The sequence below is a fragment of the Lysinibacillus sp. NPDC097279 genome (genome assembly GCF_044761745.1).
Taxonomy (GTDB): Bacteria; Bacillota; Bacilli; order Bacillales_A; family Planococcaceae; genus Lysinibacillus.
Window position 1 is genome coordinate 1 of record NZ_JBIWDA010000010.1, and the last position, 57,671, is coordinate 57,671.

At 36.6% G+C, this 57,671-nt stretch carries 50 protein-coding genes, 1 tRNA gene, 1 rRNA gene and 2 riboswitches (1 of these 54 running past the window's edge); of the genes, 42 read left to right on the plus strand and 10 right to left on the minus strand.

Translation table 11 applies throughout. The features are described from left to right. The 7 genes from rrf to tsaD all read left to right on the plus strand — a co-directional run. Positions 1–92, plus strand: a 5S ribosomal RNA gene (rrf, locus tag ACIQ1H_RS21815); the annotation flags it as partial. A 146-nt stretch (positions 93–238) separates the two neighbouring features. Further along, positions 239–314 (plus strand) — tRNA-Asp (locus tag ACIQ1H_RS21820). 164 nt (positions 315–478) lie between these two features. Further along, positions 479–808, plus strand: coding sequence for a hypothetical protein (locus ACIQ1H_RS21825; protein WP_402891974.1), 330 nt, complete (start codon positions 479–481; stop codon positions 806–808). Positions 809–919: 111 nt separating this feature from the next. Continuing rightward, complete coding sequence (gene tsaE / locus ACIQ1H_RS21830) at positions 920–1,372, plus strand: tRNA (adenosine(37)-N6)-threonylcarbamoyltransferase complex ATPase subunit type 1 TsaE (protein WP_402891977.1); 453 nt, start codon at positions 920–922, stop codon at positions 1,370–1,372. Further along, complete coding sequence (gene tsaB / locus ACIQ1H_RS21835) at positions 1,369–2,079, plus strand: tRNA (adenosine(37)-N6)-threonylcarbamoyltransferase complex dimerization subunit type 1 TsaB (RefSeq protein ID WP_402891980.1); 711 nt, start codon at positions 1,369–1,371, stop codon at positions 2,077–2,079. Before tsaE ends, tsaB begins: the two co-directional genes overlap by 4 nt. After that, complete coding sequence (gene rimI, locus ACIQ1H_RS21840; RefSeq protein WP_228134176.1) at positions 2,069–2,521, plus strand: ribosomal protein S18-alanine N-acetyltransferase; 453 nt, start codon at positions 2,069–2,071, stop codon at positions 2,519–2,521. The genes tsaB and rimI overlap by 11 nt, the downstream gene beginning before the upstream one ends. After that, positions 2,521–3,540 (plus strand): tRNA (adenosine(37)-N6)-threonylcarbamoyltransferase complex transferase subunit TsaD, encoded by a 1,020-nt coding sequence (gene tsaD / locus ACIQ1H_RS21845; protein ID WP_228134175.1) that lies wholly within the window; start codon positions 2,521–2,523, stop codon positions 3,538–3,540. Before rimI ends, tsaD begins: the two co-directional genes overlap by 1 nt. Before the next feature lie 464 nt (positions 3,541–4,004). Here tsaD and ACIQ1H_RS21850 read toward each other — a convergent pair whose 3' ends face one another. Continuing rightward, the gene (locus tag ACIQ1H_RS21850; protein ID WP_402891984.1) at positions 4,005–5,948 is read right to left on the minus strand and encodes an ABC transporter ATP-binding protein; all 1,944 of its coding nucleotides are present in this window, start codon (positions 5,946–5,948) and stop codon (positions 4,005–4,007) included. Positions 5,949–6,384: 436 nt separating this feature from the next. Between ACIQ1H_RS21850 and ACIQ1H_RS21855 the strand changes: the two genes are divergently transcribed. From ACIQ1H_RS21855 to tatC, 3 genes are all read left to right on the plus strand, one after another. Further along, entirely contained in the window at positions 6,385–7,020 is a 636-nt protein-coding gene (locus ACIQ1H_RS21855) for a redox-sensing transcriptional repressor Rex (protein ID WP_228134173.1), read from the plus strand. Between the two features lie 117 nt (positions 7,021–7,137). Then, positions 7,138–7,353: a twin-arginine translocase TatA/TatE family subunit gene (locus tag ACIQ1H_RS21860; protein ID WP_228134172.1), complete on the plus strand. Its 216-nt coding sequence runs from the start codon at positions 7,138–7,140 to the stop codon at positions 7,351–7,353. 20 nt (positions 7,354–7,373) lie between these two features. Then, positions 7,374–8,195: a twin-arginine translocase subunit TatC gene (gene tatC, locus ACIQ1H_RS21865; RefSeq protein WP_402891987.1), complete on the plus strand. Its 822-nt coding sequence runs from the start codon at positions 7,374–7,376 to the stop codon at positions 8,193–8,195. Positions 8,196–8,232: 37 nt separating this feature from the next. Here the strand turns inward: tatC and ACIQ1H_RS21870 are convergent, their stop codons facing one another. Further along, on the minus strand, positions 8,233–8,997 hold the full coding sequence (locus ACIQ1H_RS21870) for a CPBP family intramembrane glutamic endopeptidase (protein ID WP_337980322.1): 765 nt from the start codon (positions 8,995–8,997) through the stop codon (positions 8,233–8,235). Positions 8,998–9,169: 172 nt separating this feature from the next. Here ACIQ1H_RS21870 and groES point away from each other — a divergent pair, with 172 nt between their 5' ends. From groES to ACIQ1H_RS21905, 7 genes are all read left to right on the plus strand, one after another. Next, positions 9,170–9,454: a co-chaperone GroES gene (gene groES / locus ACIQ1H_RS21875; RefSeq protein WP_173478892.1), complete on the plus strand. Its 285-nt coding sequence runs from the start codon at positions 9,170–9,172 to the stop codon at positions 9,452–9,454. A gap of 56 nt (positions 9,455–9,510) precedes the next feature. Continuing rightward, a complete protein-coding gene (groL, locus tag ACIQ1H_RS21880; RefSeq protein WP_173478891.1) occupies positions 9,511–11,145 on the plus strand; it encodes a chaperonin GroEL in 1,635 nt (544 codons plus the stop codon). A 407-nt stretch (positions 11,146–11,552) separates the two neighbouring features. Beyond that, a complete protein-coding gene (locus tag ACIQ1H_RS21885) occupies positions 11,553–12,413 on the plus strand; it encodes an alpha/beta fold hydrolase (RefSeq protein WP_402891991.1) in 861 nt (286 codons plus the stop codon). A gap of 295 nt (positions 12,414–12,708) precedes the next feature. Continuing rightward, positions 12,709–13,635 carry an iron-hydroxamate ABC transporter substrate-binding protein gene (locus ACIQ1H_RS21890; RefSeq protein WP_402891994.1) on the plus strand — a complete coding sequence of 309 codons (927 nt, stop codon included), beginning with the start codon at positions 12,709–12,711 and terminating at the stop codon, positions 13,633–13,635. Positions 13,636–14,024: 389 nt separating this feature from the next. Beyond that, a complete protein-coding gene (locus ACIQ1H_RS21895; RefSeq protein WP_173478888.1) occupies positions 14,025–14,711 on the plus strand; it encodes a response regulator transcription factor in 687 nt (228 codons plus the stop codon). Beyond that, the gene (locus tag ACIQ1H_RS21900; protein WP_402891997.1) at positions 14,698–16,743 is read left to right on the plus strand and encodes a HAMP domain-containing sensor histidine kinase; all 2,046 of its coding nucleotides are present in this window, start codon (positions 14,698–14,700) and stop codon (positions 16,741–16,743) included. The genes ACIQ1H_RS21895 and ACIQ1H_RS21900 overlap by 14 nt, the downstream gene beginning before the upstream one ends. A 769-nt stretch (positions 16,744–17,512) precedes the next feature. Then, complete coding sequence (locus ACIQ1H_RS21905; protein ID WP_370635743.1) at positions 17,513–18,973, plus strand: MDR family MFS transporter; 1,461 nt, start codon at positions 17,513–17,515, stop codon at positions 18,971–18,973. A 197-nt stretch (positions 18,974–19,170) separates the two neighbouring features. Here the strand turns inward: ACIQ1H_RS21905 and ACIQ1H_RS21910 are convergent, their stop codons facing one another. Continuing rightward, positions 19,171–19,926 (minus strand): GNAT family N-acetyltransferase, encoded by a 756-nt coding sequence (locus tag ACIQ1H_RS21910; RefSeq protein ID WP_402892000.1) that lies wholly within the window; start codon positions 19,924–19,926, stop codon positions 19,171–19,173. A 215-nt stretch (positions 19,927–20,141) separates the two neighbouring features. Between ACIQ1H_RS21910 and ACIQ1H_RS21915 the strand changes: the two genes are divergently transcribed. From ACIQ1H_RS21915 to ACIQ1H_RS21925, 3 genes are read left to right on the plus strand one after another with little or no spacing between them, the layout of a single operon-like run. Further along, a complete protein-coding gene (locus ACIQ1H_RS21915) occupies positions 20,142–21,221 on the plus strand; it encodes a FecCD family ABC transporter permease (protein WP_402892003.1) in 1,080 nt (359 codons plus the stop codon). A 4-nt stretch (positions 21,222–21,225) separates the two neighbouring features. Next, positions 21,226–21,987 (plus strand): ABC transporter ATP-binding protein, encoded by a 762-nt coding sequence (locus ACIQ1H_RS21920; protein WP_402892006.1) that lies wholly within the window; start codon positions 21,226–21,228, stop codon positions 21,985–21,987. A gap of 10 nt (positions 21,988–21,997) precedes the next feature. Next, a complete protein-coding gene (locus ACIQ1H_RS21925) occupies positions 21,998–23,008 on the plus strand; it encodes an ABC transporter substrate-binding protein (RefSeq protein WP_402892076.1) in 1,011 nt (336 codons plus the stop codon). Positions 23,009–23,313: 305 nt separating this feature from the next. Here ACIQ1H_RS21925 and ACIQ1H_RS21930 read toward each other — a convergent pair whose 3' ends face one another. The 4 genes from ACIQ1H_RS21930 to ACIQ1H_RS21945 all read right to left on the minus strand — a co-directional run bounded on the left by ACIQ1H_RS21930 (position 23,314) and on the right by ACIQ1H_RS21945 (position 30,033). Then, positions 23,314–23,967 (minus strand): 4'-phosphopantetheinyl transferase family protein, encoded by a 654-nt coding sequence (locus tag ACIQ1H_RS21930; protein ID WP_402892008.1) that lies wholly within the window; start codon positions 23,965–23,967, stop codon positions 23,314–23,316. Continuing rightward, positions 23,967–27,134 carry an amino acid adenylation domain-containing protein gene (locus ACIQ1H_RS21935; RefSeq protein WP_402892010.1) on the minus strand — a complete coding sequence of 1,056 codons (3,168 nt, stop codon included), beginning with the start codon at positions 27,132–27,134 and terminating at the stop codon, positions 23,967–23,969. The genes ACIQ1H_RS21930 and ACIQ1H_RS21935 overlap by 1 nt, the downstream gene beginning before the upstream one ends. Before the next feature lie 148 nt (positions 27,135–27,282). Continuing rightward, positions 27,283–29,031, minus strand: a complete 1,749-nt coding sequence (locus ACIQ1H_RS21940) for a methyl-accepting chemotaxis protein (protein ID WP_173478880.1) — start codon at positions 29,029–29,031, stop codon at positions 27,283–27,285. A 504-nt stretch (positions 29,032–29,535) separates the two neighbouring features. Then, on the minus strand, positions 29,536–30,033 hold the full coding sequence (locus ACIQ1H_RS21945; protein ID WP_337980331.1) for a hypothetical protein: 498 nt from the start codon (positions 30,031–30,033) through the stop codon (positions 29,536–29,538). A 171-nt stretch (positions 30,034–30,204) separates the two neighbouring features. Between ACIQ1H_RS21945 and ACIQ1H_RS21950 the strand changes: the two genes are divergently transcribed. The 11 genes from ACIQ1H_RS21950 to ACIQ1H_RS22000 all read left to right on the plus strand — a co-directional run bounded on the left by ACIQ1H_RS21950 (position 30,205) and on the right by ACIQ1H_RS22000 (position 42,173). Next, the gene (locus ACIQ1H_RS21950) at positions 30,205–31,542 is read left to right on the plus strand and encodes an AAA family ATPase (RefSeq protein WP_402892014.1); all 1,338 of its coding nucleotides are present in this window, start codon (positions 30,205–30,207) and stop codon (positions 31,540–31,542) included. Then, positions 31,535–32,269 carry a hypothetical protein gene (locus ACIQ1H_RS21955; RefSeq protein ID WP_402892017.1) on the plus strand — a complete coding sequence of 245 codons (735 nt, stop codon included), beginning with the start codon at positions 31,535–31,537 and terminating at the stop codon, positions 32,267–32,269. Before ACIQ1H_RS21950 ends, ACIQ1H_RS21955 begins: the two co-directional genes overlap by 8 nt. 199 nt (positions 32,270–32,468) lie before the next feature. Beyond that, positions 32,469–33,791 carry a LysM peptidoglycan-binding domain-containing protein gene (locus ACIQ1H_RS21960; protein WP_402892020.1) on the plus strand — a complete coding sequence of 441 codons (1,323 nt, stop codon included), beginning with the start codon at positions 32,469–32,471 and terminating at the stop codon, positions 33,789–33,791. 123 nt (positions 33,792–33,914) lie between these two features. Next, positions 33,915–36,137, plus strand: a complete 2,223-nt coding sequence (locus ACIQ1H_RS21965) for a YcdB/YcdC domain-containing protein (protein ID WP_402892023.1) — start codon at positions 33,915–33,917, stop codon at positions 36,135–36,137. 128 nt (positions 36,138–36,265) lie between these two features. Then, positions 36,266–36,736 carry a YusW family protein gene (locus ACIQ1H_RS21970; protein ID WP_402892026.1) on the plus strand — a complete coding sequence of 157 codons (471 nt, stop codon included), beginning with the start codon at positions 36,266–36,268 and terminating at the stop codon, positions 36,734–36,736. Positions 36,737–36,899: 163 nt separating this feature from the next. Beyond that, on the plus strand, positions 36,900–37,334 hold the full coding sequence (locus tag ACIQ1H_RS21975) for a MarR family winged helix-turn-helix transcriptional regulator (protein ID WP_173478874.1): 435 nt from the start codon (positions 36,900–36,902) through the stop codon (positions 37,332–37,334). Positions 37,335–37,384: 50 nt separating this feature from the next. After that, positions 37,385–38,368, plus strand: a complete 984-nt coding sequence (locus ACIQ1H_RS21980; protein WP_337980334.1) for a ring-cleaving dioxygenase — start codon at positions 37,385–37,387, stop codon at positions 38,366–38,368. 65 nt (positions 38,369–38,433) lie between these two features. Next, entirely contained in the window at positions 38,434–39,051 is a 618-nt protein-coding gene (locus ACIQ1H_RS21985) for a nitroreductase family protein (RefSeq protein ID WP_173478872.1), read from the plus strand. Between the two features lie 63 nt (positions 39,052–39,114). Continuing rightward, the gene (locus ACIQ1H_RS21990) at positions 39,115–39,657 is read left to right on the plus strand and encodes an NADPH-dependent FMN reductase (RefSeq protein ID WP_402892029.1); all 543 of its coding nucleotides are present in this window, start codon (positions 39,115–39,117) and stop codon (positions 39,655–39,657) included. Positions 39,658–40,115: 458 nt separating this feature from the next. Next, a complete protein-coding gene (locus ACIQ1H_RS21995; protein WP_402892032.1) occupies positions 40,116–41,480 on the plus strand; it encodes a HAMP domain-containing sensor histidine kinase in 1,365 nt (454 codons plus the stop codon). A 6-nt stretch (positions 41,481–41,486) separates the two neighbouring features. Beyond that, the gene (locus ACIQ1H_RS22000) at positions 41,487–42,173 is read left to right on the plus strand and encodes a response regulator transcription factor (protein WP_402892034.1); all 687 of its coding nucleotides are present in this window, start codon (positions 41,487–41,489) and stop codon (positions 42,171–42,173) included. A gap of 49 nt (positions 42,174–42,222) precedes the next feature. Here ACIQ1H_RS22000 and ACIQ1H_RS22005 read toward each other — a convergent pair whose 3' ends face one another. Beyond that, positions 42,223–42,786 (minus strand): YdhK family protein, encoded by a 564-nt coding sequence (locus ACIQ1H_RS22005; protein ID WP_402892037.1) that lies wholly within the window; start codon positions 42,784–42,786, stop codon positions 42,223–42,225. 177 nt (positions 42,787–42,963) lie between these two features. Beyond that, positions 42,964–43,159, plus strand: a riboswitch (cobalamin riboswitch). 148 nt (positions 43,160–43,307) lie between these two features. Between ACIQ1H_RS22005 and ACIQ1H_RS22010 the strand changes: the two genes are divergently transcribed. From ACIQ1H_RS22010 to ACIQ1H_RS22030, 5 genes are all read left to right on the plus strand, one after another. Continuing rightward, complete coding sequence (locus ACIQ1H_RS22010; protein ID WP_402892040.1) at positions 43,308–44,354, plus strand: FecCD family ABC transporter permease; 1,047 nt, start codon at positions 43,308–43,310, stop codon at positions 44,352–44,354. 5 nt (positions 44,355–44,359) lie between these two features. Further along, positions 44,360–45,142, plus strand: coding sequence for a heme ABC transporter ATP-binding protein (locus ACIQ1H_RS22015; RefSeq protein ID WP_402892043.1), 783 nt, complete (start codon positions 44,360–44,362; stop codon positions 45,140–45,142). 101 nt (positions 45,143–45,243) lie between these two features. After that, positions 45,244–45,414 (plus strand): hypothetical protein, encoded by a 171-nt coding sequence (locus tag ACIQ1H_RS22020; RefSeq protein ID WP_173478868.1) that lies wholly within the window; start codon positions 45,244–45,246, stop codon positions 45,412–45,414. 72 nt (positions 45,415–45,486) lie between these two features. Next, positions 45,487–46,656: an endonuclease Q family protein gene (locus ACIQ1H_RS22025; protein ID WP_402892047.1), complete on the plus strand. Its 1,170-nt coding sequence runs from the start codon at positions 45,487–45,489 to the stop codon at positions 46,654–46,656. A 113-nt stretch (positions 46,657–46,769) separates the two neighbouring features. After that, a complete protein-coding gene (locus tag ACIQ1H_RS22030) occupies positions 46,770–48,398 on the plus strand; it encodes an S-layer homology domain-containing protein (protein ID WP_402892049.1) in 1,629 nt (542 codons plus the stop codon). Between the two features lie 144 nt (positions 48,399–48,542). Here the strand turns inward: ACIQ1H_RS22030 and ACIQ1H_RS22035 are convergent, their stop codons facing one another. Both ACIQ1H_RS22035 and ACIQ1H_RS22040 read right to left on the minus strand, forming a co-directional pair. After that, complete coding sequence (locus ACIQ1H_RS22035) at positions 48,543–48,830, minus strand: DUF2653 family protein (RefSeq protein ID WP_173478865.1); 288 nt, start codon at positions 48,828–48,830, stop codon at positions 48,543–48,545. Next, a complete protein-coding gene (locus ACIQ1H_RS22040; RefSeq protein WP_173478864.1) occupies positions 48,818–49,291 on the minus strand; it encodes a hypothetical protein in 474 nt (157 codons plus the stop codon). Before ACIQ1H_RS22040 ends, ACIQ1H_RS22035 begins: the two co-directional genes overlap by 13 nt. A 186-nt stretch (positions 49,292–49,477) precedes the next feature. On the opposite strand from ACIQ1H_RS22040, the gene ACIQ1H_RS22045 reads away from it, so the two are divergent. From ACIQ1H_RS22045 to ACIQ1H_RS22070, 6 genes are all read left to right on the plus strand, one after another. Further along, the gene (locus tag ACIQ1H_RS22045; RefSeq protein WP_402892053.1) at positions 49,478–50,491 is read left to right on the plus strand and encodes a YdcF family protein; all 1,014 of its coding nucleotides are present in this window, start codon (positions 49,478–49,480) and stop codon (positions 50,489–50,491) included. Between the two features lie 73 nt (positions 50,492–50,564). Then, complete coding sequence (locus ACIQ1H_RS22050; RefSeq protein ID WP_402892056.1) at positions 50,565–51,851, plus strand: SEL1-like repeat protein; 1,287 nt, start codon at positions 50,565–50,567, stop codon at positions 51,849–51,851. A 663-nt stretch (positions 51,852–52,514) separates the two neighbouring features. After that, the gene (locus tag ACIQ1H_RS22055; RefSeq protein WP_402892059.1) at positions 52,515–53,804 is read left to right on the plus strand and encodes a protoglobin domain-containing protein; all 1,290 of its coding nucleotides are present in this window, start codon (positions 52,515–52,517) and stop codon (positions 53,802–53,804) included. Between the two features lie 177 nt (positions 53,805–53,981). Then, positions 53,982–54,245 (plus strand): hypothetical protein, encoded by a 264-nt coding sequence (locus ACIQ1H_RS22060; protein ID WP_402892062.1) that lies wholly within the window; start codon positions 53,982–53,984, stop codon positions 54,243–54,245. Positions 54,246–54,312: 67 nt separating this feature from the next. Beyond that, complete coding sequence (locus ACIQ1H_RS22065; RefSeq protein WP_139859589.1) at positions 54,313–55,701, plus strand: protoporphyrinogen oxidase; 1,389 nt, start codon at positions 54,313–54,315, stop codon at positions 55,699–55,701. 124 nt (positions 55,702–55,825) lie between these two features. Next, a riboswitch (SAM riboswitch) is annotated at positions 55,826–55,925 on the plus strand. 89 nt (positions 55,926–56,014) lie between these two features. Then, positions 56,015–57,671 carry the 5' portion of a bifunctional homocysteine S-methyltransferase/methylenetetrahydrofolate reductase gene (locus ACIQ1H_RS22070; protein WP_139859586.1) on the plus strand. The gene runs 191 nt beyond the window's last position, so only the first 1,657 of its 1,848 coding nucleotides appear in the window; its start codon is at positions 56,015–56,017; its stop codon lies beyond the right edge, outside the window.

Genomic DNA, 57,671 nt, shown 5'->3' on the forward strand with positions numbered 1-57,671 from the left:
ACACCCGTTCCCATACCGAACACGGAAGTTAAGCTCTTTAGCGCCGATGGTAGTTGGGGGCTTCCCCCTGTGAGAGTAGGACGTCGCTAGGCAATTAGACAGTCAGCTGAGTGCTGACTGTTTTTTGTTTTCATAAAATAGGTCTAGGTCTATTAAAAACTATTATTTTTATTTAAAAATATGAAAATAATATTGTACTTTTAAATATTATATGTTATATTTATATATGTCTTAAAGAGGTCCCGTGGTGTAGCGGTTAACATGCCTGCCTGTCACGCAGGAGATCGCCGGTTCGATCCCGGTCGGGACCGCCATTTATTTAAATATACAGTTCTTATGATATGCATATATCGTAAGAGCTTTTTTTTTACTTTGAACTATCAAAATTGATAATTGCTAATTCTATATAATTGGGCACAAAACCATTTTGAATTGCATATCTATAGACAGTATAGGTTTTGCAACGGAGGATGGAGGTGTGTTCATAGGATTACGCTTCTGCTTATTTTGGTTAATTTCGATACTTGAAGTTGCTTGTGGAAAACCGTTTATTGATATAGAGGAGGCTAATTCATATCATTGGCAAAAATATATGAATGAAAATGAATTTGAACAATTAACGGAAGGTATGACCTATATGGAAGTAGTGGAAATTGCCGGTGGTCGTGCTAGTGAGAGGGTTAGCAGTAATTATTATCGCTGGAATGATGAAGTACTTTTGACACAAGCATATATCGTTCAATTTAAAGATAATAAACTTGTAGGAAAAGAGGAAATTGCTGTGAAGGGATATTCCACAAGGGAGTAAACACGTCTTCAACATGAAGGCGTGTTTATTTTTTTGAAATTAACCCGAAACTTTGAACATTTGCGCGTGTTTCGGTAAACTAGAAGTAATGAGCTAGGAGAGGACTTAGAGATGAAATTTGAAATAATAATGAATTCACTAGAAGATACAGAGCAATTTGCCATGAAGCTAGCAAATTTACTTGTGGCACAAGATACAATTACATTAGAGGGCGATTTAGGTGCTGGGAAAACGACATTTACAAAAGCTTTAGCAAAAGGTCTCGGCATAACTAGAACGGTTAATAGCCCTACATTTACTATTGTGAAACAATATGAGGGACGTTTACCCTTTAATCATTTAGATGTATATCGCTTGGCGGAAAGCGATGAGGATCTTGGGTGGGACGAGCTATTTTATGGTGATGCGGTATCTGTTATCGAATGGGCACATTTAATTGAACAGGATTTACCTAAAGAGCGGTTAGGAATTGAAATTTACCGTGTTGGTGAAAATGAACGACGATTTGTGTTAATGCCGTATGGCAAGCGATATGAGGCAATATGTGAGGAGCTAATGAGATGATTTGGTTGGGAATTGAAACAGCTAATGCGCCACTTTCTGTTGCAGTTGTTAAGGATGGAAAAGTGTTGGCAGAGGTTGTACAAAATATAAAAGTAACGCATTCTGCAGGAGCAATGCCAGCGATTGAAACGATTTTAGCTAATGTTGGTGTCAAGCCAAATGAGTTAGAAGCCATTGCTGTATCAGAAGGACCAGGGTCATATACAGGTGTACGAATAGGTGTAACGCTTGCTAAAACATTAGCATGGACATTACAGAAGCCATTAGTCGGTGTTTCAAGTTTAAAAGTATTAGCAGCAAATGCAGCGCTTTTTAATGGACTAATTTGTCCTATATTTGATGCACGTCGTGGCAATGTATATACGGCTGTTTATAAGGGACCAAAGCTGGATGTAGTGATAGAGGATTATCATGATCATATTGATGGACTGTTAGCCCGTTTGAAGGATTTAGATGCACCTATATTATTTATAGGAGTAGATGTTGATCTATTCTGGGATAAAATTGTTGAAGTCATTGGACATAATGCCTATCGTGCACCTCTTTATGACGACTTGCCACGTGCGAGTGCAGCCATTAATCTAGCTAGCATGGAGAACTTACCGAATGTGGAGGAAGTCCATCATTTTATTCCGCAATATAAACGTATTGCGGAGGCTGAAGCAAATTGGTTAAAAGAACAAAAGGAGAAGGCACATGAGCAGTAATGTAATGTATCGTAAAATGGTATCTGAGGATGTTCCAGCGGTATATGCGATTGAACTTGCTACATTCCCGACGCCATGGACATTGGATTCTTTTTACTATGAGATGCATGAAAATCAATATGCACATTATGTTTTAGCAGTAGATGAGAACAATACTATAATAGGTTTTTGTGGAATGTGGATGGTCATAGATGCGGCTCAAATTACAAACGTGGCTGTTACAGAGGCAGCTCGTGGTCGTGGAATTGGTGAAGGCTTAATGCGGGAAGCGATGCGTATAGCACGAGAGCATGGAATGGACGTTATGAGTCTAGAAGTACGTGAAACGAATATAGTGGCACAAAATCTTTATCGCAAGCTTGCCTTCCAGGATGGTGGCATACGTAAAGGTTACTATACAGATAACGGGGAGGATGCCCTAGTCATGTGGGTGAATTTATAATGGAAAATCGAGTTATTTTAGCAATTGAGTCCAGCTGTGATGAAACGGCAGCGGCTATTATTCGTAATGGTTCTGATATTGTTTCAAATGTAGTTGCTTCACAAATTGAGAGCCATAAGCGTTTTGGTGGCGTAGTACCCGAAATTGCATCACGTCACCATGTTGAGCAAATTACGGTAGTTATTGAAGAAGCGCTAAAACAAGCAAATATGAAGCCGTCTGACCTAGATGCAGTAGCGGTTACAGAAGGTCCTGGTCTTGTAGGGGCACTGTTAATTGGCATTAATGCCGCAAAGGCGTTTGCATTTGCTAATAATGTACCGATTTTAGGTGTCCATCATATTGCGGGTCATATTTATGCCAATGCACTTGTTCAACCAATGGAGTTTCCATTATTAGCCCTTGTTGTATCAGGGGGACATACGGAGCTTGTTTATATGAAAGAACATGGTTCATTTGAAGTAATAGGAGAAACGCGGGATGATGCGGCAGGCGAAGCCTATGATAAAGTTGCACGTGTGTTAGGCTTACCTTATCCAGGAGGTCCTCGTATTGATCAGTTAGCACATGAAGGACAAGAAGCGGTCGCTTTTCCACGTGTATGGCTAGAGGAAGAGTCGTATGATTTTAGTTTTAGCGGTTTAAAATCAGCAGTAATTAACTATAAGCACAATATGGATCAACGGGGTGAAGCGATTTCCCCGACTGCTGTTGCAAAAGGCTTTCAGGAAAGTGTAGTAGAAGTACTAACTGCAAAAACATTACGGGCAGCGCGTGAATACAAAGTGAAACAAGTAATCGCAGCAGGTGGGGTTGCAGCGAATAAAGGTTTGCGTACATCCCTTGAGGCGGTATTTGCTAAAGAGGGGATTCCTTTTTTTGTACCTCCATTGAAGCTATGTACAGACAATGCGGCAATGATAGGAGCTGCGGCAACACCGATGTTTGAGGCAGGCATTCGTGGAAATATGATGATGAATGGCCGCCCAGGTATGGAATTAAAATCATGGGTTGAATAAATACTTGAATGAGAGGGCTCGGAGTTTTTTGAGCCGTCTCTTTTTTTATTTATATAGAAATATTATGATGAATAAAATTGCGAAAAATGCTAGAAAATATATACCTATAATAGAAAAACGATTAATTGACAAATTTTTCAGAAAATTATCCACAGGAACTGTGAAAAAAGTGCATAAAAAAACTGCGAACATTCGTACTTATGCACAAATTGTGGATAACTTGTGTATAAGTTGTGATTATTCTATATATAGTAGCGCATTTTACACAGAACTATGTGGATTAAATAATTTGAAATTGTGGACAGTGTGGAAAAGTCTGTTGATATGTTGGTATTACTAGTTTTATAGTGTGTATAAAGTTGTGGGCATTTTTTGTCGAAAAATAGCACTTGACCAATATATATGAAAAATAAAGACGAGTAAAGAAAAAAGCCATATGACATAGCATATGACTTTTTGAGATTTTATAAAATAATCTTTTCTAGTTCCTCATTTAGCTCGAGCCATTCCATTTCAATAACTTCATGCTTGTCTTTTATAGTAGCTAACTCACCTTGAAGTTGTGAAATTTTCTCATGGTCAGTGAAAATTTCAGGGTCACAAAGAGCTTCTTCTAAACGAGCGATTTCTGTAGCAGCCTCTTGCATATTGATTTCTAATTCTTCTATCGAACGTCTAATTTGGCGCTCACGTTTTTTTGCCTCTTTATCTATTGTAGAGGTAGAGGTCTTTTCAGGAGCAGTTGCTTGTAATTGCGGTTGAGAAGCAGCCTTCATTTGAGCAATTTCAAAAAGTTCCTGTTTTTTTTCAAGGTAATAATCGTAATCACCTAAATACTCAAATGAACCTTCGCCTGAAAGCTCCACTACTTTCGTTGCTATTCGATTAATAAAATAACGGTCATGCGATACGAAAAGAAGTGTTCCAGGGTAATCAATTAAGGCATTTTCCAACACTTCTTTACTATCTAAGTCTAAGTGGTTGGTAGGCTCATCGAGAACTAAGAAATTCGCCTTTTGCATCATTAACTTTGCTAATGCAAGGCGAGCCTTCTCACCACCAGATAAAGAATTGACGGCTTTATCCACATCTTCTCCACTGAATAAAAAGCGGCCAAGTACAGTGCGAATGTCTTTTTCATTCATTAAGGGCCATTCATCCCATAGCTCTTTTAAAACACTTTTATTGCTCGACAGCTTTGCCTGTTCTTGATCGTAATAGCCAATTTGCACATTAGTTCCATAACGTATTTCTCCAGCAAGTGGGGACAGGTCTTTGACAATCGTTTTTAATAATGTCGATTTACCAACACCGTTAGGCCCTACTAGTGCTATGCGATCTTCTCGAAACGTTCGTAGTGAGATACCACTAGATATTTGCTTGTCACCGTAGCCGACAGCTAAGGAGTCAATGGAGAGCACATCATTGCCACTTTGTCGCTCTATCGTAAAGCCAAAGCTAGCTGATTTTTCGTTACCGTCAGGAGAGTCCATCCATTCTGTACGTTCAAGCATTTTGCGTCGGCTTTGTGCCATTTTTGTCGTAGAGGCACGGGCTATGTTTTTTTGAATAAAATCCTCAAGTTTTGCTTTCTCATCTTGCTGGCGTTCAAACATTTTGACATCGCGCTCATAGGTTTTCGCCTTTTCGTCTAAATAAGCACTGTAGTTTCCAGTATATTTCGTAACGCGATGACGAGAAACTTCATAGACGATAGAGACAACTTGGTCTAAAAAGTAACGGTCATGGGATACGATTAAAATAGCACCTTCATAGCCTTTTAAATAAGTCTCTAACCAAGAAAGTGTTTCAATATCTAAATGGTTTGTTGGCTCGTCGAGAATTAATAAGTCTGGCTTACTTAATAGAAGCTTAGCAAGAGCTAAACGAGTTCGTTGACCACCTGATAATGAGCTAATTGCTTTTTCATAATCCTCTGGGTAAAATTGCATACCATGAAGAACAGAGCGCGTATCAGATTCGTATTGATAGCCGCCTGCATCTTTAAAATCATGCTGTAATTGGTCATATTCGGACATGACCTTTGCATACATTTCTGGCTTTTCGTAAACCGCTGGATCAGCCATTTGCTGTTCAAGCGAACGTAATGTTTTTTCTTGTCCAAGAAGCGGTTCGAAAATTGTCATCATTTCGTCCCAAATTGATAAAGTTGAATTTAGACCCGCATGTTGTTCTAAATAGCCAACTTGTACGCCCTTCGGAATAATAATATCGCCAGAATCATATGACAATTGCCCAGCGATGATTTTTAGTAAAGTGGATTTACCAGCTCCGTTACGTCCGACTAATGCTACGCGATCACGGTGTTGGACTTCTAGTTTGACACCACTTAAAATTTCATCTGCAATAAAGGATTTATATAGTTGATTGACTTGTAATACAATCATTCTTGACACCTCAATTCTTTCTTAGTGTAAAGGATGACGGAATTGCTTGCAATGCCAGTGCTTTACTTATTCTAAGCTGTCATGTAAGATTGAAACGATTTCTCTTTAGTTAGTGGCGTAAAACGCGCAGTTAACTAAAGGGAAATCCTCCAGTTGATGTGATAATATTAACGCGCTTTAGCAGAAGTCATCCATTTATAGAAGTGGAAGATGAATATTAAATATGCATTGAACTCAGTGTGGGTTGAAACCCGTCTGAATCAAGTTAACAGCCAGCGAATGCCCTAGATTTTATGGGGAGCCTTTTAAACATGCTCACAAAAAATTATGAGACGCAAATACGCTGAGAGATGTAACTGATTCATATAAGCATGTTTCAAAATGAGTATTCAAATACGCTTAGGTGAATTTGATGTGTTTATAAGGAGGAAAAAGTTTGAAACAAGAAGTAAAAATTCCACAAGCCACAACGAAAAGACTTCCTCTTTACTATCGATTTATCCAAAACTTTGCGCAAGAAGGAATGGAACGTATTTCATCGAAGGAATTGAGCGAGGCGATGAAAATCGATTCTGCAACGATTCGTCGTGATTTTTCTTATTTCGGTGCGCTTGGCAAAAAGGGATATGGCTATGATGTTCAGCATCTATTGAAGTTTTTTAGCCAAACACTTGATCAGCATGAAACAACAAAAGTAGCGTTAATCGGTGTGGGGAACTTAGGGAATGCATTTTTAAAGTATAATTTCCAAAAAAATCATAACACGCATATTGTAGTTGCATTTGACTCAAAGGCACCAAAGGAAGGGAAAATGATAAGCAATATTCCTGTGTATCATCCCGATTTATTAGAAGAAAAGTACGCTGAATATGGAGCAGACCTTGCTATTTTAACTGTATCTTCACGCTCGGCTCAGAAGATGGCGGATCGTTTAGCTGCAATGAATGCAAAAGGCATTTTAAACTTTACACCAGAGCGTATTACCGTACCGGATACTATGAAATTATTAACGATAGATTTGTCGGTAGAATTACAAGCGCTTATTTACTTAATCCGAAATAGTGATAAATAAAGGGCATTCACAAATTTGTAAACTGTTACAAATGATGGTGTTTAAACTATTGAAATAAATTCGCCAAACGAAAAAATTTAAGTTAAAATGATATATATATAAGAGGAGGTGGCTGCAATGGTTGTGCACTTAAGTGCTTTCACACCAGTTAGCCTAGTTATTATCGGTGTGGTTGCAATTTTAATATTCGGACCAAAGAAATTACCTGAGCTAGGTAAAGCAATGGGTTCTACACTTCGCGAATTTAAAAATGCAACAAAAGGTTTAGCTGATGACGATGATGATACAAAAAAGAAAATAATTGAACATAAAGAAAATGATAACGTTAAGTAAGTTAAGGATGTCAATTTAATATGAATCCAAGAGAATTAACAGTTGTAGAGCATTTAGAAGAACTAAGAAAACGGCTCTTTATTTGCGCTGTTTTCTTTGTTATTGCACTTATAGTTGGCTTTTATCTAGCCGAACCACTTATTAAACATATTCAATATAGTAAAGAAGCGGAGCAACTAACTTTAAATGCATTTAAAGTGACCGATCCACTTGTCGTATATTTACAAGTGACGGTTGCAATCGCATTTGTGATAAGTTCACCATTGCTTCTTCATCAACTTTGGTTGTTTATTACACCAGGTTTACATGAGACAGAACGTAAGGCTACTTTAAAATATATTCCATATTCGTTTTTTCTATTTTTAGCAGGAGCTTCATTTTCTTATTATGTTTTATTCCCATATGTCATGCACTTTATGATGGGTTTATCTACAGAATTAGAAATACAGCAAACAATTGGCATTAACGAATATTTTTCATTTTTATTTCGTTTAGTCATGCCGTTTGGAATCATTTTTCAGTTACCTGTAGTGACGTTATTTTTAGCGCGTTTAGGTATATTAAATCCTGAACTGATGGTGAAATTCAGAAAATATGCATATTTCGGGTTAGTCGTTATTGCGGTATTTCTTGCACCTCCAGATTTTATTTCAAACGTTATCGTAGCAATTCCGCTATTTGTAATTTATGAGGTTAGTATTATCATAGCACGCAGAGGCTATCGAAAGTTTTTACAAGCCGAGGCATTACTTTTAGAGGAAGAGCGTAAAGAAGCAGAACGCGAGCAAGTTGAGCGTTTGTTAGCTGAGCAGCGACGACAAATTGAAGAATTAAATGACTAATAAAAAGAGCTAGATGTTTTCACATCTAGCTCTTTTTTTATTGCATTTTTTGCAGTTCTTCTAAAAACTTTTGCAGCGGTTCTGCGTTAAATTGTACGAGTGTTACGAAGCCGTTCAGCATGACATGGGCAATAATCGATGTCCAAATCCGTTTTGTTTTGTGGTATAAGAAAGCAAAGATTAGACCACATATGGTATACAACAGAATATGTGAGAAATCGAAATGAATTATCGCAAAGAAAATAGCACTGACAATGGCTGCCACCCAGAAATTAGTCGTTTGGACGAGCGAGCCGAAAATAACACGACGGAAGACGAATTCCTCTAAAATTGGGCCAAAAACAACAATCGCTAAAATGGCAATTGGAGCACCTTTTGCTATCGCCACTATATCAGCGGTGTTTTCTGAGCCACCCTCGATCCCGAATACAGCCATTTCAATAGCAGCACCAATCATTTGTCCAAAGAACACAAGGAAGAAACCTAGGACACCCCATAAGATTGTAAGGGGAATAGACTCTTTTTTACCTTGATAGATATTCCAAAACGCTTTATCGCGAGTAGTTAAAATCAAACTTAAAACTAATGCAATGGCAAAGCTGAGAGCGATATACCAGCCTTGTGTAATAGGGGCCGCTTGCTCAGGAGGTAAACCTGTTGTACTCATCACGAATTTATGAAACGGTAAAAGTAACCATTTGCCTGATAATTGCATGATAATGTAAACGATTAAAACATAGAGAGCGGTTTTTTTATGCTGTACGTTTTTTAAAGTATTATTCACAGTCAAAATCCTTTCCATTCATAAGCTACCTTTCTATTGTAGAGGAATATGGAAAGAAAACAAAATTTTTCGTAGTTCTGGCTTGCAAAAAGACAGTTGATTGATTATCATAATAAATGTATTAGCACTCGTTGATATAGAGTGCTAATAAACATATAAGAAATATTTAATTAATAGGAGGTTGTTTCACTTGTTAAGACCACTAGGAGATCGTATTGTCATCGAACTAATCGAGGTAGAGGAAAAGTCTGCATTTGGAATTGTACTACCAGACTCTGCAAAAGAAAAACCACAAGAGGGTAAAGTAGTAGCAGTTGGGACAGGTCGTATATTAGAAAACGGACAACGTGTAGAGCTTGACGTTAAAGTTGACGACCACATTATTTTCTCTAAATACTCAGGTACAGAAGTTAAATATGAAGGCAATGAATACTTAATCTTACGTGAAAGTGATATTCTTGCAATTATTGAATAATAGTTATTATATTAATTAGGCTTAACGAATATTCCATTTCAGGAGGGTAAATTCAAATGGCAAAAGATATTAAATTCTCAGAAGAAGCTCGTGCATTAATGCTTCAAGGTGTAGATAAATTAGCAAATGCAGTAAAAGTGACATTAGGTCCTAAAGGTCGTAACGTCGTTTTAGAAAAAAAATTCGGTTCACCATTAATTACAAATGATGGTGTAACAATTGCAAAAGAAATTGAACTTGAAAATCCATATGAAAACATGGGTGCAAAATTAGTAGCAGAGGTTGCTTCTAAAACAAATGAAATCGCTGGTGATGGTACAACGACTGCGACAGTTCTTGCACAAGCGATCATCCGTGAAGGTCTTAAAAACGTAACAGCTGGTGCAAACCCTGTAGGAATCCGTAAAGGAATCGACAAAGCGGTAGCAGCAGCACTTACAGAATTACATGCTATTTCTCGTCCAGTAAGCAACAAAGAGGAAATCGCACAAGTTGCGGCAATCTCAGCTGCTGACGACGAAGTAGGCCAACTAATTGCAGAAGCAATGGAACGTGTTGGTAATGATGGTGTTATTACAATTGAGGAATCTAAAGGTTTCACAACGGAATTAGATGTAGTAGAAGGTATGCAATTCGATCGTGGCTATGCGTCTCACTACATGGTAACAGATACAGATAAAATGGAAGCGGTTCTTGATAACCCATACATTTTAATTACTGACAAAAAAATTACGAATATCCAAGAAGTTTTACCGCTATTAGAACAAGTGGTACAACAAGGTCGTCCACTATTAATGATCGCTGAAGACGTTGAGGGTGAAGCTCTTGCAACACTTGTAGTGAACAAACTACGTGGTACATTCAATGCTGTAGCCGTAAAAGCACCAGGCTTCGGCGACCGTCGTAAAGCTATGCTTGAAGATATCGCTATCTTAACAGGTGGTCAAGTCATTACAGAAGAATTAGGCTTAGACCTTAAAACTGCTGATATTACATCATTAGGCCGTGCTGCGAAAGTTGTTGTAACTAAAGATTATACAACAATCGTAGAAGGTGTTGGTGGTACTGAAGCAATCGAGCGTCGCGTTGGTCAAATTCGTGCACAGCTTGCTGATACAACTTCAGAATTCGATAAAGAAAAATTACAAGAACGCCTTGCAAAATTAGCAGGTGGTGTAGCAGTCATTAAAGTCGGTGCTGCAACTGAAACAGAATTAAAAGAACGTAAACTTCGCATTGAAGATGCATTGAACTCAACACGTGCAGCTGTAGAGGAAGGTATCGTATCAGGTGGTGGTACTGCACTTCTAAACGTTTACGCAGCAGTTGAAAAAGCAGCTGATGCAGTTGATGGCGATGTAGCAACAGGTGTGAAAATTGTGCTTCGTGCATTAGAAGAGCCAGTTCGCCAAATCGCAAACAATGCAGGTCTTGAAGGTTCAATCATTGTAGATCGTCTAAAACGCGAAGAAATCGGTGTTGGTTTCAACGCAGCAACAGGCGAGTGGGTAAACATGATGGAAGCAGGCGTAGTAGACCCAGCAAAAGTAACACGCTCAGCACTACAAAATGCAGCTTCTGTAGCAGCGCTATTATTAACTACTGAAGCGGTTGTAGCAGATATTCCAGAACCAGCAGCACCAGGTATGCCTGATATGGGCGGCATGGGTGGCATGGGCGGTATGATGTAATACAGCCCTTAAACACTTGATATGACTTGGTTTTCAAGTGAAATGCTAACATAGAGTACTATAATCGAAGCTTCTCATGAGTTGTGTAAACTTTTGGGAAGCTTCTTTTTTCATTTCTTTTGTCACGGGAGATAGAAGTTCTTAGTAATTGGATCATCTGAATGGCCACGTCTATCCATGATTTGTTCGAGTGCGATACCTGCTCCTTTCAACAGTGAAGTATGTATGTCTCAACGAGTGCGCTGTTAAGTCTAGATTTCACTTTACGATTGTAAGCATTATCTAACAGTTGAATGATTTTTGTTTAAATATCTTTGTAAAACCTTAAAGCTATGTGGTAAGTTTATTTAAAATTAATAGATCAAAGCATATAACAAAATAGATGAAGTTGAGGGAGAGTAATGGAATTGAAGAAGTTTCAAATAACAGTAGAAGGCAATACTTTTCACGGAAGTGAATTTGGTGATAACAGCCTTCCTTCACTTGTTTGTCTGCACGGAATGACTGGTGATTTAAAAAGTTTTTCGGGGCTTATTGAATACCTAATAAATGATTTTCATCTTATTCTTATAGATAGCCCAGGCCATGGAGAAACGGATTCATTAAAACGGGAGGAGGATTATATGTTTTCCTCCTTAGCAAAAAGTATTTATCAAGTAATACAACAAATTACGAATAAACCTTTTTACATGTTGGGACATTCTTGGGGAGCAGACCTTTGCCTACATATCGCAAAAATATCTACTGCTAAGGTAAAGGGTGTTATTTTATTAGATGGAGGATATGCGTTTCCTGAACATGTTGAGGGACTGACAGAGGAAAAAGCCTTGATAGATTGGAAAGAATATGTTGAGTCCAGTATATATGGTTCTTGGGACGAAGTGGTCAAAGAATACCAAAGTTACACAACAAGGCAATGGGATACAAATCTTAATGCATTAATAGCATCTAGCTTTAAAAAGGTTAATGATAATTATATATTTAAGGCAGACGTTTTCAGTATTTTAGCGATTATTAAGGCATTTTATAAAGAGCCTTGTTCAACCACTTTTGAAAGTATTCAGTGTCCTGTCTTATTACTTCATGCAGCCATTCTACCGACAGATTCAGCCCGACAAAAGGGAATACAGGAAATTAAAAAAGGCATTAAAAAATTAACGGTAATAGGTATAGAAAACACTAAACACCAACTTCATTGGGACTTTCCTGAAAAAGTTGCTAATGAAATTCTGTTGTGGAAACAAGAAAGTAAACACGAAGTTTATTAACAATATTTTCTTCCTCAACAAATTGCGTTTGTAGATGACGATAATTAAAGTAGCCTTGTTAAATTGCTTTTAACAAGGCTATTTTTTATCTATAAGTATGTAGTTCCTCTTTTCGTTTCGTCGTATTTTTAATGGATCTTTATTGTGAGCGATTGCTAATAGAAAAGGGAATTTATCTTAAGCTACTATTGACAAAAGATTAGAAGGAGACTATCATTTTTAAATAACAATGATAATCATTATCATTATTCTGTAATAAACGATAATGATAATAAATCTAAAGGAGAATCTTAAATTGAAAAGATTTATAATACCTTTCATTTTGATGTGTGTGCTTTTTCTTAGTGCCTGTGGCAATAGTACAAAGAATCAGGCAGCAGGGGATGCAAATAAAGAGGATAAAAGTGAAACAGAAACAATTACATATCAATCTGAAAATGGACCTATTGAAGTACCCGCTCATCCAAAAAGGGTAGTAGTTTTAACTGGTAATGCAGGTGACGTAATCTCATTGGGCGTCAATATCGTAGGGGTAGATGAATGGTCTAAGGCAAGTCCATTATTTAAAGAGCAATTAAAAGATGTTACAACTGTGTCAGATGAGGATTTAGAGACAATTATTGAATTAGAACCAGATTTAATTATTGGAGGCAGCGATAATAATAACTTAGATAGGTTGAAAAAAATTGCCCCAACAGTTACCTATACGTACAATAAAGTCGATTATTTAACACAGCATTTAGAAATCGGTAAATTGCTAAACAAAGAAAAAGAAGCTCAAGACTGGATTGATGACTTTAAAAGCCGTGCAACTACTGTAGGAAATAAAATTAAAGCAAAAGTTGGCGAAAATTCAACGGTGACTGTAATGGAAAGTTACGATAAAGATATAGGTATTCTTGGAAATAGCTGGGGAAGAGGCACGGAGGTTCTATATCAGGCAATGGGTCTGAAAATGCCTGAAAAAGTAAAAGAAATGACAACTAAAGAAGGATACTACATGATATCATCAGAAGTATTACCTGACTATGTTGGAGACTACTTGGTTGTGAGTAAATACAATGACCAAGATAATTCCTATCAAAAAACAGAACTATATAAAGAAATGCCTGCAGTGAAGAACGACCATGTAATTGAAGTGGATGGAAATGCCTTTATGTTTAACGATTCTCTAACTTTAGATTACCAGCTGGAATATTTTGAAGAACAATTTTTAAAGTAAGCTGTTTTTTTAAGTGATATATACTTTAAATTGAAAATACAAAATGCAGCTTCTAAAGCGGTAGCAGCAGATATCCCAGAGCAAGCAGCACCAGATATGGGTGGCATGATATGCTAATACCTTTGAGTTTGGAAAGCTAAAAATGAATACTAACATGGTAAAGGAAGCTTCTCATAAGTTCATTGAACTTGTGGGGGCTTTTTTGTGCATTATTTGTCTATTGGTTTTTGGGCTAGCCATGCATCTGAAAATAGATGTGTCTATTCGGCATAATTAGTCTATTTAGGAAAAGAATAAGAAAATCTTAAGAATTGGTGCATGAGTTTGTTAAGATTTACTTAGTATTATAAGCTAAGACGAATCCTAAAGAGATGGAGGAGTGAATGTAATTGAACATTTTGATTTGTGATGATGATAAAGAAATTGTAAGGGCTATTAGTGTCTATTTAGAGAATGAGGGCTATCAAGTATACAAAGCTTACAATGGTATAGAAGCAATCGAACTTATTCGAGATCACGTTATTCACCTAATCATTATGGATATTATGATGCCGAAAATGGATGGCATTACGGCGACAATGAAAATTCGACAAGACAATATGATTCCGTTAATTATGCTTTCTGCTAAGTCGGAGGATTATGACAAAATACTCGGGTTAAATATTGGTGCAGATGATTATATGGCAAAGCCGTTTAATCCATTAGAACTTGTCGCAAGAGTGAAATCGCAGTTAAGAAGATACACGGCATTTGGCAGTCTTGATGTGAGCAGCCATGTATTTCAAACGGGTGGGCTTATGATTGATGATGAAAAGAAAGTTATCACCGTAGATAAACAAGCAGTTCATCTAACCCCAGTGCAGTATAAAATTTTAAAGCTTCTTACAGCAAATACGGGGAGAGTATTCACAATCGAAGAGATTTATGAAAAGGTATGGAATGAAAGTGCCGTTAATCCAGAAAATACGGTGGCAGTACATATTCGGAAGATTCGAGAAAAGATTGAAATAAATCCGAAAGAGCCGAGGTATTTAAAAGTTGTATGGGGAGTTGGGTATAAAGTTGAAAAATATTAGTCATGCACTCATTACGAAAGTAATTGTGTTTCTTATTGCCATCGCTTGTTTAACTGGTACGGCGAAGGTAATCGTCAATATGGAATTAAATGAAGTACATCTTAGTAGTATCAATCAAGACAATTATTTTGAAAGCATAGCATTTGCTGATGAAAGTTATAGCCTTATTAGCTCTTTAGCGCAATTAATCGGAACGTATAAAAGTGAAGAAAATATTTTAAGTGGTAAGACGCTAACAAAAGAAGATATTACACAAATTGAAGAAGATTTATATAATGAGTTTCAATATTCATACAAATATAATCCGAATTTGAGTGAAGTGGAAAATAGACAAAACTATCAAGAAGAATATGCTGATGACATAAAAAGTAAAAAAGAAGAAAGAATGAGAGAACAAGCACGATTATTTTATCGTTTACTCAGTACAGTAGAAGCAACTGAAGGAATCGTGTATTATGCGAGCGATGGTGAACATGTATTCTCTAATAGTGAACTAGATAAAAAAGAGCAATTTGAGTCATTTGGTGCATATATGCTATTTGATGATTATCAACAAAAGCTTTATCCACATGAAATGAAAAAAAATAAGTATTTAGATTACATTACACAAGATGTGGAAAAGTTGAATCCACAAAAAGACGCTATTTATGTGGCGTATAAAGAATCTTACTTAGAGCAAAAAATGCAAGAATGGGAACAGAATAAAGAGGTTGCTAAAAGTTATCTTAATGAATTTATCTTATTTCTAGCAGGGTTTATTTTATCATTTATTTACTTAGTAATAGTTATTGGAAGAACGTCATTTAAAGATAAAATAATTCATTTTCATGTCATTGATAAACTATATAATGATGTCAATATTGTATTAGTTGCTTGTTTATCAGGGATATGGGTGGCAATGATAGTTGAAGTGATAAGAGAAATGAACATACTGCTCACGGTACCTATTTTTATCATTGTATTGCTGCTGATTTTATCGCTCGTTAAGCATGTGAAAAACAGATCACTACTTCAACATACACTCATATATCAAATACTCAAAAAGATTTTTATGGTGATAAAGCATGTTTTTGATAATGGCAGTATGGCTGTGAAAATTGTGCTACTTGTTATTGGTTATCCTGTAGTAGTTGCAGCAACATTTTTCATGTTTCCTATCACGCTAGGTTTAGCTGCTTGGTTTGCAATGAAAAAGGTGAAGTCGTTTAATCGCATTAAAGAGGGCGTAGAGCAAATTAAAAATGGAGATTTTCATCATCGAATAGAAGTAGATGGAAAAGGCGAGTTTAGCCGACTTGCAGAAAATATTAATAGTATTACAGATGGCTTAAAAAAATCGGTGGATAATGAGATTAAGAGCGAACGTTTAAAAACAGAGCTCATTACAAATGTTTCGCATGACATTAGAACACCTTTAACGTCAATTATTACGTATGTCGATTTATTAAAAATAGAAAAAGATCCACAATTAATTGCTGAATATATAGACGTATTAGATCAAAAATCAAAAAGGCTCAAGCATTTAACTGATGATTTATTTGAAGCGGCAAAGGCGTCAAGTGGTAGTATGCCTGTCCAGCTAGAACGGATTGATATCGTATCGTTACTAAAGCAAGGAATAGGGGAAATGGGCGAGAAAATCGAGGCGTCATCATTAAACTTTAAATTAGCCCATCCTACAGAAAAAGTGTATGTGAAGGCTGATGGTAAACTCCTCTGGCGCTCCATTGAAAACCTATTCTCGAACATTTTTAAATACGCACTGCCTGCATCAAGGGTATATATTGATGTAGAAGATCTAGGTAATGAACTACTGGTCACATTTAAAAATATTTCCGCATATGAATTAAATATTTCCGTCGATGAGCTAATGGAACGTTTTACACGAGGCGATGAATCAAGATCAAGTCAAGGTAGCGGATTAGGGTTATCGATAGCGGAAAGCCTTATTCACATCCAACACGGTAAATTTTTAGTGCAAGTAGATGGTGATTTATTTAAGGCGATGATTTATTTACCGAAATTTGAATAAGAAATGCAAAGGAATAGGATGCAGAAGTGTATCCTATTCTTTATTTGGTGTTGCATTCTTTTCTTTACAACTACAATAATTTTTTCTTATTTTTGAAAACTTTGACTTCCGCTAATAAGTCCGTTATAATTCGTTGTGTAATAAAAAATGCTTTAAGGAGGATTTAGAAAATGACACTACGATTCCCAACTTTGAACCAGTAATTGAATACTGTCAAAGGCTCTGTTTGTGGCAGAGTAAACGGGATTAGTCTGTCCTTTTTTAATTATCTTCATTTCATATTGCGAAATTGTTATTCACTCGATTGCAGTAATTTGTCCCCACGTAGTTGTGAGGGCTAGTTATGTGATTTAAGTGGCTAAAAATATGTTAATGATAGAAAGGCGACTTGTTCTTCCTTTCTTTATTTTTGTCTAATTTAACCTTTTATTTGGTTTTACCAAAGGGAGGTTTCTTGTTCTTACTGACAACTCAATAAAATATGGATGGGTCTTTCCCTTTACTTTTAAGATCACAGGCAGGTGCTTGTGATCTTTTCGTTTTTTAGCGGGCGTTATCCGTTGAGTAGAACGATTGCCATTACTGGGATGGTTGATGAGGTATTGATTTGGGTAAAATTGGTTTGGATATTGTTATTATCGATTATTTAATCCTAGGTTAGTTAAACAATAACTAAGAAGGGAGCAATTCTTAATCCGATGGTGTACGAAGAATAAAGCTCATAAAAAAACATGCTAGAAGGAGTAATTAAATGGATCAAAATCAACCTATGAAATATGAATTCCTGTCACAGGATCCTAATGTTAAAACATTACCGATTATGCTATCGCTAATTATCGGTGCTTTTTTTGCAGTTTTAAACGAAACATTATTAAACATTGCATTAACGACATTAATGCATGAATTCCACATTACGTTGCCAACTGTACAGTGGATGGCAACTGGATTTATGCTTGTTATGGGGATTGTCATTCCGATTTCTGCCTTAATGTTACAGTGGTTTACAACGAGGCAATTGTTCATTGGTGTTATGGTTACTTTCACAATCGGAACAATCATTTGCGCAATTGCACCGAGCTTCCCTGTTTTATTAGTAGGTCGGTTAATCCAAGCAGTTGGAACAGGGCTATTAATGCCAATTATTTTTAATGTCTTTTTATTATTATATCCACCAGAAAATCGCGGCAAAATAATGGGGATTGTTGGTTTGATTTTTACGTTCGCACCTGCAATCGGACCGACTTTATCTGGTGTTATTGTTGAATATTTAGGCTGGCGCTATTTATTTATTATAGTGATTCCTTTCGCCTTATTTTCCATTGTTTTTGCTTCTAAATATTTGACGAATATTTCGGAGGTTACAAAACCGAAAATTGATGTTCTGTCTATTATCTTTTCAACGATTGGATTTGGGGCAATTATTTATGGGTTTAGTGCTGCTGGAGAAAAAGGTTTCCTTAATTCAACTGTATATGTGACGATTATCATCGGCATTATTGGTGTTGTATTTTTCTCTTTAAGACAGTTTAAGCTGAAAGAGCCTGTTATGAATTTACGGGTATTTAAATATCCAATGTACACGCACGCAGTATTTATGTTTGTAATTATAATTATGGCGATGTTTGCATCGGAAATCATTTTACCGATATTTATGCAAGGTCCATTAGCTTTAACTGCCGCAACAGCAGGTCTTGTTCTACTACCAGGGAGCTTACTAAATGGACTTATGTCTCCATTTATGGGGCAATTGTTCGATAAATTTGGCCCTCGTGTATTAATGATACCTGCAACACTAGTTTTAAGTGCTACAGTGTTTACGTTAAGTAGGTTAACAGCTGAAACGCCTATTTGGATTATCGTATTATGCTATATTTTATTAATGCTAAGTGTGTCTGCCATTATGATGCCAGCACAGACAAATGGTCTAAACCAACTGCCTAAGTCTTTATACCCGCATGGTACTGCGGTCATGACCACGTTGCAGCCTGTTGTAGGGGCGATAGGTGTTGCTGTGTTTATTAGTATTATGAACGCTAAACAAAATCACTTTTTAACAAAGGCAGCCAATCCAAGTGATCCAGCTACAATTAGTCAAGCAATGGTAGCGGGTGTAGAACTTGTTTATCTTATTGCTTTTGTCATAACGATATTAGCCATTATTTTGTCATTTACCGTTTACCGTGCGGTTCCAAAAGAAATGGTTGAACCAACATCAGACTCTAAATCTTAATCAATTTTCGGATAGAAGTCCGCAAATCGAAGCTACTCATTAGTTTTTGTAAACTTTTGAGTAGCTTTTTTTATGAGCGGATTCTTAGAAATGAAAGAGCATTTCATATAAAGGGGGAAGGTTTTTGTGAAAATCTATAAGGTAGTATGAACATGCGAGGGGCTCAATTAGGTGCTTTCTTCAGGAACCTAGCTAGATTAATCTCCTTCGACCTGTAACACTTCATATTGAAAACCTTGATATACATAGTTTTGTTTTTGATACATTTCTCTAGCTGTATCTTCCCCATCTGCTACTAAAATAACGATTTTATGTTGAAATTTTTGCATGACATATTGTTGAAGTTGGGAACCTATTCCTTTACGTTGAAAGGCTTCTAGTACAAATAAGTTATCAATTTCAACTGTTGTTTCTTCCTCAATAAGTTCCATAGAACCAACTGGGATGCCGTCATAATAGGCTAAGAGCTGATATTTGGAAGGATCATGAAAACGCCGTTTTAGAAATGCTTGTTTTTCTGTGGCGAAAGTTTCGCCATATTTTAAATCCTCTTCATACTGTAGCTTTAAAAAAGCTTGTAAATTGTTTTCTGTCACAAGCTGGACATCAACATGTCGATGGACGTTCGTTGCAAAATGGCTTGGCTCAATTGAATATAATTCAAGAAACCCAATGTCATAATTTTTTTCAGTTAAATACATATGAATATCGCTTGATAGCTTCTCATTAGCTGGAAAAATGAATTTTAAATGTTTCTGATTATGTTTCTGATGGAAAATCCGTAGCATCTGTTCTGTTTTCTTAAATGCAGTTAATGAAGGCATCGTTTTAAATAAAATAAAATTACTATCATACCGACTTAGCATTTCTGGATAATGAACATGTTGGCAAACTTCATCTTCAAAAATGATATGACCAATTTTTTCTATATGGTCAAAAGTAATGTTGTGCATTGTAAATCTCCTTAGTTCGTATTTATTAAATTGCTTTTAGAACAGGAAAATTAAAACCCCGTTGCTGTAAGTGTGAATGCAATGGGGTTTTTTATCAAGGGAAATTATGGATGTTTTTATTTTAAATTTCATGTTGTTTTTCACAACATTATAAATTAATATAGTAATTGATAATGAAAATCATTATCAATTAAGTGTTAGATAGAGGTGAAATTTTGGATAAACAGGATGTTAACAGAATAGGAATGGGCAAAATATATTATGTGATTATCCTACTTTTAATTGGTGCCATATTTATTTCTGCCGTTTATTCTGTATCAATTGGGCAAGTCAGTATCCCCTTCAAGCAAACAATGAGCATTTTATTGCATGCTATGTCCAATGGCAAATTTGGTTCGCTTGATAGTGTGGACAGTGAATCCTTTTTGAATATTATTTTACAGGTGAGGATGCCACGCGTGATTTTTGCCTTACTTATTGGCATAGGACTTGCTTTATGTGGGACTGTTATGCAAGCAGTCGTACAAAATCCACTTGCTGATCCATACATACTTGGTATTTCATCAGGCGCATCATTAGGCGCAACATTTGCCATTTTAGTCGGGTTCGGAAGTAGTGCACTATTATCACAGTTTGGTGTAGCGTTCGGAGCATTTGCTGGCGCAATGATTACGTCAATGGCAGTGCTTATATTATCAAGTATTGGTGGGAAGGCAACGTCAATAAAACTCGTCTTATCAGGTGTTGTCATTGGAGCTTTGTGTAGCTCTTTCTCAAGCCTTATTATCTTTTTTGCAAATAATGCGGAAGGGATTAAGACAGTTACTTTTTGGTCAATGGGAAGTTTAGCCTCTGCAAGCTGGGAAAAAACACCGATTTTAGCGATTGTAATTGTAATTGGAGCATTGTTGTTCCTTTTCCAATATCGAGTGCTCAATACAATGCTATTAGGTGACGAATCAGCTATAACGTTAGGTATCAATTTAAGCGTATACCGTAAACTTTATATGATTCTCACGTCGCTCATAACAGGCACAATGGTTGCCTATGCAGGCATGATAGGCTTCGTAGGATTAATTATTCCTCATATTACAAGAGGTCTATTTGGTGCAGATCATAAACGATTAATGCTAGGGACATTACTTTTAGGCGGACTTTTCATGATTTGGGCAGATGTTTTGTCGAGAACTTTAATACAAAATGTTGAATTACCTATTGGGATCATTACTTCTGTTATAGGATCACCATTATTTATCTATATGATTGTAAAAAAAGGTTACAACTTCGGAGGGTAGAAAAATGGAATTAGTTGCACAGGAAATGGAAGTTAGGATCGGCAAAAAGGAAATCGTTAAAAATATATCTATTCAAGTTAAAAAGCAACAATTTGTGGGCTTAATCGGACCAAACGGATGCGGAAAATCGACTTTATTAAAAAGTATATATAAAAGCCTTGTTCCACAGAAGGGAATGGTGTTTTTAGATAATCTAGATGTTTTAAAAATCTCAGAAAAAAAGATTTCAAAACACTTAGGTGTAGTTGGTCAGTTCAATGAGATGCATTTTGATTTAACGGTTCAGCAAATGGTGTTGTTAGGCAGAACACCACATAAAAAAATGCTAGAGTCTGACACACAACAGGATTTTGATATTGTAGAGGAAGCGTTGGTACGTACGAACTTACTAGATTACAAAAATCGTAGTTTTTTATCATTGTCTGGTGGTGAAAAGCAACGTGTCATTTTAGCAAGAACAATTGCACAGCAACCAAAATTTATGATTTTAGATGAACCAACAAACCATCTAGATATTCGTTATCAAATTGAAATTTTATCTTGTGTAAAGGGGTTAAACATTGGTGTACTAGCAGCGCTGCATGATTTAGAGATGGCAGCACAGTACTGCGATTATCTTTATGCGGTAAAGGATGGAGAAATTTATGCACATGGTACGCCAGAAGAAGTACTCATACCAGATACAATTGAAGCTTTATATCAAATAAAATGCCAAACATTCATTAATCCTGTAACAAAGGGATTAGGATTTGCATATGGTCTTTAGGAGGATCTCAATTATGAAGAAACTATTAGTAGGCATCGGTTTAGTAGCGATATGTATATTAACAGCATGTGGTAACACAGCAAAAAATACAACGGAAGAATCAAAAGCAACAGAGCATTATCCACTGACAGTTGCTAATTATTCAAAGGCAGAGGGTGGCTCTACTTGGGAAAAGAAAGATCAAGTATTTGATAAGGCACCTGAAAGAATAATGGCCAATACACGTCCAGCAGCAGAATTATTATTGCATTTAGGCTTAGGTGATAAAATCGTCGGTGTGGGTGCAAACTTTGGAGCGGTTGATAAAGCTGTAGAGAATGAGTATTCAAAGTTAAATATTTTAAGTAATGAGTACGTTGGAAAAGAAGTTACATTAGGTACGAATCCAGATTTAGTTTTTGGCCGAGGCGGTTTGTTTGATAATGCTGAATGGGGAGTAGGTACAGTTGATTCGCTTAATGAATTAGGCGTGAAAACTTATGTATTAGAATCATCGGTGACAGGTGGTACGTATGATTCTATTTATAATGACATTAAAAATATCGGTGAAATCTTTAATGTTCAAGACAAAGCAGAAAGTTTTATTAAAGAATTAAAAGATAGACAACAAGGTATTTCTTCAAAATTAGCAAGCATTAAAGACGAAAAAACATTTGCTTATTTGCATACGAACGATCCAAAAGAGCTTTTTGTTTATCCAGCACATGATGAAACGTTTTTTAACGATGCATTTAAAATGGTGAAATTAGATAATATTTTCAAGGATGAGACAGGGGATGTTAGCATTGAAACGTTAATTGCTGCAGATCCAGATGTTTTAATTATTCCTAACTGGGATGGTTCAGATCTGACAAAAGTAAGGGAAGAGATTTATGCAAATCCGAAACTATCTAGTATGAAAGCCATTAAAAATAAGCAGATGTATATTGTTGATTACAATTATATGTTCGGATATGGTTACAACACGATAGATGGTATGGAAGCTTTAGCAAAAGAAATGTACCCTGATTTGTTTAAATAATGGAGATAGTTTTTTGAAAGGGAAACGTTGATTGAGTGCCTGGCACCACGCATCCGTACCTAGTACAGTATCGGCTCCTAAATTGGAAAAATCCACTACGCTTTCCGCGGGCACGATGTAAGCCGCAACCCTCGCTGACGCGCGGCTTGTTGCGTCTTACAACTCGTGCTGTGCCCGCAGGAGTCTACGTGGATTTTTCCTTAGAGCTTTAAAAAAATGCAAAGAAATTGTTTGAGTGCCTGGCACCAAAAGACAAAAGGCATCACTTCAGTGAAGTGATGCCTTTTGCCATACGCTGAGCAAAGTTATAGAAGTTGATGTCTATGCAAAACGGTTAAATTTATGTGGGATGCACGATCCCAGCAGATGGAGACAGGGTGTCGTTCATCAAGATAAATCAACTGTGTGGAAATGTTTTGAATTTCATCCGTCGTATCGATTAAGTGTGGTGATGGATGTGGACATAAGGCAGTTTTAAAGAGCGCTTCCTTTAATGTCCACAGTTCATAAAATTTTTTTAATCGTAGCGGTTCCACAATTTTGTCAATGCTTGTTATTTCATTCTCTGTCATGGCATAGTGCATAACATCTTTCGTAACAGGCTTAATTTCCTCCACATCAATGCCAACATGACCATTTTTCGTTAAGGCCATGACAAGCCAATCTCCTGAATGGGAAAGATTAAAATCACCATTCCAATCATCATTTCCTACAGCATAAGGTCGACCATGTTCATTTCTTACAATCTGTACATCTTGTGTGGCAGTCAAATGCTGAATGGCCCATCTGGAAATAATGCTTGCTAATAAGGCTCGTTGTCGATCCTGCCACTGTTGATATTGCAAAATTTTAGTTTGTTCATCTGGAGGAAGTTTTGCATAATACTGTTCCCATTCAAATGTTGCTAATGGTGGTCCGATGGGGAGTGCAAATACTTGTACACCATTGAATTTTAGCATTATCGAACTGCTACTGGCTTAGGTTCAGGGAAATAACCTAATTCGATACCGTACATAATCATCTTGCGGATAAATGCTGAATTTGGTTCTGCACATGAAATATCCGTGCCCATTAAAAATTGCTGTGTTTTTTCACTATTAAATATAAATGGTGAATCACTTGCGCCATCACCTTCAAGCTGTGCTATTGCTAATGATAAATATTCTTGTAATTCTTTAGGGTGCTCCGAATGTAAAAGCCAATCTTCATATTCATTTGCTGCAACTATATCTAGCTCATAGCCTATATCTTTTATTGCTTCTATCAAGTCAAGATAGGCTAAGGGTACAGGGTTACATAGGTGGAATATGTGCCCATTGGATTTTGGTTGACGTGCTAAAGCTATAAGTGCTTGGCTAGCATAATTGATTGGCGTAAAATCGACATGCCAATTTGCTGTCGGTGTTTTTCCTAAATGAAGCATCGATTTCATCATTCGGTAAAATGCATTATCATCTATATTACGCTGGAATCTCCCTGTTAGGGAATGACATGTTAAATTGCCAACACGATAAATTGAAACAGGAATGTTATCGTCCACTGCATTTCTAACAAGATTTTCAGCCTCTAACTTACTTTGGGTATAAACATTTGAAAGGGAAACATCGTAATCAAATTCACCAAGTGCTTGTTTTTCTCCCCATTGTGTTGCTGCAAGTTCCTCTGGAATACCAATCGTTGAAACATAGTGGAAATGGACACCTGCTTTTCTTTTAGCAAGCTCTAGTAAATATCTAGTCCCTTCCACATTGACATCATTAAAATGAGTGGCAGCCCCGAAATGTCTTACATCTGCACCACAATGGATAATAGCATCAATTTCTTCAGTCAGTGTAACGTAATCTTTAGCTGATAAATCAAGTTTTTCTTTACTCAAATCACCTTGGATAACAGTTACACGATTTTGCAGCAATGCCACAATGTCTTCATTGAAGTAAAATGCCATGCTATCTTTAAGTTTTTCATCAAGTGTAGTATGTGCGCTTTGTCTTATTAAGCAGTAAATATGAGTATTTGTATTATTTAAAAGCTCATATAAAATATGACTTCCTAAATAGCCAGTAGCGCCTGTCAACAGTACCGATTGCATGGCTAAAGGTGTTGCTGTTTGAGCGATAGCAAGACGGCTTGGTTCCATCAAATCTTTACGTACAAAGTCTTCAAGCTGCTTTGGTGTATCATTCGTTTCTGGTTGATAGTTACAAATGTAATGATCTAGTTCTGCAATCGTTTGATATTGGAAAAAGTCTTGGATTTTTAAAAACGGAATATGCTTTTTCACTTGTACTAAAATTTCAAGTACTTTTAATGAATGTCCACCGATATGAAAGAAATTATCATGAATACCGACACGTTCAATACCAAGTACATGTTGCCAAGCAGAGGCTAGTAGTTCCTGTATTGGATTCTCAGGTGCATCATAATGACTTGGTAAAGGCGTTGTTACCTCGATAGCTGCTAATTGTTTTCGATCGATTTTGCCAGTAGGGGACAACGGCATCTCCTGCACTTCAATTAATCGTTCGGGCACCATATAGTCTGGTAAATGACCAGCTAAATACTGTCTAATGGCTGTTTGTTCTTCCTTACTACCGCCGATTAAAGTGTAGTAGGCAAACAAGCTATTATTTCCATCGTCCATTTTCTTGGCAAGTATAACAGCCTCTTGAATGCTTGGGTGATTACTTAATACCGTTTCAATTTCCCCTAGCTCGATTCGGAACCCTCTTACTTTAATTTGAGAATCTTTACGTCCAACAAATTCAATTACACCGCTCGGTAATAAACGAACTAAATCACCTGTTCGATACATTAATCTTCCAGGTTCATTTGAGAATATATGTGGGACAAATGCTTCAGCAGTTTTTTCGGGTTGATTTAAATAGCCAGCAGCAAGACCAGCACCTGCTATGTAAAGTTCTCCTGCTTCATTGACAGGACAAAGCTGACCATCATTATTGAGAATATACATTTCGTAATTGGCAATAGGTTTGCCAATTGGAATGCTTGATTGATTATCAATTACAGTATCTTTCACTTTATGGTAAGAGGACAGTACTGTACATTCTGTCGGTCCATATACATTAATAATTTCAGTTGTTGTGCCGAATTTTTCTTGCCACTTTTGTATAACGGCAGGCATAAGTGCTTCGCCACCAACAGATAAATATTTAAGAGTCGATAATTTACCTCGGTGATCACTTGAAAGGTGCGTAGCTAGCTGCGTAAAGAATGCATTTGGAATTGTGGCGGTTGTCACTTTTTCACGCTCAATCATCTCCGCAAATGCTTCTATTGAAACACGTTCAATACTTGTGAGCATATGTAATCGTGCGCCAGAGAAAAAAGCAGTAAATGTCTCAGTGACAGATGGATCAAAACTATAGGAGATAAATTGTGAAAAGACATCATATTTAGTTGCATGGTAGATTCTTTGATTATCAGTAATTAAGTTGATTACTGATTCATGCTTAAGAATTACGCCTTTTGGCTTGCCTGTCGAGCCTGATGTATAAATAATATAGGCTAAATCAGCAGGGTTGAGCTCGGTATGGATATTGTCTTTTGAAAATGTGATTTCCATTTGATTAAGTGTAAACACTTTACGAGATTGGGAATCGTTATGTAGTAAATCATTGAGTAATTGTGTATGTTCTTCTTTTATTAATATAAATGGTGCACCTGTATCGTTTAATAGGTAATGACAGCGTTCTTTTGGATAGCTAGGATCAATCGGTACATATATACCGCCTGCTTTTAGAACACCAAGTAAACTGATAACAGTTTCCGGACTACGTTCCATGACGATTGCTACTTTGTCACCTTTTTGTAAACCATTGTTTTGCAACAGATGAGCGATTTGATTAGATCGTTCATTAAGCTGACGATAGTTCATGGAACCACCATTAAATGATAATGCAATTCTATCAGCAAACTGTTCTACAGCTTGATAAAATACGTTAGGTATTGTTTGATCTTTCGCATAGAAGGCTTTTGTTTGATTTAAAGCTTGATATACTGCTTTATCTTCTGTTGTTAACAATTGCGTACAATGGGCTGGTAGCGGTTGTTGCTCATTATAGTTCGTTTGATAATCTGCTGTAAGTAAATTAAGTTCTCTATTCAATCATCACAACTCCTATTTTTGAAAGTAGAGGGACTGTGCCCAATTAGTGCAACTAGAAGTAAATATTATCGTGAGGAAACAATATGAATAAATACATCGCCGATGCCGTAGCATCGACGATAGGTAACGCTATAAGATTTTTCGTACATCATTTCACAATAAAGGTATTTACAACAGTTAATAATTCGTCTGATAAATCTGTTAATACTTGTGCCTCTTCTGAAACTCTTTGTACTGTGTTGAGCTGTGTAGCAGATGTTTCGGCTACTGTACTTGTATTGTTTCGAGAATTTACAGAGAATTGTTCCATATCTTGAACAGCGGATGTAACTTCTTCCATCCCAGCTGCCATCTCTTCAATAGTTGCTGATAATTCTTGAATCTGACCCGTAACATGATGGATTGAAGTTAAAATTTGACCAAATGATTTTTCGGAATCATTAATCATTATTAAGCCATTATCCACTTCTTCTACAGCATGTATCATGACATTTACTGATTCATTTGTATCATGTTGAATACGCGAGATTAACGTAGAAATTTCTCTTGCTGATGCCTCTGATTGTTCTGCTAGCTTGCGTACTTCGTCAGCGACTACAGCAAATCCACTACCAGCTTCACCTGCACGAGCAGCTTCTATTGCGGCATTTAATGCTAGTAGATTTGTTTGAGAAGCAATACCTGTAATAATACCAACGATTTCTTGGATTTTATTTGAGTGTTCACCTAGCATTTTGACAGATGATGCCGATTGATTTACAGCTTTACTAATGGCATTCATTTGAGCGACAGATTTGTTCGTAGAATCATTACCTTTTTCAGCTTCCTCAGAAGCAAGAATAGAAGATTCAGATATTTGATTCGATGTCATCGCAATACGTTGAATGCCAATACTCATTTCCTCAATCGTAACTGAACTTTCTTTCGCCTTTTGCACTTGTAAATCTGCAACACTTGCTATTTCTTGCATTGATGAAGCTACACTATTGTAAGAATCCGTTGCTTCCTGCATATTGCTTGATAAAATTTGTGCAGTATTGGAAACACGTGAAGAAACATTTGTTGCGCTTTGAATAACTGTTCGTAAACTACCAATCATTACATTGAAATTATTTGTAAGCACGCCAATTTCATCATTTGATTGAACAGGTAAAGCTTCTAGCTCCAAATTACCTTCAGCAACTTTTTTAGATTGCAAAGATAGCTGTTGAATAGGAGTTAATTTCTTTTTTAATAGTGAGTAAACGACGATAGAAGACCCGATAAGGAATAATACAGTAATTAACAGCACCCACATTGCTTCTGAAAGTGCTTTAGCCGTTACCATGGATACATCATAGTCGATGGCATAGGCAGCTAACATTGAACCGTCATCATCTAATATTGGCGTAAGCCCTGTTTTATAGCTTCCAAACTCATCTTTATAGATTTCTGTAGCTGTTGCCTCTTTTGTTTCAAAAACTTCCTTTATGCGTGCAAGAAAATCTGGTGAAAGACCCATGGCAATCATATCTTGGTTATATTCTGCACCAACTTCAAGAACACTTGAAGATAAAACAGGCGCATTAATATTTTCACCATCTACTGTAATAAGAAAGAGATTTGTAATAATATCTGATTTATCATTGATGGCATCCATTTCTTCAGTTAAACGAAGGACATCGTTATTATTAGCATTTGGTTGTTTCAATGCCGATTTCAATGCTTCTTGATCTATTGTTTTTGATAAAATCATGCCTTTATCATAGAGGGATTCATCCATATCTTTTAAGTTACTGTTTTTCACTATATAATAAGAAAATCCCATAGTAACTAGTCCGAATAGCAATAAAATACTAACCATGGTGAAAGTTAATTTTTTGCTAATGGACATTTGCTGCTTCTTACTTTTCTTCATACTCTTCCTCCTAAAATTGTAAAAAACATATTTCAAGTGAAAAAGGGACGGCCGATAATGTGAAAGCCAAATGTAATGGGAATAGTACAATGTTACAATTGACCGTCATGATAAAGTCATATATAGAAGTTCATTCCTATACTATTTATCATTATTTCATTGTTAGTAAAATAATCCATTCATCCCCTAACCATAAACAACTATACTGCCAAAAAATATGATTCACAACCCAAAAATCCTACTATTTCAACTGTGAAATTTAGGAGGGTGAATTAAAAATATAGTGTTTTTATATCACTAAAAAACAGAGTGCACGCATATTATTAATAGAAAAAACACTAATAATAGTATAATTTGTTTCTGGTGACGAACTTTTAAAATTCTTGATTGTTATTTTAGACAAATATTATGACAAATGTTTGCAAAAAGTTGTGTACACTTTATGTAAAATAATAAAAAGGCTTTCCATCCGTTCAGTTATGAACAAGTGGAAAGCCTTTTTTATTATCTCGGGTTACCAAAGATGCCAGGTAAAATATTGGGCATACCTGGTAATAATGGAGGAAGTCCAGGAAGTCCAGGGAGTCCAGGTAATTGACCGCCTGGATATTGTCCACCAGGGTATGGCATAGGCGGGTACGGTTGTGGGTATGGACGTGGTGGATATGGCTGAGGTGGATATGGTTGTGGCGGGTATGGACGCGGTGGATATGGCTGTGGTGGATACGGTTGTGGCGGATATGGTTGCGGATATGGTGGTGGATAAGGGGGCGGATATGAGCCACCGCCAGGAGGGAAACCTGTCCCTGCTGCTGTAATTTGGTTCACATCAACCGTTATTACTTGGCCAGAATCTAACTGAATTTCGGCAGTTCTTCCGTCTTTACCAAATGTTCGAATCAATGTACCTGAATATGTGCCTGTAGGGAGAGTAACCCATATTTTCATACCTGGACGGAACTGTTGATTAAAATCTTCTGGCGCTAATCTAGGATTAACCAATGAAACACACCTTTCTTCATTTTTCTTCTCTAACATATGTCCCGTATTATATTAATCATAGGCAAATGGCTTAGTATATAAATAAGGAAGCAATAATATTAAATTTCAAATTGTTATAAAAAATATCAATTTTAATTATAATAGAAAGAAAAGACTTAAAAGGGTGTTTCGATGGCTATTATAAAAATAAAAAAAATAAAGGTACAAAACTTAAGGAATGTAAAAAATGGCGAGCTAACATTAGCAGTGGATTTCACTTCGCTTATGAAGGCGAATGTTGTTGGCGTGTACGGACAAAACGGGTCTGGGAAAACGACTATCGTTGATGCATTTAGTTTATTAAAGACAATTATTTCTGGTTGGTTAGCAGAAGTGAAATTACCGTCACAAGACAAGCGTTTAATCATGGCAGGGGAAGACACAGCTAAGATAGATTTTGAATTTTTAGTGGAAAATCAATTCGGTACATTTTTTGTGAACTATCATGCTACTTTATGTGAAGATGAAAAACGGTTATTTATTATTGCGGAGCGACTAACTTATAGAGAAGATGAAAAAGGAAAACGATCAAAAGTTTTAGTAAATGTTACAGATGAGGACGTTCAAATACGAAAAAGCTCATTACGTGATCTGAGTGAAAAAATGCGTATAAAAACGCTCGTCATTCAACAACTAGCACGAAAACAATATCTATCATTTATTTTCCATAAAGATTTAAAACCATTACTACAAGAAAAGCTTTCAGAATTAGAAATACAGCTACTGCATAATTTAGCAATTGATTTTAATCGTGATTTGCATGTAATCAGTAATCAAAATATCGCGCCTTTATTTGAAGAACGTATTATGCCCTTTAGTATCCATCTGGAAAAAAAGCGGGGTTCAATTCCTTATGATTTGAAAGGACCAGCATTACTGCCAAAAAATGCTTTCAATGTATTATGTGAAGTGATCGAGCAAAGTAATCAAGTGTTATCGACTATTATACCTGGGCTAACTATTAAAATTCATGTCATTACAGAACAATTATTAGATAATGGTGAAAAGGGTATACGATTTGAATTTCTATCACAACGGGGTGATCGAGAACTACCGTTGCGAACGGAATCGGAAGGGATTTTAAAAATCATTTCTGTGCTTAGTGTATTGATCGCTGTTTATAACAATCCAACTGCGTGTGTTGTGATTGATGAATTAGATTCGGGTGTTTTTGAATATTTGTTAGGCGAGTTGTTAACAGTGATTGATGAGGGCGGAAAAGGACAGCTTATTTTTACGTCTCACAATTTACGTGTGTTAGAGGTGCTTGCGATTAAAAACTTATGGTTTACAACAACGAATGAGAATTACCGATATATGCAGCTAAAAGGTATTAAAGAGGTTAATAATGCACGAGACGTTTATTTGCGTGCCATCCAACTAGGTGGACAGGATGAAGAGGTTTATAAAGAAACGAAAACGTTCAAAATTAAACGTGCTTTTAGAAAAGCTGGTGTACAACATGACTAAAAAAGTACTTTTAGTAATTGTAGAAGGACAAACAGAGCAAATCATTTTAGAGGATTTTTTAGATGAGCATTTTGCTGATTCAACTATCCGTTTTGACGTGCAACGTGAGGACATTTTAACGAAATGGGATGCGAAAAAGCGAATCCCCAATATTAAAAATAGTGTTAGTCGAGTCATTCATAACTATCTACAAAAGTATAAGTTTTTAGCGAAAGATTTATCAGCAGTTATTCATATTACAGATGCTGATGGTTGTTTTATTGCTCCAGAGTTTGTCAAAATCGATGCAGATATGGAACAAAATCTATATTATACGGAGGAAGCCATTTTTGTAAAAACAGAGAGGCGAAAAGAGCAAATCGAACAACGAAATGAAATGAAGGCTAATAATGTGAAGATTTTGCTAGCAAATGACCATTTTAGTATTGAGCGATTAAAAGTCCCTTACCAGTTGTTTTATTTTGCTACGAATTTAGAGCATGTATTATGGAATGAGTGCAATGAAGTTGCCACAGAAAAAGTGCTAAAAGCAGATGAATTTATGGAAAATTTATCGGGCTCTATTAAAGAGTACCTTTTGGAATTTTTACATGTAGATACAGCACAATCTTACCGAGAAAAAATGAAAGAAAGTTGGGCTTATTTAACAAAGGGATGTAATTCTTTGCAACGCGGAACGAATGTGCCATTATTATTTGAAATGATTACGTCCAATACGCAGAAATAAACAATACACAAACCTCTCATGTAAATGGAGAGGTTTTTTTTATCCTTTTTCATCTAACTGCTGTAGATTTCCGCTACGGGCGGACGCTTTCCGCGGGGACACCGTATATATCTTAGAAATTGTTTGAGTGCCTGACACTTTTATTGTGATTGCTTCTAGGTGACATGTTTTCTTATTTTATATCATAAGCTTTATGGCTATGGTTTCATTACGTAAAAAGGAGGTAAATCGCATTCAAATACATGTTGTACGAGCAGGAGAGTCCTTATATGGAATTGCAAATGCGTATGGCACGACGGTTCAAAGTATTGTAGATGCCAATCAAATTCCAGAGCCTAATCGATTAGTAGTTGGTCAAGCTCTCGTCATTCCAATCGTCGGCAGTTTTTATTATGTACAGCCTGGGGATAGCTTATGGTCGATAGGGCAACGCTTTGGTATTAATTATTTAACACTTGCACAGGTCAATGGCATTCAGCCAAACCAGACTTTATCAGTTGGTTTGCGTCTTTATATCCCACCACCACCGAAAACAAGAGCAGAAACAATGGCTTATTTAGAGCCAAGAGGGACAGCCGTTAGTGAAGCATTATTAAATCAAGCGCGAGAAGCATCACCTTACTTAACATATCTTGCATTATTTAGCTATGAAGTACGGAGAGATGGGACGTTGAAGCAACCTCCTAGAAATGGTGTGTCTGAAATAGCGGAAGACTCAGGAGCAGCTGTTGCAATGGTAGTATCGAATTTGGAGAACTTTCAATTTAGTGGTGATTTAGCAAGGGATATTTTCCAAAGTACAGCAGTGCAAGATTTACTTTTTGACAATATTCTTATAGAAGCAAAGCGTTTAAAAAGCATTAAAGATATCCATTTTGATTTTGAAAATTTGCCTGGCGATCAGCGAGAAGCGTACAACAACTTTTTAAGAAGAGCTGTGGAGCGGTTCCATGCAGAAGGGTATACAGTTTCAACAGCCCTTGCTCCAAAAACAAGTGCTAATCAGAGAGGTCCTTGGATTGAAGCACATGATTATAAAGCGCATGGAGAGATTGTGGACTTTGTATTGCTGATGACCTATGAATGGGGTTATTCCGCTGGGCCCCCTATGGCTGTTTCACCAATTCGGGAAGTTGAGGCAGTTGTTAAATATGCCGTGACCGAAATACCAGCAAATAAAATTTTACTCGGACAAAACTTATATGGCTATGATTGGACACTGCCTTTTGTACAAGGAGGTCCATATGCAGAGGCGGTAAGCCCGCAAAGAGCTATTGAGATTGCGAAAAAATATAATGCGGCTATCCAATACGATTGGAATGCACAAGCACCTTTCTTTGAATATTATGACGAGCAAGGAAGAGCGCATATAGTTTGGTTTGAAGATGCACGTTCGATTCAAGCGAAGTTCAATTTAATTAAGCAGTACAAGCTCAGAGGTATAGGTTATTGGAAGCTTGGGCTACCGTTCCCGCAAAATTGGCTATTGATCGGCTCAAACTTTAATGTGGTGAAGAAATGACTTTGATAGGGATAATGATATACCCAATCTATTTTCTTCTTATTGGAAATAATCTGTAAATACTATTTCCTATTTTGGGAATATAATATATAATTAGGTAAATTGTATTTTAGGAGGGATATTTTGGGTAAATTTAAAAAATTGGGGATTATTCTAACGTCTACTGCATTTTCTGTAGGAGTACTTTCTCCAATGGCGCAAGCTTCTGCTAATGTAAAGGATTCTCCAGAGAGAATAGAGATTCAAGTAGCCTCAACAGAAACAAAGGTAACAAAAAGTACACTTATAAAAAAATTACGTGAGCTTTTCCCAGAGAAGTTCAATTTTTTAACAGATAATGATTTCTATACGGGGCGTGGACATTACTATAACGATGATAAAACAATCCGTTATGATTTGAGTTTCCAAAAAACAGTAAATGGTAAAGATGTGTATGGTAGTATTACCTTTATGGGTGATGATTTAGATCTTGAAAGCTTCTATTACCAGCCAGCTAATGTGGCCGATGCGCTATATCCTGCTAAATATTCAAAGGATGACGCACAAAAAATTGCACAGGATTTCTTAAAGAAATTCCCGAATACAGCAAACTATAAATTACAAGAAAATGATTTTGATTATGGATTTAATTATACACGACCATTATCAGAGCCAATTACTTATTCATTCTCATATGCACCGACACATAACGGTGTAACGCTTAGCAACCACACAATTTCTATTGGTGTGCTTGCTAATGGAGAAGTTGTACAAGTATATCGCAATTCAAATGTATCTAAAAAGGCAACGTTCGATGGCGTAGAACAGAAAAAGAGCGAGGCGGATGTTCTAGCACAAGTTCGTGATAACTTTGCTGTAGAGTTACGTTATTATTTAGACTATAACTATCCATCTGATAAGCGTGAAGTGAAGCTAGTGTATATGCCAACATCAAGCTTCTATGGTGTACATGCATTAACAGGACAATGGCAAACAGCAAATGGCTTCGTGGCACAAGCACCAAGTGTAAAAGGTGTTGAAAAGCTAGCTTCAGAACAACTTGATCCGAGAAAGCCTGGTATGACGGTTGAAGAGGTAGAGGAATTTGCTAAATCCTTCTTAAAGGTAGATCCTGACAAGGCAAAGCTACAAATTGAGATGGTTGATGAAAGAGAAAATGAAAATGGTGAAACACTTTACTCTGTAAGTTACATGTATATGTATGAGAATGGTGGTTCAGGTGCTTCATTTGAAATTAATAAAGCAACTGGTGAAATTACGCAATATTACGATGTAAGTAGAGACTTCGTGCAGTCAGATAGTAAAGCAGAAAAGATTACGAAAGATGCTGCGTTGGCGAAGGCTATTGACTACTTAAAAGAGTGGGCACCGTCTTATATCCATAACTATGCAAAACCGTTAGAAGATTATGGATATGATAATTATGGCAACCAATATGGCTTCTCATTCCCGCGTGTTGTAAACGGAATTCCTGTTGTTGGTGATGAAATTTATGTGAGCGTCGGTACTGACGGTTCATTACGTGGATTAAACATTAATCAACAAAAAATTGATAACTGGCCATCTGTAAGTAAGGCAGTCTCAGCTGATAAGGCAAAGGAAACATTTAGCGATGCGTTAAAGCTGAAGTTACAATACACTAAACAGGATAAAGAAGATAGCAATCATTATGATTTAGTGTATGCACCGTCATATGAGGGCAGCATATATAATCAAATTGATGCACTAACAGGCAAATGGGTAAGTAGTGCCGATGATTCAAATAATAAACCGCAAATTTCTCACCCAACAGCTGCAGAGGAATTAAACTACTTGTTAGCACAAAATGTGTTGGAAGTGAAAGATCCAGCAAGCTTTAATGCTGATACTGCTATAACGAAGGGTGAAGCGTTAAAAATTATTCTTAAATCATTGACATATGGCTACTATGGATATGGAAATGAAGAAGAAACATATCAATCGTTTAATAATATTGATCCTAAACATCCGTTATATGGAATAGTTGAACAAGCAGTAAGAATGGGCGTTTTACAGCCAGCAGATGAATTTGCTGTTGATGCGACATTGACTCGTCAAGAGCTTGCAGAATGGTTTATTCGTGTACTTCGTTTAGAAAGTGCTGCAAAGCATAACGACATTTACAAGTTGAACTTCGCTGATGCAGGTTCTATTGATCCAGCATATGCAGGTTACGTAGCATTAGCAAGTGCAATGGGCTTAATTGATGCACAACAAAACAACTTTAATGCAACTGAAAAAGTAAGTTATGCAGATTTAGCTGTTTCAACACTTCGCTTGGCTCGTGCCATTCATGAAAATAATACTGGTCGCAATTACTTCTATTAATACGAATTGATTAACGGTCTTTCATCTAAATAGATGAGAAAAAGGGTATCTCCTAATTTAAGGAGATATCTTTTTTCGTTTATTTCATGTTTTTTTAGGGAAGAATACTAACAGAAAAGGAGTGGAACATGATGCGTAATTATAAAATGTTATTAGTATTCTCAGTAGCAGCTGGATTACTTTATGGCTGTAATAAGGATGAGGTAAAGGATGTACCTACGAATGCTCCAACAGAGCAAAACACAAACCAACAGGCTGGTGAAAATGTAACGGATCAAGTACCCTTTAACTTTATAGAATTTTCATTGGACGTCGACTATTCAGCAACAGAATCTTATGAGGTTGAATATGAGAATAAGAAGAACGGTATAGAGGCTAAAATAGAAGATGACCGCAATAATGAAAAAATTCAAGGTGATGAGGCTTATACGAAGTTAGAACCATTATTTAAGCAACTAACTTTTGATTCCACAACATCAAATGATGAAGTAATTGATCAAGTCATTAAAGTGTTCAATATTACAGATGACTACCAATCGATTGAGGTAGAGGTAGAGTTTGCAGATGGAACAGAAAAAGAATTTAAACGACTGAAATAATAGAAACTCCCTATACATTTAGTTGTATAGGGGTTTTTAGCTTTGAAAAAGATTTTCTAATGAAATAAATTAGATAAAATGATTGATGTGAGGGAATATATATGATATTATTATCTCGAATTAAAGATATTTTATTTCGAGGTAAATAGAAAGAGGGCATCTTATGAAGGAAGAAAATCGTTATTTAAAAGCTTTTACGATTATGTTCCGTGCTTATCAATCGATTCAGGATGCGACCAAAAAAGATTTGCTTCAATATGATTTAAACCAGACTGAATTTGGGGTATTAGAATTTTTGTACCACCACGGCGAGCAGCCTATTCAAGTAATTGGTAAAAAAATTTTAATTGCAAGTAGTAGTATTACGTATGTTATTGATAAGCTGGAGCAAAAAAATATCGTATGTCGACGTGCTTGTCCTAAAGATCGACGTGTTACGTATGCGTTGTTAACAGATGAGGGACAGGTCTTAATGGATAGAATTTTTCCACTCCATGAACAAAAGATCAATGAAATTTTTGAAGTATTAGACCAACAGGAGTTGGAGACAATGAATGTAGCTTTAAAAAAGGTCGGTCTTAATGCCATTAATAAATAAAATTTTTTTAAACATATATCTCGAATTCGAGATAATAGGAGGAACTTTAAATGAATCATTTAAAAGGTATTCACCATGTAACAGCTATTACAAGTAGCGCAGAAGAAAATTATAAATTTTTTACGTATGTATTAGGTATGCGTTTAGTGAAAAAAACAGTAAATCAGGACGATATACAAACATATCACTTATTTTTTGCAGATGACAAAGGCAGTGCTGGGACAGATATGACATTCTTTGACTTCCCTAACATACCAAAAGGTGTACATGGAACAAATGAAATTTCGAAAACATCATTCCGCGTACCAACAGATGCAGCATTAGCTTACTGGGTAAAACGATTTGACCGTTTAAATATTAAACATACAGGCATAAAAGAACAATTCGGTAAGCAAACATTAGCTTTTGTTGATTTTGATGATCAGCAGTACCAACTAATTTCTGATGAACACAACGAAGGTGTTGCTTCTGGTACTCCTTGGCAAGATGGTCCGATCCCACACGAATATGCTATTACAGGATTAGGTCCGATATTTGTGCGTGTTGCAAATTTTGATTATTTCAAAGAAATGCTAGAAAAAGTAATGCTCTTTACAGAAATTGCAGCTGAAGGTGACTTCCATTTATTTGAGGTCGGAGAGGGAGGCAATGGTGCGCAAATTATTGTGGAATATAACACAATCTTACCAGCAGCTCGTCAAGGTTTTGGTACTGTGCATCACGCGGCATTTCGCGTAGCAGATCGTGCTGTTTTAAACGAATGGACAGAACGATTAGAAGGCTTTGGTTTCAATACATCTGGCTATGTGAACCGTCACTTCTTTGAATCACTGTACGCTCGAGTAGCACCACAAATCTTATTTGAATGGGCAACAGACGGCCCTGGGTTTATGGGTGATGAGCCATATGAAACATTAGGGGAAAAATTATCGTTACCGCCTTTCTTAGAGCCTAAACGTGCACAAATCGAGGGGCTTGTTCGTCCAATTGATACAGTAAGAAGTACGGTTTCATTTGAAAAAGAATATGAGTAAGGTGATATGTAGTATTGCGCAACACAATTTTACTAAAGCATAATGGATGATGGGAGTACGTCAACATGGAATTTACAAAGTTAATTGATAAACGTCGATCGGCAAATAATTTTATAGACGGTGTTGTAATGACAGAGGAGGATATCCGACCGATTTTAGAGGACGTCAAGCTTGCACCTTCAGCATTCAACTTGCAACATACAGAATACATTGTTGTGTTAGATAATGAATTAAAAGAGAAAGTTCGTGAGGCTGCATATGGGCAATATAAAGTACATTCAGCTTCAGGAGTTATTTTAGTATTAGGTGATAAAGAGGCTTACAAGCAAACGGCTCACATTAGTCAAGGTATGGTCGATTTAGGCATTATTACAAGCTGTGAGCTTGATAGTCTCATCGATGATAATACGAAGTTTTACGAAGAACGTGGGGAGGCGTTTATGAAGGAAGATGCGATTCGCAATGCATCACTTTCAGCTATGCTCTTTATGTTAGCAGCAAAAAATCGAGGCTGGGATACATGTCCGATGATTGGCTTTGATCAGCAACAAATGCGCACATTATTCAATGTGCCAGCAACACATGAGATTGTCTTAATGATGACAATTGGCAAGGAAAAGGAAAGTAGTCAACGATTACGTGGGTATCGTAAACCAGTTGAAGAATTTGCAACCTATTATTAGGGCGGTATAAAATAAATTAGCTTAACAAATATTAATGGCAGTAACCATTTAGGAGGAAACAACATGAAAGTAGTAGCAATCGTAGGTAGTATCCGTAAAGAATCTTATAATATGCAATTAGCAAAATTTATACAAAAGCGTTATACAGAAAAGTTTGAACTAGAAGTATTAAGCTTACGTGATTTACCAATGTACGATCAAGATATCGAAAATGAAGCACCACAAACAGTATTAGACTTTAAGGCAAAAGTAAAAGCAGCGGATGCAGTTCTTTGGTTAACACCAGAATATAACGGAACTGTGCCAGGAGTTATGGTGAACGCTATTGACTGGCTATCTCGTGTAGATAAAGTAATGGTCGGCAAACCATCTTTCATGATGGGAGCATCAATGGGGAATTTAGGTACTGTGAAAGCACAATTACATTTACGTGATATTTTATTCTCACCTGGAATTAATTCTCCATTACTTAGTGGTAATGACGTCTATATCGGTGCCGTACACACAAAATTCGATGCTGAAGGCAATTTAACTGATGAAGGTACTGTGAAATTCCTTGATATAGTTATTGACAACTTCTTAGACTGGGTTAAAAAATATATTTAATAATTATGAAAGCCAATAAGTATATGACATACTTATTGGCTTTTTTTTATAAAAATCTAAGCATCAGTGGGTCCTTAATCGTAAAAACATCTTGCAGTTTTCAGAATTGTGCGGGTGCCTGGCACATCTCGAAGAATCCTAGCATAATACCCGCTCCTCAATCGTAAAAATCCACTACGCTTTCCGCGGGCACGATGTAAGCCACAACCGTCGCTGTCGCGCCGCCAGTCGTGTCTTACAATGCGTGCGTTCCCGCAGGAGTCTACGTGGATTTTTACTTAGTATAAACATCTTGCAGTTTTCAGAATTGTATGGGTGCCTGACACATCTCCTCGACGTGATGATGAAAAATTCATGAGCGAGAAGTTTTTATTTTATAATATTGATAAAAGTATCTTTCTTCTGCATGAAATCTTCACACTTGGACGTTATCATTTTGAAATATAGGTGGTTAAGGCATGAAAAAACTTTCATTAAAGCTTGGGATTATTTTTTTTATTACATTGTTTTGCATAGAAACATTTATGATGTTTTTTTTACATGTATCATTAACAAATTCGCGTGTGGAAGAGGAATTAACAAACTTACAGACAACTGGAAATTCACATCGAACGATATTAGAGCAAAATTTCGATGAAGAAACGCTATCACATATTTTAATAATGGAATCAAGAGAAAATACAGACGTTGTGATAACAGACAAAGCTGGAACAATTTTAGCTGCTTCTTCTGCACATCCCGAAGTACAAGTTTATTTAAAGAAGCTCGAGGGTAGTGTGCCTTATAATGGGCGTGTATTGGAGAATAATTGGCAGGATGAAAAATATATTGCCACAATTAGTCCTATCCTAAAACAGCAAAAAACGATTGGGTATGTCTTTATGTTTCAAAATACAGATTCCATTCATGCGTTAATGGAACGATTAAACAAACATTTTCTAATTGTCGGCCTCGTTTCAGGATTGGTGACGATTGCCGTTATTATTGTGCTATCGCGAAAATTAGCCCAACCTTTGATGGCTATGAAGGAAGCGACATTGAAAATGAATAAAGGGGATTTTACTGTCGCCCTTTCAACTAATGGCAAAGATGAACTAAGTGATCTTGCCAATGCTATTCAACAGTTATCCGATGATTTAAATCATTTAAGAGAGGAACGAAAGGAATTTTTAGCTAGTATTGCTCATGAGCTAAGAACACCCATTACCTTTATAAAGGGCTATACAGATATTCTTTACAAACGAGATTTAACGGAGCAGGATCGTCAAAAATATTTAGGCATTATTATTGAAGAAACGAATCGGCTCTCAAGGTTAATTAAAGACTTATTTGATTTAGCAAAAATGGATGAAAATGCGTTTGTCATTAACAAAGAATGTCTTCATTTGGATGACCTAGTGACAAGTATAGAGGTGAAGCTACGGCCTGCATTTCAGGAAAAACGAATCCACTTTTTTGTTCAATGTGATGAGGGATTAACATTAATGGCGGATGCAGTAAGACTAGAACAAATTATTTTGAATTTGTTAAATAATGCTTTAGCTTATTGTTCATCAGGAGATTCAACGTTCTTTATAGTGAAAAGAGACAACAACTTAATAAAAATGATTGTGAAAGATACTGGAAAGGGGATACCGAAGAAGGAATTACCTTATATTTTTGAACGCTTTTATAGAGTTGAAAAATCTCGTACGCGTGCATATGGCGGTTTGGGATTAGGTCTTGCTATTGTGAAAGAGCTTGTCCATGCACACGGAGGCGAAGTGACCGTTGTTAGTGAAGAAAACAAAGGGACTACTTTTGAATTATTATTTAAGGGGTAGGAACGAGTGAAAACATTATTATTAATTGACGATGAACCAAGAATGTTAGAGTTACTAACGCTTTATTTAGAACCTTCTTTTTATTGCATAGCCATGTCCTCGGTGAAAGATGCTTTAGACTATTTAGAAGAGCATCATGTAGATTTAGTACTGTTAGATATTATGATGCCTGATATGGACGGTTGGCAAGCATGTCAGGAAATAAGGAAGTTTTGGGATGTGCCGATCATTATGCTAACAGCAAAAGCGGAACAGGCTGATGTTATAAGAGGCTTAAATATGGGGGCAGACGACTACATGTTAAAGCCTTTCGATGAGGAGGAGTTATTAGCACGTATACATGCAGTTTTAAGAAGAACAAAAACAGAAGAAACAGTAGTTGTTTTTGAAGGGCTACGATTAAATAAAGAATCCGTTGAATTGTCTTTTCACCAAGAGGATATTCTTTTAACGCCAAAAGAATTTGCCATGTTAGCGTTATTTCTTGAATATCAAAATAAAGTTTTTTCAAGAGAACATTTAATTAATACTGTCTGGGGATATAATGTAACAATTGAAGATCGAACAATTGATTCACATATGCGTAATTTACGAGATAAACTACGGAAAAGTGGCTTCCCTGTAGAGGATTATTTACAGACAGTATGGGGAATCGGCTATAAATGGCATAAGCTAGCTGACAAAAAATATTAGACAAATAAAAAATCAACCTCTGAAGGAATAACCGTCAGAGGTTGATTTTTTATTTGGACGCTAGTTCGTCTTCTGTAACCCATTTATGATTTTTTATTTCTTCACCTGTAGTTGTTGAAGGGTAATCAATCATATAAACGGTCGTTTGGACTGCTTCATCAATGTGAACAGTGGCATTTTCCATGCCTTTCATATGCGATGCAGTTGTTTTAACTTCTGTGCCTGGAGCCAACGGGGCATCACCAGAATCTATTAATTCCTCATGTATAACCCATTTATGATTTTCTATTTTCTTTCCTCCAGTAGTCGGTTCATAGGAAACAATATAGGCGGTTGTATCATACGCCCCAACAATCGTTGCCTCTGCTCCTTCCATCCCAGACATATGTCCTTCCGTAATAACAGCAGTAGTGCCTACTGGAAATTTAGGATTTTCAGCAGTTTTTAAAGTAGAAGGAACATCACCAGAGCTTGAATGATCCATCTCTTCGCCATGATCCATTACGTCACTATTAGCAGGTTGTGACTCCACTGTATCCTCAGAGCAAGCTGAAAGTATTAGTAAAGTGATTGCCGCCATGAAACCGAGAAATAAATTTCTTTTGAATATCATATGAATTTCCTCCTTACTATTGATTGTTTTTAATGTAACAAGTAAATGTGCAGAAATTATGGATAAGGTTTTCTACGAAAATTTATATGTATGAAGTTGAAAAGAGGAAAGATTGATTCCTAGATGAAAGAAGCTATAGACTAGCATAATTATGTATGATAGAATCGTCATAATTTTAAAATTTCAGAAACTATTGGTGTGACACTTGTTAATGAGTGCCACTTAAAAGGGAAGTCGGTGTAAGTCCGACGCTGTCCCGCAACTGTAACGAGGAGTTCTATGATGTAGTAGCCACTGTGCTTTAAGGAATGGGAAGGCAATCATAGTTACGCAGAATCGAAGCCAGGAGACCTGCCAATTAGTTTATACCTGTAATGCCCACGAGGATGCAAGCAATTACGGACAATTGGTGGATACTTCTCCAACTTTGTTTAACCTAGGGTATTTCTATGCATTATTGCGTAGAATACCCTTTTTTATTGCTTCGTATTTATCATGATTGATAAGGAGTTAATAAACAAATGAACAAAAAATTTATGTACTTTTCATTGATCCTTCTTTTAGTGCTGATAGCTTCTATGACAGCTGCTATTATGATTGGATCTGTGTCAATTACACCGCTACATGTATGGAAGGTTATTTTCTCGAAAATTCCAATTTTCCCAAATACGATAGAGCCTGATTGGAGTCGCTCACAGGAGATTATTATATGGCAAATACGTGTCCCACGTGTAATACTTGCCGCCATTGTTGGAGCAGGCTTAGCTATTGCTGGCGCGGCTGTGCAAGCACTTGTCCGTAATTCAATTGCGGATCCTTATATTTTGGGTATTTCTTCAGGAGCAACAGTCGGGGCTACGGCTGTCATTATTTTAGGTGCTTTTTCATTTTTAGGTATCTACGCACTTTCAGTAGCAGCCTTTTTAGGTTCCTTTATTGCGATTGTGTTGGTATTTTTCTTATCACGTGTAGGGGGACGTATTTCTATTTTCCGTTTGCTGTTGGCGGGGATGGCGGTATCATTTATATTGTCTGCAACTTCCAATTTTATGTTGATGATGTCCAAGGAAGAGGGCGGTATAAAAGCCGTTATGTATTGGATGCTAGGAAGTCTTGCAGGCGCAAAATGGAGTAATGTAGTCATTCCAGCTATTATCTTTTTCATCGTTTTTAGTTTGTTATGGCTACATTATCGAAATTTAAATTTATTATTACTTGGAGAAGAAGCGGCAGTCACGTTAGGTGTTAATCTTCAACAATTTCGTATTCAACTGATACTACTTGTATCATTACTAACAGGTGTGCTCGTTGCAGTAAGTGGTTCCATTGGGTTTGTCGGTTTAATCATTCCACATATTGTGCGCTTAATTGTAGGATCTAATTATAAATACGTAATCCCTATTAGTGCATTATTAGGAGGGATTTTCTTAGTGTGGGCGGATGCAATTGCGCGAGTATTAATCGCACCAGAGGAAATGCCTATTGGAATCATTACTGCCTTTTGTGGCGGACCGTTTTTCATTTGGCTACTACGCCGTAACAATTATTCATTTGGTGAAGGAGATTAAAGGCTATGACATTAGAGGCGAAGCATGTATCATTCTCCATTCATGATCAGCGCATATTAGATAAAGTAAGCATTCAAATAAAAGAAAAGCAATTTGTCGGTTTAATTGGTCCTAATGGTAGTGGAAAGTCTACACTATTGAAAAATATGTATCGTTTATTAAAGCCTGAAAGTGGAACAGTTTTATTAAATGAGGAAGATATTTTTAAGCAATCAAGTAGAGTGATTGCAAAAAAATTAGCCGTTGTGAGCCAAGAAACACCTGTGTTATTTGATTTTAAAGTGAGAGATTTGGTGAGCATGGGAAGAACGCCACATAAGAAGCTTTTTGAGATGGACGATAAGGAAGACTTTAAAATTGTCAAAGAGGCATTGGCGCAAACAGGTATTACCCATCTGGAGACTCGCAGCTTTAGCTCCCTTTCTGGAGGGGAAAAAAAGAGAGTAATGGTCGCTCGTGCATTAGCACAACAGGCGCAAGTGCTTATATTAGACGAGCCAACAAATCACTTAGATATTCAGCATCAACTACAATTAATGGACTTAATTCAAACACTTCATTTAACTGTTGTTGCTGCTTTACATGATTTAAATATGGCGGCTATGTATTGTGATCAAATTTATGTTTTACAACAAGGGAGTATTGTTCATTACGGCACACCAGAGGAAGTATTAACGCCTAAACTACTGCGTGATGTTTTTGGCGTTTACGCCGATATTCAAACACACCCACTGACAGGCAAACCTTATTTAACATATGTATCTGAACAATTCACAAAAAATACATAAGTGCCAGTCACCGAAACAATTCAGAAGATTTTTGTGATTTAATTTTTGTATAGTTGTGAGATATTCGGGGAACGTTACTTTTGAAAGGATGCGTGACGAATATGGACGAGATTAAATTTGCACAATTAGATGACACACAGCTAGAAAAAATTAATGAGCTAGAAAAGAAAATTGGCGTTACTTTAATTGCTTATGATGCAGCGACGACGCCAAATCAAGGTTCAGGTTCATACGAGACGGATAATGGCACACATCAAAACCATCCATCTTAAATCATGAAAATGCCTTGCAGCAATGTAAGGTTTTTTTTTATTTTATAATGAAACAAAAAAGGAGCTGTATACATGTTTCACGACTATTATACGGATTTACATATTCACATTGGTCGAACGATGAGTGGGCGGGCAGTAAAGATTACAGGAAGTAAAACTTTAACATTATCGCGAATTTTAGAGATGGCAAGTGCAAAAAAAGGGCTCGATATAATTGGCATTATAGACTGTCATTCGCCAGAGGTACTTGCTGAGATGACGATGATGATACAACGAGGTGAACTAGAAGAGCTAACGGAAGGGGGACTTCGTTTTCAAGAAACGACGCTTATTCCAGGATCGGAAATTGAAATTTATGATAGCAACTGTCAGGGCCCGATTCATGTGCTCGCATATTTTCCAACTATCGAAGTGATGGCAGATTTTTCGAATTGGATGAAAGGCTTTATGAAAAATATTCATTTAAGTTCACAGCGTATTTATTGTGATGGACGCGTACTACAACAAAAAGTTCGGGAATTGGGAGGTCTCTTTATTCCTGCGCATGTTTTTACCCCGTTTAAAAGCTTATTTGGAAGAGGCGTTCACAACAGTTTAACTGAAGTATTCGATCCACAGCTTATAGATGCAATAGAACTTGGTTTAAGCTCTGATACCAACATGGTAAAAAACATCCGAGAAATTCAACAGTATACATTTGTAACAAATTCTGATGCCCATTCTCTTGGCAAAATTGCTCGTGAATATCAAAAATTACGACTAAAGGCAGCTAATTTTAACGAATTAAAGATGGCACTCCATGAACAGGAAGGACGTGCCATAATAGCGAATTATGGGTTAAACCCTTTGCTTGGCAAATATCATCAAACAGTATGTGCTAAATGTGGTGAACAGTTAAATGATGAAGATACCATTTGTAAGTCATGCGGAAGTTCGCAAATTGTAAAAGGTGTTGCAAGTCGAATTATTGAACTATCTGATCCAGATAGTGCTGAACGTGAGAGGCCACCGTATATTCATCAAGTACCGCTTGATTTTATACCAGGTTTAGGTCCGAAAATGATGGAGAAACTAATACGTGCATTCGGAACAGAAATGACAATACTCCATTGTATTACTACCGAGCAGCTTGCAGAAATTGTGCCACTTAAAATTGCACAGATGATTGATTTAGCAAGAACAGGGCAATTACATATTGCAGTTGGTGGAGGTGGTGTTTACGGAAAGGTTCAGCTTGAATAAGGTAAATAACTAGGAGTATAGAGGTCAATTTCAGGTATTAACTATTAATGTTCCCATTTTTATCCTCAATCTAGTAAACTAGAAATTATTAGATGTGCAGGAGGAGTGGGGATATGCAATTTACAAAGAAGTTTCGTTTTTTAGCTGCTAGTGTACTAGCTTTACAGGTAATAGTCCCTGTAGGAGCAAATGCAGAAAATAAGCAAGATGACATTGCGCCAAGCTGGGTCGTACAAGCAGATTATGTAGCACTAGGTGATTCATTGGCACACGGCATGAATGAGGTTGGAGGCATTGGCCTTGGGTATACAGATTTTGTTGCACAAGCATTGCAACAAGCGGGTTTGTTAACTTCGTATAATAAAGGTTTTGCCTATTCAGGCTATACAACGAAAAATGTCTTGGCGGACTTACAAGGTGATGTAGAAAAACCTGTGAACGGGTTTGGTTATACAAATGATCATGCAAAGCTTAGAGCATCGATTCAAGAAGCCGAGCTGGTTACGTTAACGGCTGGTGCAAATGATTTATTACCAATTATAAAGGAAGCATCTACAACTGGTATAAATACTGCAGCCATTTTAAAGGCATCACAAGAAGCTATACAAAATATAGCCGCCATTTTAGCGGAAATTAAAAAGCTGAATCCACAAGTACAAATTTACGTGATGGGATACTATAATTCTTTCCCTTATTATAATGAAGAGTTACAGACACAATTTAAAATGCTATTAGGTGTTATGAATGCGTCTATTAAAACAACCGCTGAAAAAGCTGGTGCAATATTTGTGCCGACGTTAGACGTTGTAGCAAAAGATGTACCGACTTATTTGCCGAATCCAGAAAATATTCATTTAAGTGAAGCAGGCTATCTAGCTGTAGCAAATCAAGCATTTTTACCAATGATAAAAGCAAGTCCACTATGGGATGCCTCTTCAGCTATCCAAGTCAATGTTGAAAGTAGTACTGCGGCAAAGGTAAATTGGCAAGCAGCAATAGATAATGAAGGTGTTACGCAATACAATGTGTATGTAAATAATAAGCTCTATTCTACAGTCGATGCTGAGCAATTGACGATCACGCTCGATAGTTTAACAGAAAATACGGCCTATTCAGTTGCTATAAAAGCGTTAGATGCGGCTGGTAACGAAAGTGTTCAAAGTCCAACTGCAACATTTACTACAGGAAGTAAAGTCCAATTTCTAGATATAAAAAATCATTGGGCATCGGAGTTTATTCAAAAAGCAGCTGAAACAGGCATTTTAAAGGGCTATGCCGATGGAACATTTAGACCTGAACAAAATATAACACGTGCCCAAGCAGCAGCAATGCTCGTTAGAAGCTTAGGTTTAACAACGAAAGACAAAGCTCCATTCATAGATATTGCAAGCTACGATGCAGAAACACAAGCAGAAATTGCAGCAGCTTACGCACATGGGCTTATTAAAGGGTCTGATGGCAAGTTTAATCCGAGTCAGCCAATTACACGCGCACAATTAGCACTAATGATTAACCGCGCATATGATAAGCAGTTCAATCAAGCATATGTTGCGAAGGGGAATATACCATTTAACGATATAGATAGCTATAATGAGGAGACGAAAAATGCAATAACAATGCTATATGAGCTTGGAATTGTCGTAGGCAATGAAGGGAGATTTTCTCCAGAAGCGCCAACAAAGCGTAGCCATGCGGCTAAAATCTTTGTTACCTTTAATGAGCTACTAACGAACAAACAATAGTACGATAAGTATGACTTAAAAGAGTTTGTGAGGGCACTGTCATGCCGCTCATATCGTTGAGCATTGCGGCAATGAATTTTACAAAAAAGCCGTTCAATAAATCGACTAAATGATTTATTGAACGGCTATTCTTTATGTTATAAATTATGATAATTTGGCAATAATGCCTTCTTCATCATCCAATAGTAGCTCAATACCTGTTGAGAAAGGGTCTCCGTGTAGCACATCTTTTATCCATACACGTAAAGCACCAATCATAGCAGCGGTATTTAAAACTTCTATTTGACCATTTGTTTCAACTTCTGCGCCGAAGCCTGTTTCATCATCATAAGTTAACTCAACAAGTACATCTTCTGGGCGGAGATTTTTATGATATGCCTGTGATAGGCAGATTGCATTGATAATATCTTGTTCGTTAATTATTTGTGCCATTGTGTAGCTTCCTGTTCTTTACGTTTTTTATCTTTAAACATATTGATAATTTTAACGACAAGCATCACAATAACAACAATTGCAGCAACGTTGATTAATAAGCCTAAAATATTACCAAGCATACCTAGTCCACTAAATAGACTACCGAATAATAGACCAGCTAAACCACCTAGCATTAAGCCTTTCATTAGGCCACCAGAGAAAAAGCCACCTTTTTTCGCAGTAGTATCTGTTTTGTTTGTAGACGTTGTATTATTTTTATTTGTTGTTGCATTATTTTGATCTTTAGAATTATCCTGAGATTTTTGGATATTTGAACTATTGTTATTGTTTGAGAAGCCTTTTTTACCTGACTTATAAGATTTTGCTTCAGCAGTCGGTGTGTCCGAAATTAATAATGTTGCACCAACTGACGCAAACATAAGTGTCGCTGCGAAAAGAGCAGCAATAATTTTTTTCATTACTTACATTCCTCCAATATAATTTTATATTTTGTCATAAACTAGTTCTTAATAGTAATTTTACATGAACTATAGTGAAAAATACAATATTCACTACCTTTAATTTAGGAATTTTGCAATATATGAACAAGTGGTGTCAGCATATTGATGAATGGGGAATAGAAAGGAAGGAAAGGAGTAAATGCAATGCTTCCAACAATGACATTATTGATTTCAGTATTTTTAATGCTATATATTACGGAAAAAAGACGATTTTTTAATGCAGTAGTTTTAGGATTAATTGGTTTAACTGTATTTGTAGGAATAACAACAAAGTATGAGCTATTTATTAACGAGCAAGGGTTTGTGTCCAAGATGGGTATAATGACGTTGTTTGGTATTATCCCAAGTATAATGTTGTTGTTATCCATCGCGATGTTTTTCAATAGCAAAATCCTACTTGAAAAAGAAGGGCGAAGGATACGAAATTTATTATTAGCTATTTTCGGATTGGCTTTTTTATTAATGATGATTGGATATGTCTTCGTGTTTTTTACGAATATCGAAAATGGATTTTGGCATATTCTTTTCTTCTATGCGTTTTTGATTTTTGCCTATACAGTATTTTTATATACAAGTGTGATGGTCTACGCTATTATTTATCATTTTACGCCAATAACGTATGAGCCTCGTTACATTATTGTGCTCGGATCAGGCCTTATCGGTGACAAAGTACCCCCTCTATTAGCAAGCCGTTTAGACGAAGCTGTTAAGCAATATAAAAAATATGGGGAACGTCCCTTTATTATCGTCTCGGGTGGGCGTGGAAATGATGAAAAAGTTTCAGAGGCGCTAGCGATGGAAACATATATAATAGATAAATACCAAATACCGCATCGGAAAATATTAAAAGAAGATCAGTCAACAAATACAGAACAAAATTTGGCTTATTCTAAAGCAATCATGAATGCGCATGCACAAGGAAGGCACTATCGCTCCCTTTTTGTGACGAATAACTTCCATGTATTTCGCGCAAGTATTTATGCAAGAAAGGCAAAGTTAGATGCACAAGGTGTAGGTTCTAAAACAGCGTTATATTATATACCAAATGCTTTTACTCGTGAATTTATCGGGTTATTAGAAATGTACAAATGGGTACATGTAACGGTCTTTTTTGTTATTACTTTATTTATAGGCCTTATGTTAAGAGCATATGTGTAACCATTCTTGAACTGCCTTCCATATAATAGTAGCAAGGCAGTTTTTTTACATAGTGTGCAAGGGGGGAAAACAAATGTATGGGCAATTTTTAGCAAAGCAAAATAAGGAACGAACGGAGTCCTTACAACAGCTAACACAAATACAGAATACGTGGTTTGCACAAAATTTATCTTTACTCATTTTGGATGAAGTACAACTGACGACCTTGCAAAAAATGCTATATCAAGTTATTCAAGGATTGTTAAGAAAAAAACAACAACGACATTTGCAAATTGTACATCCAGAGCAAACACAAACAGTACAAGATAATGTTTTAACATTGTTGGCAGAATACGATGATTTATTGCGTGAAGCGATACCACTCCCAATTTATATTTTAATTTGGCAAATTACTTCGTTAGAGAAGTTAGCTTATACAACTGAAGTTGTGGATGATGTGCTTGATATATTGGAATGGTACGTAATCCATCAGGACGAAGCGGTCGAGTTATTAGATGAGGAAGATTTAGATCATGAAGAAATCATTGATTTATACAAAGCAGCAATTGAAGAACAAGATGCAGATGCCCAGTTTGAGCTAGGAGAATATTATAGTACAAACGATGATACACCTTTCCAACCCGAAAAATCGATAAAGTGGTTTGAAGTAGCAGTAAAACAAGGTAATGCAAATGCTCAATATGCACTTGCTAACTATTATTTTGAGGGTATTGGTGTAGATGAGAATTATGATCGAGCTTTCCAACTGTATGAAGCTGCTGCGAAACAGGGGCATGCCGATGCAGCCAATAACTTAGCTGATATGTATTTTAATGGGGAAAGTGTAGCAGAAAATATGGTGCTTGCTAAAAAATGGTTTGATGTCGCTGCATCACAAGGTGTCGCTGAGGCAATGTTTACACTAGGTATTATGCATGAGCAAGGACTAGAAATGGCTATAGATGAGCAGCAGGCATTTAACTTCTATAAAAAAGCGGCTGAGGCAGGCTATGTTGAAGCGGAATACAGACTTGGTGGAATCTACTTAGAAGGCCATTTAGGGCAAACACGCGATGTAAATCGTGGTTTATATTGGTTTGAAAGAGCGGCTGAGCAATATCATGTAGATGCATTTTATGATTTAGGCTTTATTTGGAGCAAAGGGTTAACAGGTATCCGTAATATTGAAAAAGGTATTCATTGGTTTAAGCAAGCGGCACTTCAAGGAGATCCAGAAGCAAAACTACAACTTGGCCATATTTACAATAAAGGCGAAGGCATACCGCGAAATGTTAAAGAGGCAAAGAAATGGTATGGACTTGCTGCAGAAGCAGGCATAGAAGAAGCTTCCCAATTACTTGAGGAGTTAGATGATTTGTAAATCCCATTTGCAGTTATACTAAAATTACCCGTAACGGTTAGCGATAAACTAACCATTGCGGGATTTTTTTGTTGCAAAGAAAATAATGCTTGTACGACAAATACGTGCGAACTGGACTGAAAATTAATAAAGAAGGTCACTGATAGATATAGGTATTTAAAACTAATAAAAGATAGTTTTGTGTATAGTTATTTAGAATTGTTTTTAGACTTACTTTTAGGTTAAATGACCTTTGTAAAATGTATAAATGAAAGATGGTGAAAACACTGATACTTAATTATACTCTTCGTAAATCAAACAATATTCGTAATTTAGTAAAAAGACGATAGAAATAGCTAGCGAAAAATGTTGAAGTAGACTTTTTATCACATTATCATGATGGATAACTTTTTTGTATAGTATTAAATAATATAGAGTTAAATGGTAAAAAATAGGTTAAAATAAATTGACAATTTTATTTAAAGTGTATAATGTAAATGAGTAATTTTAAAATGTAAAATTAATGAATTATTGATTATAATGATGTTATTTTGTTATATTATTTTCTTGTTAAATTATAAGCGGTCGTGGTATTTTTTCGTATATTTATAAATATATTTGGGTAAACGGAAATAGATTATGCTCAGCTCTTCAAAAGAACATGTAAATGAAAGAGGGAAAAGTGTGATTTTTCAAAAACAGAAAAAGGCAATGGCATTAGATTTACAACAATACTCAGTGACAATGGAAGTTCCGAACTCACGAACATTGGTAAAGCAGATTGAAATGTTAAATTTGACCAAAATAGATTTACAATATTTAAAAGCTTTTAAACCATTTGTGGAGGACAACATCAATCAAATCGTCGACCGATTTTATGGAATGATTGGAACTGAGCAAAGTTTAGTAGATATTATTAATAGACATAGTTCTGTAGATAAGTTGAAAGTCACCTTGCGTCGACACATTATTGAAATGTTTAACGGTACAATAGACGAAGAGTTTTATAAAAGACGAGTAAGTATCGCAAAAGTGCATGTACATATCGGGCTTAGAACACAATGGTATATTTGTGCATTCCAGGATTTAGCTATTTCATTTATAGACTTGGTAGAAAAACATGTAGAGCATCCGATGGATCAATTTAACACGATTCGCGCAATCTCTAAAATTTCTAATTTTGAGCAACAGCTTGTATTAGAAGCTTTTGAAAGTACAGTCGAACGTTTAAAGGAAAATGTCGAACGAGAAAAAGAGGCAGTTGAGAAAAAAATTGTGGAATCTTCAGAGGGGCTTGCTGCTATTTCTCAAGAAACAAATGCTTCATTCCATCAATTAAATAATCAATCGCATGAGATTAAGGAATTGGCGAAAAAGTCACTTCAGGTTAGTACGCTCGCCGAAAGTCAGGCGGTTGAAGGTCGGGAACGTTTACAACATCAATCCAAAAATATGTGTAACATTATTCAATCAGTAGATGATATTACAGATAATATTAAGCAATTGACAGATATGTCGAAAGAAATGGAATCGATTATGGATGTTGTCACAAACATTGCAAATCAAACAAATTTATTAGCTTTAAATGCAGCTATTGAAGCAGCCCGTGCTGGAGAGGCGGGGAAAGGCTTTAGTGTTGTAGCAGATGAGGTTCGTAAATTATCAAGTCAAACGAAGGAATCTGTTACATCTGTTGCTAAATTATTGGAAAAAACGACGGAGCGAACGGATAAGCTTGCCCTCACCCTTAGCCATATTCAGGAAGAAGTTGCGTTAGGTGAGGAAAACATGGCGCAAACCGAGGGGCAATTTAATAAAATTTTAGATGCCATGACACAAGCAAAGTGCCAAAATGATCGTATGGAAAAAGAAGTGCAAGCTGTGGCACTGATTCTGAATGAGCTTGGGCTTGCATTTAACGAAGTCACAAATTCTGCAGATAAATTAGCGAGTGTTGCCCAAAACTTAAACTAATTGAAATTATTATTAATGGGAGGACCTTATTAAAATACTTTCAAATAAAATTTAATTTAAATCCGCTTTGCTTTCCGCAGGTAGGATAAGAGCCTTATGATCTTTGGGCTCTTGCTTACTTTTACAGAAAGTGAAGCGGATTTTTTTATTTTGAGGTACCTGTGGAGTTCCATGCCTTTGGGGTGTCAGGCACACAAACAATTCGCCGTATCTGGGGTGTCAGGCACACAAACAATTCGCCGTTCTGGGGTGTCAGGTACACAAACAATTCCCATATCTGGGGTGTCAGGCACACAAACAATTCGCCGTTCTGGGGTGTCAGGCACACAAACAATTCGCCGTTCTGGGGTGTCAGGCACACAAACAATTCGCCGTATCTGGGGTGTCAGGCACGCAAACAATTCACCGTACTTTATTTTTGCTAAATTTGTAATGGGTTGAACGTAAATGTTTGCAAAAAAAGTTTATACTAATAGGAGATAAATAAAGAAATTAGGGGCGATTCTTCATGGAAACAATAGTTGTATTAGGTGGCGGCATTACTGGTTTATGTACGATGCATTATTTACAACGCCAAGTATTGGAGAAAAAAATAGATGTAAAACTAGTGCTAGTTGAAAAAAATGCTTATTTAGGTGGAAAGCTTCACTCTGCGTATGACCAAGGTTTTATAATGGAAACGGGTGCTGATTCAATTGTTGCTCGGCATAAAGGGGTCATGGAGCTAGTGCAGGAGCTTAATTTTGAACAGGAGCTGGTGTACAACGAAACAGGGGTATCTTATATCTATACAAACGACGAATTACATGCAATACCAGCAGATTCAACATTCGGTATCCCTATGAGCTTATCTTCTCTTGAAGCGAGTACACTTGTATCAGACGCTGGTAAACAAATTGCATTACAGGACTTAACGATGCCAAATAAAGGATTTACTAAAGAAAGCTCAATAGGTGAATTTTTAACGTATTACTTAGGAGAAGAGCTTGTACAAAATCAAATAGCACCAGTATTAGCAGGCGTATATTCTGGAGACCTACATCAACTTTCGATTGCATCTACACTGCCGTACTTAATTGATTATAAAAATGATTACGGAAGCATCATTAAGGGGTTTGATGCAAATCGCGAACAATTTATGAAAGCTTCCAATAAAAAATTTATTTCGTTTAAAGAAGGCTTATCATCACTGATTGATCGCCTTGAAGAAACATTAACAGAAGTAGAAATTATTAAAGGTGTAGCAACAACAAGTGTAAAGAAACATGAAGGGCAATATACAATCACTTTAGCTAATAATAGAAAGCTTGAGGCTAATCACGTTGTATTAGCACTACCGAATGATGCGGTGCAAAGCTTATTACAGGACCCATCGTTGGATCGTTACTTTAAAGAATTTACGACAGCTTCTGCCATAACAATTTACTTAGGCTTTGATGTACCAGATGCAGTGTTACCAGCAGATGGAACGGGTTTTATTGTATCGCATAATTCAAATGTGCAATGCAATGCGGCAACGTGGACAAGCCGAAAATGGAAGCATACATCTACTAATAGTAAATTACTTGTACGACTGTTTTATAAGAGCATTAATCCTGCGTACGAAAAATTACGAAAGATGACAGATGAAGAACTAGCAGCTGTCGCATTAGAAGATGTGAAGAAAAGTTTAGGTATTGATGAAAAGCCAACTGTTGTTAATGTTGCAAAGTGGATCGACCAAATGCCGAAATACGATTTAGCACATCATGAAGCATTGAAGGGCTTAACAGCTGAGCTTGCAGAAAAGTATCCCAATTTATCGATAGCAGGTTGCTCTTATTTTGGAGTAGGTATTGGTGCTTGTATTCAAAATGGTAAAAAAATAGGCGAAGAGCTTGCAGAAAAACTAGTATAGCAGTGAAATAAATACGAAAATAGGTATTTTTCTGGGGAAATCTCCTTTGTTAAGTGAAATAGTCTTGACTCTATCGCCTGTAAACGATATGATTCTTTTAATTATTTGAAAAATTCATACTACATTCTTATCGAGAGAAGCCGAGGGACTGGCCCAATGAAGCTTCAGCAACCAACTCATGTCAGGTGCTAAATCCAGAAGACCTTATTGGTCGAAGATGAGAAGGAAAAACAATTACGATTCGTTAAAGCCTTCTTTTTTGTAAAAGAAGGCTTTTTATATTTTGGGAAAAAGGAAAGTGAGGCTTACGTTTATGGGATTGCTAGAAAAGTTAAAAACACATGTGTTAACTGCAGATGGTGCTATTGGTACTGTTTTATATGGCTACGGCTTGGAGTACTGCCATGAAGAAATGAATGTACAGAAACCAGAATTAATTGAAAAAATTCATAGAGAATATATTGCTGCTGGTGCAGATGTAATTCAGACAAATACTTATGGGGCTAATGCTATTAAATTAGCACGCTACGGCTTAGAATCGCGAGTGCAGCAGTTTAATGAAGCGGCGATCACGATTGCTAAACGTGCTGCAGCAGATGGTGGGCAATTTGTGTTAGGCACAATTGGGGGCATCCGCGGTATTCGTAAAAGTGATGCTACGTTAGAGGAAATTTTAACGACAGTTGAAGAGCAAGCTAATGTGTTACTTGCAGGCAATCCAGACGGCCTTTTACTTGAAACGTATTATGATTTCGAAGAGTTAAGCGCAACGTTAAAAATGTTACGTGCCAAAACAAAGCTACCAATTATTGCGCAGGTGTCAATGCATGAACCTGGCGTGTTACAAAATGGAATGGCATTAAATTATGCATTGCACGAGCTTGAGATGCTTGGTGCAGATGTAGTTGGCGTAAATTGCCGTTTAGGTCCGCATCATACCATTCAAGCATTCGAAGGTGTTGAACTTCCTGAAAAAGCATTTATGTCTGCCTATCCAAATGCCTCATTGCTAGATTTAGAGGATGGGCGTGTCGTTTATGAATCAGAAGCAGATTATTTTGGTCGAGCAGCGGTTGCACTAGTTGACCAAGGTGTTCGTTTAATAGGTGGCTGCTGTGGCACAACACCAAAGCACATTGCGGCAGCTAAAAAATATTTAGAAGAGTTAACACCTATTGAAGAAAAGTTAGCTAAGCCTGAAAAAGTAGAGATTGTACGAGAAGCAGAGCCTGCAACATATGAGCCGTTACATGAAAAGGTGAAACGTGAGCGCTCAGTTATCGTGGAGTTGGATACACCGAGGCATTTAGAGATTGATGGCTTTATTCAAGGGGCGAAAAAATTATATGAAGCAGGCGCAGATGTAGTGATGATGGCAGATAACTCACTTGCATCGCCACGCATTAGTAATGTGGCAATGGGTGCGTTATTAAAGGAAACACATGGTGTTCGACCATTAACGCATATAACGTGTCGTGACCGTAATTTAATTGGATTACAGTCGCATTTGATGGGCTTAAATGCACTTGGTATTCATGATATTTTAGCGGTTACTGGAGATCCGACTAAGGTAGGCGACTTCCCTGGTGCAACAAGTGTTTATGATGTATCTTCTATGGAGCTAATCCAACTGATTAAACAGTTGAATGAAGGTATTTCATTTTCTGGAAAGCCACTTCGTAAAAAAGCAAACTTTTCTGTAGCGGCAGCATTTAATCCGAATGTCCGTGTGTTAGATCGAGCAGTAGCCCGTCTAGAGAAAAAAATTGAACATGGCGCCGATTACTTTATTTCTCAGCCTGTTTATACGAAAGAGAAAATTATTGAAATTTATGAGGCAACAAAGCATTTAGATGCACCAATTTATATTGGGATTATGCCAGTAACAAGCTATAAGAGTGCTGAATTTTTACACCATGAAGTACCAGGTATCAAACTATCAGATGATGCACTGTCACGTATGAAGGCAT

What these genes read in the sequence shown, in the direction of transcription:
- tsaE (WP_402891977.1), top strand. Translation starts at nt 920, where the DNA reads ATGAAATTTGAAATAATAATGAATTCACTAGAAGATACAGAGCAATTT.
- tsaB (WP_402891980.1), top strand. Translation starts at nt 1,369, where the DNA reads ATGATTTGGTTGGGAATTGAAACAGCTAATGCGCCACTTTCTGTTGCA.
- rimI (WP_228134176.1), top strand. Translation starts at nt 2,069, where the DNA reads ATGAGCAGTAATGTAATGTATCGTAAAATGGTATCTGAGGATGTTCCA.
- tsaD (WP_228134175.1), top strand. Translation starts at nt 2,521, where the DNA reads ATGGAAAATCGAGTTATTTTAGCAATTGAGTCCAGCTGTGATGAAACG.
- ACIQ1H_RS21850 (WP_402891984.1), bottom strand. Translation starts at nt 5,948, where the DNA reads ATGATTGTATTACAAGTCAATCAACTATATAAATCCTTTATTGCAGAT.
- ACIQ1H_RS21860 (WP_228134172.1), top strand. Translation starts at nt 7,138, where the DNA reads ATGGTTGTGCACTTAAGTGCTTTCACACCAGTTAGCCTAGTTATTATC.
- tatC (WP_402891987.1), top strand. Translation starts at nt 7,374, where the DNA reads ATGAATCCAAGAGAATTAACAGTTGTAGAGCATTTAGAAGAACTAAGA.
- ACIQ1H_RS21870 (WP_337980322.1), bottom strand. Translation starts at nt 8,997, where the DNA reads ATGGAAAGGATTTTGACTGTGAATAATACTTTAAAAAACGTACAGCAT.
- groL (WP_173478891.1), top strand. Translation starts at nt 9,511, where the DNA reads ATGGCAAAAGATATTAAATTCTCAGAAGAAGCTCGTGCATTAATGCTT.
- ACIQ1H_RS21905 (WP_370635743.1), top strand. Translation starts at nt 17,513, where the DNA reads ATGAAATATGAATTCCTGTCACAGGATCCTAATGTTAAAACATTACCG.
- ACIQ1H_RS21910 (WP_402892000.1), bottom strand. Translation starts at nt 19,926, where the DNA reads ATGCACAACATTACTTTTGACCATATAGAAAAAATTGGTCATATCATT.
- ACIQ1H_RS21920 (WP_402892006.1), top strand. Translation starts at nt 21,226, where the DNA reads ATGGAATTAGTTGCACAGGAAATGGAAGTTAGGATCGGCAAAAAGGAA.
- ACIQ1H_RS21930 (WP_402892008.1), bottom strand. Translation starts at nt 23,967, where the DNA reads ATGCTAAAATTCAATGGTGTACAAGTATTTGCACTCCCCATCGGACCA.
- ACIQ1H_RS21940 (WP_173478880.1), bottom strand. Translation starts at nt 29,031, where the DNA reads ATGAAGAAAAGTAAGAAGCAGCAAATGTCCATTAGCAAAAAATTAACT.
- ACIQ1H_RS21950 (WP_402892014.1), top strand. Translation starts at nt 30,205, where the DNA reads ATGGCTATTATAAAAATAAAAAAAATAAAGGTACAAAACTTAAGGAAT.
- ACIQ1H_RS21955 (WP_402892017.1), top strand. Translation starts at nt 31,535, where the DNA reads ATGACTAAAAAAGTACTTTTAGTAATTGTAGAAGGACAAACAGAGCAA.
- ACIQ1H_RS21960 (WP_402892020.1), top strand. Translation starts at nt 32,469, where the DNA reads ATGGTTTCATTACGTAAAAAGGAGGTAAATCGCATTCAAATACATGTT.
- ACIQ1H_RS21970 (WP_402892026.1), top strand. Translation starts at nt 36,266, where the DNA reads ATGATGCGTAATTATAAAATGTTATTAGTATTCTCAGTAGCAGCTGGA.
- ACIQ1H_RS21975 (WP_173478874.1), top strand. Translation starts at nt 36,900, where the DNA reads ATGAAGGAAGAAAATCGTTATTTAAAAGCTTTTACGATTATGTTCCGT.
- ACIQ1H_RS21980 (WP_337980334.1), top strand. Translation starts at nt 37,385, where the DNA reads ATGAATCATTTAAAAGGTATTCACCATGTAACAGCTATTACAAGTAGC.
- ACIQ1H_RS21985 (WP_173478872.1), top strand. Translation starts at nt 38,434, where the DNA reads ATGGAATTTACAAAGTTAATTGATAAACGTCGATCGGCAAATAATTTT.
- ACIQ1H_RS21990 (WP_402892029.1), top strand. Translation starts at nt 39,115, where the DNA reads ATGAAAGTAGTAGCAATCGTAGGTAGTATCCGTAAAGAATCTTATAAT.
- ACIQ1H_RS21995 (WP_402892032.1), top strand. Translation starts at nt 40,116, where the DNA reads ATGAAAAAACTTTCATTAAAGCTTGGGATTATTTTTTTTATTACATTG.
- ACIQ1H_RS22005 (WP_402892037.1), bottom strand. Translation starts at nt 42,786, where the DNA reads ATGATATTCAAAAGAAATTTATTTCTCGGTTTCATGGCGGCAATCACT.
- ACIQ1H_RS22010 (WP_402892040.1), top strand. Translation starts at nt 43,308, where the DNA reads ATGAACAAAAAATTTATGTACTTTTCATTGATCCTTCTTTTAGTGCTG.
- ACIQ1H_RS22015 (WP_402892043.1), top strand. Translation starts at nt 44,360, where the DNA reads ATGACATTAGAGGCGAAGCATGTATCATTCTCCATTCATGATCAGCGC.
- ACIQ1H_RS22020 (WP_173478868.1), top strand. Translation starts at nt 45,244, where the DNA reads ATGGACGAGATTAAATTTGCACAATTAGATGACACACAGCTAGAAAAA.
- ACIQ1H_RS22025 (WP_402892047.1), top strand. Translation starts at nt 45,487, where the DNA reads ATGTTTCACGACTATTATACGGATTTACATATTCACATTGGTCGAACG.
- ACIQ1H_RS22030 (WP_402892049.1), top strand. Translation starts at nt 46,770, where the DNA reads ATGCAATTTACAAAGAAGTTTCGTTTTTTAGCTGCTAGTGTACTAGCT.
- ACIQ1H_RS22035 (WP_173478865.1), bottom strand. Translation starts at nt 48,830, where the DNA reads ATGGCACAAATAATTAACGAACAAGATATTATCAATGCAATCTGCCTA.
- ACIQ1H_RS22040 (WP_173478864.1), bottom strand. Translation starts at nt 49,291, where the DNA reads ATGAAAAAAATTATTGCTGCTCTTTTCGCAGCGACACTTATGTTTGCG.
- ACIQ1H_RS22045 (WP_402892053.1), top strand. Translation starts at nt 49,478, where the DNA reads ATGCTTCCAACAATGACATTATTGATTTCAGTATTTTTAATGCTATAT.
- ACIQ1H_RS22050 (WP_402892056.1), top strand. Translation starts at nt 50,565, where the DNA reads ATGTATGGGCAATTTTTAGCAAAGCAAAATAAGGAACGAACGGAGTCC.
- ACIQ1H_RS22065 (WP_139859589.1), top strand. Translation starts at nt 54,313, where the DNA reads ATGGAAACAATAGTTGTATTAGGTGGCGGCATTACTGGTTTATGTACG.